Origin of the sequence: Kitasatospora sp. NPDC091276, assembly GCF_040684355.1 — a bacterium.
Lineage (GTDB): Bacteria > Actinomycetota > Actinomycetes > Streptomycetales > Streptomycetaceae > Kitasatospora.
The window spans coordinates 1-57,019 of the sequence record NZ_JBFBFU010000001.1 but is presented as its reverse complement, the minus strand read 5'-3'; the positions used below and the strand labels follow the sequence as shown (position 1 = coordinate 57,019).

The following is a 57,019-nucleotide window of genomic DNA, read 5'->3' as shown; positions in this document are numbered from 1 at the left end:
GATGGCGAGGCCGCGGCGGCCGGCCTTGAGCTTCTCGCCGTCGCTGCCCATGACGAAGGTGACGACGGCGCGCGGGGTGAGCCGCCAGCCGGGCGGGCGCGGGCCGGTGTCGTACGCGGCCAGGAACTCCAGTTCGGCGGCGTGTTTCTCCTCGGGCGGGATGATCTGCCGGCTCGCGGGGGCGGCGTCGACACTCACCGGTGTGCTGTTCGTCGGTGTGCTGTTCGTCGGCGTGGCGCTCATCGGCGGGCCTTCCTGCGCTTGCTGGTCTGGAGCTCTTCGTAGCCGGGGGCGTCGCCGTCGAGGGTCCGCTGCCAGGCCCGGGCGAACAGCTCCGGGACGGGCAGGTAGGGCAGCGAGACGCGGTGGGTGGGCAGTTCGTAGAGCGCGGCCTTCCAGGTCTCGGCGGGCAGGGCGGGGGCCTTGGCCTCCTGCCAGCCGCCGGGCAGGAAGAGGGTGCGGCCGGCCCGGGCCCGCTTGGCCTCCAGCACCAGGTCGGTGGCGGCGAGTTCGGCGCGGGCGCGCTTGAGCCTGGCCGGCTTCCAGCCCGTCCAGCGGGCGATGTTGCGGTCGGCGGGGTCGGGCAGGGCCAGCAGTTGGAGGTAGAGCACCGCGGCGTCCTCGCCGAGGCCGTGGGCCCGGGCCGCCTCGGCGACCAGGTCGGGGACGGTGAGCTGCGGGTGCTGTAGCCAGGCCGCGGCGTCACCGGCCGCGGCGGCGGGGCCGGCGGCGGCGGCCGCCAGACGCTCCACTTCGCCGCGCAGGACGGCCTCGATGGCGCCCCGCTCGGTTTCCAGCCAGTAGCTGGCGCCCAGCCCGCCGAGCAGTTCGAGCACCGGGTCCTCGGGGCCGGTGAGCCCGGCCGGGCGCAGCCAGACCCGCTCGTACTCGCCGTGGTAGGGCGTCAGGACGAGGGCCGGGCCGCAGTCGACCAGTCCGTTCGGGTCGACTCCGCCCGCGGCCGGCAGGCCGAAGTGGGGGCGCAGGACGGCCGACATCGAGGCGCCCTTGGTGGTGTGGACGAGGTGGAGGTCGAGCAGCAGGTCGGGGTCGGCGAGGCGGCTTCGCAGCGCGGCGGCGGCCGTGGGCAGCAGCGGGCGCAGCGGGCTGTCGGCGGGCAGGTGGTAGGCGAGCCAGCGCAGGGCGTCGACGGCGTGGCCGAGGTCGCCGGAGGCGGGTGCGGCGCTCTGGTCCTCGGCGAGCAGCTGGGGGGTGGACCCGCCGTCGTCGCTGAGCCGGAAGGCCGTGGTGCCGGTCAGCCAGGGGGTCTGTGCGAGGTTGAGCACAGCCTCGATGTGTTCGATCCGCGCGCCCGTGACGGTGGCCTGGGCGGCCTCGGGGAGGGTGACCAGCCGGCCGAAGTGCCGGATCCAGGCGGCGGCGCCGGCGTCGACGTCGGGGCCCTCCGTCCAGAGGGTCTTCGGGTCGGCGGGCAGCAGGGCGCCCCAGACGTCGGCGAGGGTGGTCCGGTCGCGACCGCGCAGCCAGTCCCGGGCGGCCTTGGCCTCGGTGGACTTGAGGCCGTACTCGGCGAGGCGGTCGGCGGGCAGGACGGCGCTGTGCCACTGGAAGAGCCCGGGCGGCGGGCTGAGCAGCAGGGCGGCGCGGGCGGCACCGATCCCGGTGAGCCCGCCGAAGGCGATGGCACGGGCGGGCTGCCAGGGGGCGCCGCCGTGCAGCACGGCCGCCTGCCGGAGGGCGGCGATCCAGGCGGCGTCGACCCGCTCCTCGGTGCCGCGTTCCTTGACGGTGGTGAAGTGGGCGACGGGGCCGAACGCGCCGCTCGGGTCGTGGTCGACGGCGTACCACTGCTCCGTGCCCTCGTGGTGCCGACGGTGGCCGAGGATGACGACGGTGCGGTCGCCGTGGCGCAGCACCTGCCCCTCGCGGGGGACGGCGGGCCGGCGGCGGTCGGCGCGGTCGGCGGGTTCGCCGAGGACGATCTCGCGCAGGGTGGCGCCGCGGTCGGCGAGCACTCCCTCGGTCAGTTCGCCGAGGAGCAGCACGAGGCTGGCGCGGTGGGCCGGTTCGGTGAGCGGGGCGGCCACCGCGTAGGCGAGGGTGTCGAGACGGCCGAGCAGGTGGAGCCAGCCGTGGTGGGTGTCGCCGTGTTGCAGGGTGACGGTGGCCTGGGTGCTCCAGCCCTCGCCGGTGGCGGTCGGCGGGTCGGCCAGGACGGCGGTGACGGCGCGCAGGTTGGTGAGCACCCGCCACCGGTCTCCGTCGCCCCAGTTGGGGCCGAAGCAGGCGACGTCGGGCAGGAGGGTGGTGACGGCCTCGCGCAGTTCGTGGTCACGGCCGTGCTCGGGCCGGTACCCGGCCGCCTCGGCCTTGGACGGCTTCTCGGCCTCCGGCTGCGGGACGAACCGGGCGGTCCGGTCGAGCAGGTCGGCGGCGGTGCGGGCGAGCCCGGCGACCCCGGCGAGCAGCAGCGGGTGGCTGATGCCGGGCAGGACGGTGCCGACCGCCTGAACGGGCAGGGCGCGGCGGGCGCCACCGGAGCGGGCGAGCGGGCGCCGGACGCCCTGGACGGTGATCCAGCGCTGCTCCTCCTCGGGCGCGGGCCGGCTGTCGGTCGGCCAGGCGGCGTCGATCAGGCGGGCGGCCTGCTCGGTGTCGACGCCACGCAGGACGCGGGAGCCTGCCTCGTCGCGGGGCCGCAGGGCGTGCCAGTGGTCGAGCGGGGGGACGAGCCCGGTGCCGGCGGCGGCGAAGTCCCCCGGGCGGCAGGGGCGCAGGTCGGCGGTGCGGTCGGTGTCCGTGGCCAGGTCGGGCAGGCTGAGGGCGAGGCCGCCGCGCTGCGCCTCGGTGACGACCGGTCGGGCCTGACCGGGGAGGGTGAGGCGGCCGACCGGGACGTGGTCCGGGTGGCCGTCGGTGATCGGCAGGACGATGGCCTGTCCGTCGGCGGTCGTGGTGGTGACGGCGCGGCCGGGGTCGATCCGGACCCAGCTGCCGAGCACGGTGCCGTCGGTGCCGAGCGGCGTCTGCTCCAGGCCGGGCTGGAGCGGCAGCAGTCGGGCGCGAGCAGCGGGCAGCCAGCCTGCGGCCGCGGTGGCGGCGATCACCGGTGGTTCGGCGGCGCGACCGAGGGCGCCGGTGTGCGGGTCGAGTTCGCGCAGGACGGCGCCGTCCTGGCCGTAGCGCAGCGTCCAGTGGCCGGTGCCGTCGCCGAGGACCCGGTGTTCGCCGGGCATCCGGGTGTCGCCGGGGTGCAGCGGGCGTTCGCCGGTGGTGCGGCCGCCGCCGGGCAGCGGGAGGGAGGGGGGCTCGGGATCCCGGTCGCCGTAGTAGTAGCCGGCGATGGTCTCGCCGGTGAGTTCGATGACCTCGCCGGGCCGGCTGGACCAGTAGGCGTGCTGCTTTCCGTCCTGGTACCAGGCGACGAGGAGTTCGCCGTCGACGAAGCGCAGCCGGGGCTGGTTCCAGCGTTCCTTCGCCGGGGGCAGGCGCAGGGTGTGTTCCAGCAGGACGCCCTGCGGGCCGACCACGACGGCCTGGTCGTGGCGGGCGAGGATCAGGTGCGGCCAGGCGTCCTCGACGATCAGGCCGGTGAGGCGCCCGCCGTTGAGGCCGGGGGTGTCGGGCGACTCCGAGTCCGGCCCGGCGGAGTCGGGGTCCGCAGGGTCCACGGGCTTGGCGGGGTCGGTCGGGTCGGTCGGGTCGGTCGGGTCGGTCGGGTCGGCGAGCTTGGCCAGCGCCTCTTCCAGGGCGGGCCAGCCGAGTTCGTCGAGGATGCCGGCGCCGAGCGCCCCGGCGAGCAGGGCGGTGACGTCGAGGGCGGCGATCCGCTCGGCGGCGGCCGGGGCGACGGCCCGCACGGCGGTGCGGTACGGGCTCAGCGACTGCACCAGGTCGGCGGCGCCGGCCAGGCCGCGGGCGGCGGTCAGCTCGTCGGCCCGGAGTTCGGCCCACTCCTCGAACAGGCGGCGCAGCAGCGGCAGGGCGGGCACCTGCCGCTTGACGGCGGTGTCCCAGGCGGGCGGGGTCGCGGCGCGCAGGGCGGGCCGGAAGCGCGGGTCGGCGGCGACGGCCGCGAGGCCGGTGCTGTCGGCGCCGCACTGGTCGACCCAGTCCTTGAGGTCGAACCGGTGGGTGGCCGACGGGTCGGCGACGGGCACGCCGTCGGCGAGCAGCTGGTCCAGCAGGTCGAGTTGGGTCTGGCTGCGGCGGACGTCGGTGTACAGGTCCACCGGGACTCCGTCGGCCCGCAGCCGCTCGGCCATCCGGCCGGCCAGGGCGACGGTGGCGGCGCAGCTGGGCCGGGAGCGCCAGCCGCGCCCGAGGTGGTGGCACCAGCGCCGGAGCCACGCGGCGGCAGGCTCGGAGCCCTCGGCGCCCTCGGGGCGCGGGCCGGTGAGCAGCTGCTCGGCCCCGGTCTCGGCGAGCAGGCCGAGCCAGGTGGTGTCGTTCAGGGCGGCGTCGGTGCCGGCCGGGTCGGGCATCAGCTCCAGCAGCCGGGCCCGGACCGCCGGGTCGCGCCGGCCGAGTTCGGTCAGGGAACCGTGCCAGGACTTCCAGAACGCGCCGGGCGCCCGGTTGACGCCCGGGGCGGCCAGCAGTTCGGCGAGCAGCGCCTGTTCGTGCTCGGCGCGGTCCAGCCCGGCGGCCTTGATCAGCGCGCGGGCGTCCTCGGCGACCCCGGCGTAGGGGGCCATGCCGGCGGCGGAGCGCTCGGTGCACAGCTGGCGGAAGCGCTGCCAGGCGGTCAGCGCGTCGAGCCGTCCGGCGAGCTCCTTGACGTACTGGCGCAGGGACTTGACGGTGAGCGCGCCGGCCAGGGCGAACTCCAGGAAGACGGCGCGCAGCCGCTCCTCGTCGACCGTCAGGCGGTAGGTGCGCTCGGCCTCGCGGGCCTTGCCGAAGTAGCTGGCGGCGTAGGTCTGGTTGCCGTGGGCGAGGAAGATCCGGCCGACCTCCTCGCAGAAGGTGGGCAGGAAGTGCGGCACGGCGCGGCCGAGACGGGCGGCCAGCGCCTCGAACCCGTCCTTGGCGGTGCCGGGCTTGGACCGGGCCTGGCGGGAGAGCCGTTCCATCTCCTTGACCAGGGCGAGCGCGTGGTGCCCGTTGGCCGGGTCGTGGACCAGCGCCCAGGCGGGGAAGCCGAGCGCCTCCTGGCGGACCTGGCCGACCTCGGCGGGCGCGCCGTCGGGGACGAGCCCGAGGAAGTCGACGGCGAGGTCCTCGGCCGGTCCGAGCGCACCGGGGACCAGCCGGACGATCCGGCGCCCGTCGAGCGCGGGGTGGGTGTAGGCGCGGGCGGTGAGCACGTCGGCGGCGCTGTCGGGGCGGCCAGCGCCGGGCAGGGTGCCGGGCGGGAGCACGGCCCCCGCGTCGAGCAGCCGCTCGTGCGGCCCGGTGTCCTGGGCGGCCGCCCGGTCGGCGTCCTGAACGGCCCTCTGGTCGAGTCCGGTGGCGGTCATGCGGCGTCCTCCCCTTCGATGGTGCGGCCTGCGTACAGTGCGGCGGCCATCCGCATGCCCTCGGACCAGGCGATCGGGCCGACCTCGGCGAGCGGCAGCACCCGGCCGTCCGGGCCCGCCCAGCTGAGCGCACCCGTCTCGCAGGCGTCGTACTCGTAGTAGTCGCCCACCCAGACGCGGGCCTCGACGGTGCGCCCCGCCTCCACCACGGGCTGGACGGCGGAGCCGCCGCGCACCCGGTGGCCGAGCCGGGCGCAGCGTCCGAGCAGCTCGCGCAGCTCCCGGTAGCGGCCGCCGGCGTAGGTGGTGACCTCGGTGCCGGCCGGCAGTTCGTCCGGCCGGTGCCAGACCTCCCGGTAGAGCTGCGGCACTCGCTGGGAGACACCGAGCTCGACGGCGAACTCGCGCAGGTCGTCGAGGTCCGGGAGCAGCACGGGGTGGGGTATCAGGATCTCTCCGCCGGTGAGCCGGACGGTGTCGCCGTCCAGGTCCACCAGGCCGATCCCGCGCTCGGCGTCCGCACCGCGCAGGAAGCCGGCGACGGCGCCGTCCGAGCCGGTGACCACCAGGTCGCGCAGGACGGCCTGCCAGGCCTCGTCCGCCCAGACCGCGGTCAGCACGGCGGCGGGCACCGGCAGCGAGCGCACCATCCACCGCTCGACGTCCTCCTGGCAGCGCCGCTCGTGCGCGGCCAGCCACTCGGTGAGCTGCCTCAGCTGGACGACCACCGGATCGTCACCGAGCTTCGACGGCAGGGACTTCAGCTCGCGGCCCGCCGCGTTGCGGCAGACCACCTTGCCCTCCCCGTCGAGCGCGACGCGGTACCCTCCCGCGCCTGTTTCCACCCATGCCACGGACGTCTCCTCCCACCTGCCGGTCAGCGATGCGAGGAACGTAGCGAGGCCCACTGACAAAGCGGCAGCCGGAGAGGCCGCTCCGCGGCTTCCTGGGCGCAAACCCGTCGAACGAGTGAACGGGGCAGACGGCACGCCGCCTGCCCCGCCACCCGCCTCCCGTCGCGCGCCAGGTCATGCCTGACGCATCGTCAACGCACCGGCGCCGCACGGGGAACGATCACCGGCGCGCCGTCCCCGGGGGCGGCGAGCACGTCGCTGTCGATGTCGTACAGCGCGCGCACGAGCGGTGCGTCGACCACCTCGCGGGGCGGGCCGCAGGCCACCACCGAACCGTCGCGCAGGGCGACGACCAGGTCGGCGTAGCGGGCCGCCGCCGCGAGGTCGTGCAGCACCATGACGACCGTCCGCCCGCCGGCGGCGACCTCGCGGACCAGTTCCAGCACCTCGACGGCGTGCCCGAGGTCGAGCGCGCTGGTGGGTTCGTCGAGCAGCACGACGGGCGCGTCCTGGGCGAGCACCATGGCGAGCCAGCAGCGCTGCCGCTGGCCGCCGGAGAGGCGGTCCAGCCGGCGGTCGGCGAGTTCCTCGACGCCGGTGGCGCGCAGCGCCCCGGCGGTGAGCCGCTCGTCGTCGGCCGACCACTGGCGGAAGAGCCCCTGGTGCGGGTGGCGGCCGTAGCGGACGAGTCCGGCGACGGTGACCGCCTCGGGGGCCTGCGGGCTCTGCGGGAGCAGCGCGACCCGGTGCGCGGCCTGGCGCGGCCGCAGCCGCCAGACGTCCTCGCCGCCGACCAGCACCCGCCCGCCGTCCGGCCGGTGCAGCCGGGCGACGGCCCGCAGCAGGGTGGACTTGCCGCAGCCGTTCGGGCCGACGACGGCCACCACCCGGCCGGCCGGGACGGTGAGGTCGACGCCGGCGAGCACCGGGCGGCCGGGGCCGTAGCCGGCGGTGAGGCCCTGGATCGTCAACTCCATCGGGGGTTCCTTCGGTTGGAGGGGGCTGCGGGCCGGCCGGGCAAGGTGCCGGCCGACCGGGTACGAGCCCGAGCGCGGGCGCGATCCCGGACAGGGCCCGAACGCGGAAACGGCCCCGGACAGGGCCCGAACGCGGACCGGTCAGGAGGCGGCGAGCGCCTTGCCGATGTCGCCGATGACCACGTCGGCCGCGAGCGGCCCGCCGCGGGTGGACCAGACCGAACCGTCCACGGTGACGGCGTGCTTGTTCTTCACCGCGCCCAGCTCCTGGTAGGCGGGCTTGGACTGGACGTCCTTGAGCGCGGTCTTGCCGTCGTCGGTGAGGGTGGACAGGAACAGCCAGTCGCCGTCGATCTCGGCGAGCTTCTCCAGGCTGAGCGCCGGGCTGTGCGCGTTGCCGTCCTTGTCCTGCGCGGCCGGGCGGGTGAGGCCCATGTCGAGGGCGACGCCGCTGGCGAACTGCTTCTTCTCCATCCAGCTCGGCCCGGTCGGGTTCCAGCGGACGATGGAGACGGCCGCGCCCTTGTTCTTGCCGAGGTCGCCACCGGCCTTGGCCGCCTTGGCCTCGTAGTCGGCGATCACCTTGTTGGTCTGGTCGAGCTTGTTGACGGCGTTTCCGATGCCGCGGAAGGCGAGCTTCCAGTCGTCGGTGGGCGCCATGGTGACGAGGGTGGCGGGGGTGATCTCGCGCAGCTGCTTGAGCATCTGCTCGTCCTGCATGTCGCCGGCCAGGATGAGGTCGGGCTTGGCGGCGATGACCTTGTCCATCACGGGCTGCAGCAGGTTGCCGACCACCGGGACGCCCTGGACCTTGTCCTTGAGGTAGGCGGGCGGCTCGTTGAGCCCCTGGCCGTTGGTGATGCCGACGGGCTTGACGCCGAGGGCGAGCACCGCGTCGAGGTCCTCCTGGGTGAGGGTGACGATCCGCTGGGGCGCGGCGGGGATCTCGACGGCCTTGCCGGTCGCGTCCTTGACGGTGCGCTTGCCGCCGGCCGCGTCCGCCGCCGGGCTGCCGGCGGCGGCGGAGGAGCCGCCCGCGGAGCCCGAGGATCCGGAGGAGGACCCGGAGGAGCCGCACCCGGCGAGCAGGAGGGCGGCCGCCCCGGTGACGGCCAGCGCCCGGGCCGCGCGGCGGCGGACGGGGTGGAGCGGGCTCTGGGCGAACGGCATGGGTGCCTCCGGGCAGCGGTGGTACGGGGGTTGGGCGGCGTCCGGGCGACCCGGCACGGTGACGGTGCCCACAGGACGATGCGCTCATTAGGTTAGCCTTACCTTATGACATTGTCGCAAGTGGGCGCCCCCGGGGAGTCCCGCACCGAGCCGGACGCCCCGCCGCCGCCGACGCCACCGCGCGGGGACGGCCGCCGGGCCGCCTGGCCGATCGCCCTCGGCGCGGTCGCGGTCCTGCTCGCCCTCGCCGCGCTCTCGCTGTCCGTCGGCGCCGGGGAGGTCGGCCCCGGGCGGGTGCTGGACTACCTGCTGGACCGCCACGGCGCCCGCGCGGACGGCCGGCTCGCCCTCGTCGTCGGCGACCTGCGCCTGCCCCGCACGGCCACCGCCCTGCTGGTCGGCGCCGCGCTCGGGGTCGCCGGGGCGCAGTTGCAGTCCGTCACCCGCAACCCGCTCGCCGAGACCGGACTGCTCGGCGTCAACGCCGGCGCCTCGTTGGGGGTCGTGCTCGGCATCGCCGTGCTCGGCATCCAGACCTCGTACGGGTACCTGGCCTTCGCCTTCGGCGGCGCCGTGCTCGCCAGCACGCTGGTGCTGCTCATCGCGGGTGCCCGGGGCGGGTCTCCGATGCGGCTGGTGCTCGGCGGCTCGGCGGTCGGCGCCACCTTCGGCGGGCTCACCGGCGTGCTGATCGTCAACTCTCCCGAGGCGTACGACCGGTACCGGGTGTGGGTACTCGGCTCGCTGGCCGGGGTGGAGGGCTGGACGACGCTGCGCCAGCTCGCCCCGGTGCTCGGCGTGGGCTTCCTGCTCGCCCTGCTCGCCACCCGGCCGCTCACCGCGCTCGCGCTCGGCGACGACCTCGCCCGCGGTCTCGGCCACCGGCCCGGCGCCACCCGGGCCGCGGTCGCCTTCGCCGTCACCCTGCTGACCGCCTCAGCCGTCGCGCTGGCCGGCCCGATCTCCTTCCTCGGCCTGCTCGCCGGGTTCCTGGCGCGGGCCGTCGCCGGCCCCAGGGTCGGGCAACTCACCGTGCTCGCAGGTCTGTTCGGTGCCGCCGTGCTCACCGGGGCCGATGTGCTGGCCCGGGTGGTGGCCCGCCCGTTCGAGGCGCCGGTGTCGGTGATCGTCTCCCTGGTCGGCGCCCCCGCGCTGATCGCGATCGTCCGCTCCCGCCGGACCGCCGCGCTCGGCATGGCCGACCCGGCCGAGCCCGCCCCCGTCCGGCGGTCCGAGCCGCCCGCGCCGAAACCCGACCTGGTGCTGCGGCGCGGCGCCTGGTCGCTGCTGCTCCCCCGCCGGGCGCTGCTCGCCTCGCTCGCCCTGGCCGCGGCGCTGCTCGCCGTCGTCGTCGTGTCCGCCCACGCCGGGCAGAGCGAACTCGGCCTCGGCCGCACGCTCCAGGCCGTGTTCGGCTACGGCGACCGGCTGGACGTGCTGCTGGTGCAGAAGTTCCGGCTCGGCCGGATCGTCGCCGGGCTCGCCGCCGGCGCCGCCCTCGGCCTGGCCGGCTGCCTCACCCAGACCCTCGCCCGCAACCGCCTCGCCACCCCCGAACTGCTCGGCGTCAACGACGGTGCCACCGCCGCCGTCCTGATCTCCGCCACCGTCTCCGGCACCTTCGGCGCCTGGTGGGCCGGCCCGCTCGGCGCGCTGGCCGCCGTCCTGGTCGTCACCCTGGTCTCCGGCGGGCTCGGCGCGCAGGGCTACCGGGTGCTGGTCGTCGGCCTCGCGATGTCCGCGCTCGCCTCGGCCGTCATCCAGGTCGCGCTCGCCCGCCGCTCGCTCAACTCGGCCGGTTCGCTGTACGTCTGGACCTCCGGAAGTCTCAACGGGCGGGACTACGCCGTCGCCACCCCGGTCCTGATCGGGCTGGCCGTGCTCGTACCGCTCGCGCTGGCGGTGGCCCGGCGGCTGGCGGTGCTGCGCTTCGACGACAGCGTGGCCGCCTCGCTGGGCGTCGACCCGGGCCGGGTCCGGCTCGGCTGCCTGCTGCTGGCCGTCGCGCTGGCCGGGCTGGCCGTCGGCGTGTGCGGGCCGGTCGGCTTCGTCGCGCTGGCCGCGCCCGTGATCGCCGGACGGCTGGCCGGGCCGGCGCGCGTGCCGGTCCTCGGCTCGGCACTGACCGGCGCCGTCCTCGTCGTGCTCGCCGACACCGTGGGGCGGGTGCTGATCGGCGGGGTGGAGATCCCGGTCGGCATCGTCACCACCGTCCTCGGCGGCCCCTTCCTGCTCTGGGTGCTGCTCGGCCGCAAGGGCACCCCCGCTTAACCTCCCCGAGGAGTACCGCAGATGGAAACCCTTCCCCTCGTCGAGCCCGATCCGGCCGACCCCGCCTACCGCCTGGTCACCTTCGTGCACGAGGACGCGTCGTGCGACGGCGTGCTCGCTCTCCTGCACACCGTCACCGACAAGGACCGGCACGACGGCGACCTCTCCCCGCACCTGATGACCCGCCGCGACGACGGCCGCTGGTCGATCACCTACCGGCTGCGCGCCGACCACCGGGCGTCCTACCAGCTGTACCCGTTCCGGGGGGACGCCCCCGGCACCGCCCGGGCGGACTGGCTGCGCGTCCTCGACCACGCCCGCCCCGACCCGCACGACGCAGCCCCCCGGCTGCCCGCCCGCGACGGGCGCCACCCGTCGTCCGTGCTCAGCCTGCCCGACGCCCCCGCCCAGCCGTACGTCCGGCGGCGCGACGGCGTGCCGCGCGGGCGGACGGTGGCCCACGAGGTGGCCGGGCGGCGGGTGGACGTCCACCTCCCCGCCGGGGGCGGGCCTTCCGCCGGTGGCGGGCCGTTCGCGGTGGCCGTGCTGCTGGACGGCGAGATGTGGGGCGAGGTGCTGTCGGTCGGCGACACCCTCGACAACCTGGCGGCGGACGGCGCCATCCCGCCCACCGTCGCCCTGCTCGTCCACACCATGGGCCCCTGCCGACCCGACGACCTCAGCTGCAACCCGGCCTTCGTCGACCTCCTCGCCGACCGCCTCCTCCCCTGGGCGGCGGCGGAGTTCGGCACCACCACCGACCCGGCCGCCACCGTGATCGCCGGCCAGAGCGCGGGCGGCCTCACCGCCGCCTTCGCCGCGTTCCGGCGCCCCGACCGCTTCGGCGGCGCGCTCTGCCAGTCCGGTTCCTTCTGGTGGCCGGACGAGACCGAGTTCGACGAGGGCAGTGAGTGGCTGACCCGCCAATTCGCCCGCGAGCAAAGGCGGGAGGCCCGGTTCTACGTCGAGGTCGGCCTCCAGGAGTGGATGCTGCTCCCGCAGAACCGCCACCTGCGCGACGTCCTCACCGCCCGCGGCTACGACCTCGCGTACCGCGAGTTCAACGGCGGCCACGACTACGCCTGTTGGCGCGGCGGGCTGGCGGACGGGCTGGCGCACCTGCTCGGGGGTGCCTGACGGTCCCCACCGGGTCGGCGGACCGGCGCGCCGCGACGGGGGCGTGCTAGCGTCCCGGTGGCGGCGCGCCGGTGACCGCCCCGGACGAGATGTGCGCCGTACCCGGCCCGCCAAGACGACGCACCGAGGGAGACGTCATGGCCGCCGGTGCCCCGCTCGCCCGTCCGCTCGACGTGCGGTGGATCCACGGGTCCCCGTCCGCGAAGCACAACACGGACCCGGACATCCAGGTCCACGCGTACGACGAGCACACCGTCATCCTGCGGCAGAACAAGGCGGTCGACTACGAGGCGCCGTTCCTGTTCCTGCTGTTCGGGGGCGAGCGGGCGGTCCTGATCGACACCGGGGCCACCGCCTCCGCCGCGTACTTCCCGCTGCGCACCGTGGTCGACGGCCTCATCGACCAATGGCTCGCCGACCACCCCCGCGACGGCTACGGACTGCTCGTCCTGCACACCCACCCGCACGGCGACCACGTCGCGGGCGACGGGCAGTTCGCCGACCGGCCCGCGACGACCCTGGTCAGCGCCGACCCGGCCACGGCCTGGCCGTACTTCGGCTTCGACCAGGACCCGGACGCCGTCGCGCGGGTGGACCTGGGCGGCGGCCGGGTGCTCGAATGCCTGGCCACCCCGGGCCACCACCCGGCGGCCGTCACCTACTACGACCCGTGGACGGGCCTGCTGCTCACCGGCGACACCGTCTACCCGGGCCGCCTCTACATCGACGACTGGCCGGCCTTCACCCGCACCGTCGACCGGCTGATCGACTTCGCCGAACGCCGCCCGGTGACGCACCTGCTCGGCTGCCACATCGAGATGACCCGCACCCCCGGCGTCGACTACCCCATCCGCACGACCCACCAGCCCGACGAGCCGCCCCTGCAGCTGACCGTCGGACACCTCCGGGCCATCCGCACCGCACTCGCCGACCTCGGCGACCGGCCGCGTCGGCACGCCCTGCCCGACCTGATCCTCTGGCCGAGCGCCTGAGCCCGGAAGGCCGCGTCCACCGAACTGACGCCGCACCCCGCGATCGCGGGGTGCGGCGTGGCTGTTCAGTCGGCGGGGGGTGGTCCCGGCGCCTCCCGGGGGAGGCGGGTGGTGAGGAGGGTGCCGGCGGCGACCAGCGCGGCGGTGAGCAGGAGGGCCAAGCGGTAGGGGCCGGGTGAGCCGCCGCCGGTGTCCAGGGCACCGATGAGGGCGGCGGTGGCGGCGATGCCGAGGGCGCCGCCGAGGGTGCGGACGATGGTGAACAGGCCCATGGCGCGGCCCATCGCGGGCCCGGGGACGTCGGCGAAGCCGGCGATCTGGACGGTGAGCACGGCGGTGCCCAGGACGAGCCCGACCGCGAACATCAACGCCCTTACGGCCCAGGGGTTCTCGGCGAAGCCGAGGGCGGCCAGGACGAGTGCGGCGAGCAGCAGCGCGGGCAGCGCGAGGCGGCGGGGGCCGAACCGGGGCAGCAGGCGGTCCACCACCTGGGAGGCGGCCATCAGGCCGATCGCCTCGGGGAAGACGCTCAGCCCGGCGTCGAGGGCCGAGGCCCCGAGGGCGGCCTGGTAGAGCAGCGGGAGGACGAACAGGGCGCCCATCAGGCCGGCCGAGGTGAGCAGGGCCAGCCAGGTGGCGGTGCCGAAGGTGCGGTCGGCGAGCTGCCGCAGGTCCACCAGCGGTTCGGCGGCGCGGAGTTGGTGGCGCACGGCGATGCCGAGCAGGAGGAGACCGGCCACGCCGCTGAGCGCCACTCCCGGCGAGGACCAGCCGTGCGCCGGGCCGAAGCCGAGCGCGTAGGTGAGCAGTCCGAGGCCGGGCGTGGCGAGCAGGAAGCCGGTGGTGTCGAAGCGCCCGGGCGGGGGCTCGTCCGCCGCGCGCAGGCCGATGAGCCCGGTCACGACGGCCGCGACCCCGATCGGCACGTTGACCAGGAACAGCCAGTGCCAGGAGAGGTGTTCGGTCAGGAGGCCGCCGAGCGGCGGGCCGAGGGCGGGCATCAGGGCGGTCGGGACGATCAGGATCCGGCCCAGGCCGGCCCGCTCGTGCGGGGCGAAGGCCCGGAACAGCAGGGTCATCCCGACCGGGGTGAGCAGCCCGCCGGCCACGCCCTGGACGGCCCGCGCGGCGGCGAGCGAGCCGAGGCCGGGGGCGGCGGCGCACAGGGCGGAGGCGAGGGTGAACCCGGCCAGGGAGCCGAGGAAGACCCGTTTCACGCCGAACCGGTCGCCGAGCCAGCCCGCCACCGGCAGGCCGACGGCGAGGCCGACCAGGAAGGCCGTCTCGACGGCGTTGGCGGCCGAGACGGGCCGCCCGAAGTCCTCGGCGATGGTGAACAGCGCGGGGTTGACGATGGTCGAGTCCAGGCCGTTCATGCACATCGCGGCGGTGTAGACCACGACCACCGCGGCGCGCCCCGCGAGCAGGGGGCGCGCCGGGGCGGCCTCGACGGCCGGAGGGGTCACAGGTCGGTCCAGTGGGCGGTGATCCACTGCACGGCGTCGGCGCGCTCGCACGGGCCGTGGGAGACGTTCCAGCCGGCCGGGACGGCGGCGAAGGCCGGCCAGAGCGAGTGCTGGCCCTGGTCGTTGACGAGGGCGAGGAACTCGCCGTCGCCGTCGAAGGGGTTGGCGGGGGCGTCACTCATCGGAGGACTTCTCCAGGTGGTCGGTGATCACGCGGGCGATGTGCGCGATCGGGGCGGGCAGGGTCATGTCCTTGTGCGAGCAGGCGACGTCGGTGTTGTCGATGCGGCCGGACACGTACGGGGTCCAGAGTTCGGGCACCAGGGTCTCGTCGATGGTGTCGACGGTGGCGCGGAAGAACAGCACGTCGCCGTCGAAGGGGCGGTGGTCGTGGCCGCGGACGAGGTGGTTGGTGTTGAGGTAGATCCGGTTGAGGGCGGCCACGGTGGCGTCGTCGAGTCCGGCGAGCGGGCTGCCCTCGCGGCGCAGCAGCTCGGTGACGGCGGCGAGTTCGAGTGGCCGCCCGGCGAGGTCCTCGGGGCCGTAGCCGCCCATGGTGAGCAGCGCCTCCAGCGCCTCGGCCTGGTCGGGGACGGGCAGGTCGCGGAAGCCCTCGGCGGGGTAGGCGTCCAGGATCGCGAGCAACTCGACCGCGTGGCCGAGGTCCTGGAGCCGGACGGCGACGGCGTGCGCGATGATCCCGCCGGTGGACCAGCCGAGCAGCCGGTACGGGCCCTCGGGCTGGACCTCGCGCAGCCGGTCGACGTAGTGCGCGGCCAGCTCGTCCAGGGTCTGCGGCAGGGGCCGGGCCGCCGTGGCCGCGCCGACGCCCTGGGCCTGGAGGCCGTAGATCGGCAGGTCGGCGGGCAGGTGGCGGATCAGGCCGGTGTAGCACCAGCTGAGGCCGCCGGCGGGGTGGACGGCGAACAGCGGGGTACGGCGTCCGGGCGCGGCGGGCCGCAGCGGGAGCAGGACGTCCAGCGCGTCGGCGCTCTGCGAGCCGGCCGCCAGGGCCGTGTCGAGGGCGGCGACGGTGGGCGACTGGAACAGGGTGCCGATGCCGACGTCCAGGCCGAGCAGTTCGCGGATCCGCCCGGCGAGGCGGACGACCAGCAGCGAGTGGCCGCCGAGGGCGAAGAAGTCGTCGTCGACGCCGACCGCCGCGACGCCCAGCACCTCGGCGAAGAGTTCGCACAGCTGCTGTTCGCGCGGGGTGCGCGGCGGGCGTCCGGCCCCGGTGGCGGGCGCGTCGGGGGCGGGCAGGGCGCGGCGGTCGAGCTTGCCGTTGGCGGTGAGCGGCAGCCGGTCGAGCAGGACGACGGCGGAGGGCACCATGTGGGCGGGCAGTTCGGCGGCGGCGTGGGCGCGCAGGTCCTCGGGGGTGGGGGCGGCGACGGCGCTCGGGTCCTCGGGGCTCGCCGTGGTGACCGCGTAGCCGACCAGTCGCTTGTCGCCCGGGGCGTCCTCGCGGACGACCACGGCGGCGTCGGCGACGCCCGGGTGGGCGGCCAGCACGGCCTCGATCTCACCGAGTTCGATCCGGAAGCCGCGCAGCTTCACCTGCTGGTCGGCGCGCCCGAAGTACTCCAGGACGCCGTCGGCGCGGCGGCGGGCGAGGTCGCCGGAGCGGTACATCCGGGTGCCCCGTTCGCCGAACAGTTCGGCGTACGGGTCGGCGACGAAGCGTCCGGCGGTGAGGTCGGGGCGGCCGAGGTAGCCGCGGGCCAGGCCGGCCCCGGCGACGTACATCTCGCCGGTGACGCCGGGCGGGACGGGCTGGAGGTGCTGGTCCAGGACGTAGACCCGCAGGTCGGGGATGTTGACGCCGATGGTGCTGCTGCTTCCGGCGGCGGCGGTGGCCCGGTCGAGGGCGATGTAGGAGACGTGCACGGTGGTCTCGGTGATGCCGTACATGTTGACCAGGGTGGGCGCGTCCTCCGGGTGGCGGGCGTACCAGTCGTCGAGCCGGGCCAGTTCGAGCGCCTCGCCGCCGAACACCACGTAGCGCAGGGCGAGTTCGGATCCGGGGCGGTCCCGGTCGGCGGCGCTGAGCTGGTAGAAGGCGGACGGGGTCTGGTTGAGCACGGTGACGCGTTCGCGGGCGAGCAGGTCGAGGAAGGCCGCCGGGTCGCGGCTGACCAGGTGCGGGACGACGACCAGGCGTCCGCCGTGCAGCAGGGCCCCCCACAGCTCCCAGACGGAGAAGTCGAAGGCGTAGGAGTGGAAGAGGGTCCAGACGTCGTCGGCGCCGAAGCCGAACCAGTGGTCGGTGGAGCTGAACAGCCGGACCACGTTGTGGTGGGTGACGGGGACGCCCTTGGGCCGGCCGGTGGAGCCGGAGGTGTAGATGACGTAGGCGGTGTCCTCGGCGCGCAGCGGGCGGGTGCGCTCGTGCTGGGCCAGCGGGGTGGCCGGGTGGGTGGCCGACTCCGGTCCGTCGACGAGCAGTTGGGGCACCTGGTGGGCGGGCAGCCGGGGCGCGGTGGCGCGGTCGGTGAGCAGGGCGGCGGGGGCGGCGTCGGCCAGCATGTAGGCGAGGCGGTCGGCCGGGTAGTCGGGGTCGAGCGGCAGGTAGGCGGCGCCGGACTTGGCCACCGCGAGGAGGGCGACGACGAGTTCGAGCGAGCGCGGCAGGGCGAGGGCGACGATGGTGCCGGGGCCGATGCCGTTGGCGGCCAGCAGTCGGGCCAAGCGGTCGGCGCGGGCGGCGAGTTCGGTGTAGTCGAGCTGATCGTCACCGCAACTGACGGCGACGGCCCGCGGGTTGGCGGCGGCGGCGGCCTCGAACAGCCCGGCCAGGGTGGCGTCCGGGGCCGAGGCGTGCGGGGCCGACGTGTGCGGAGCCGACGTGTACGGGGTGCCGTTCCACTCGACGAGGGCGCGCAGCCGCTCCTCCTCGCCGATCAGCGGGAGCCGGCCGATCGCGGTGTCGGGGGCGGTGGCGGCGGCGGCGAGCAGCCGGGCGAGGCGGGTGGCGAGCCCTTCGACGGTGGCGGCGTCGAAGAGGTCGGTGCGGTACTCCAGGAAGCCGCCGATGCCGCCGTCGGGGAGCTCGCCCGCGTTGAGGGTGAGGTCGAACTTGGCGGTGCCGCTGGGGACGGCGGCGATCCGGGCGGTGAGGCCGCCGCCCAGCGGGTGGGGCTCGTCGGGGCGGCTCTGCCAGGCGAGCATCACCTGGAACAGCGGGTGGCGGGCGAGGGAGCGCGGCGGGTTGAGCTCCTCGACCAGACGGTCGAAGGGCAGGTCGGCGTGCTCGTGGGCGGCGAGGACGGTGCCTCTGACCTTGCCGAGCAGCTCGCGAAAGGTCGGGTCGCCCGAGGTGTCGGTGCGCAGGACCACGGAGTTGACGAAGTAGCCGACCAGGTCGGCGGTCTCGGGGTCGTCGCGGCCGGCGACCGGGGTGCCGACGGGGATGTCGGTGCCGCAGCCGTGCCGGGTGAGCAGGGCGGCGAGTCCGGCCTGGACGGCCATGAAGACGGTGCCGCCGGCCGCCCGGGCGAGCGCGGCGAGGGCGGCGTGGGCCTCGGCGTCGAGGGTGAAGGGCACGGTGGCGCCGTGGTGGCCGGCGACGACGGGGCGCGGGCGGTCGGTGGGCAGTTCCAGCTGGTCGGGCAGGCCGGCCAGGGCGGTGCGCCAGTACTCCGACTGCCGCGCGGCGAGCGGGCTGGGCGCCTCGGCGGTGCCGAGCAGCTGCCGCTGCCAGGCCGTGTGGTCGGCGAACTGCACGGCGGGCGCCGGGAGTTCCGGTGCGCGGCCGGCCAGCCGGGCGGTGTAGGCGGCGGACAGGTCGCGGACCAGCGGGGTGGTGGAGGCGCCGTCGCTCGCGATGTGGTGGAGCAGCAGGAGCAGGGTGTGTTCGGCCGGGCCGTGGGTGAACAGGGTGGCGCGCAGCGGCGGCCGGCCGGTGAGGTCGAAGGCGTGCCGCACGGCTTCGGCGAGCTCGGTGCCGTCGTGCAGTTCGACGGGCTCGGCGGGCAGCAACCGCTGGTACGGCGTGCCGTCCGGCTCCTCGCCGTAGACCGTGCGCAGCACCTCGTGCCGGGCGGCGAGGTCGCCGAGGGCGAGGGTGAGGGCGGTCCGGTCGAGCGGGCCGGTGAGGGTGAGGGCGAGCGGGATGTTGTAGGTGGGGCTGGGGCCCTGGAGCCGGTGCAGGAACCACAGGCCGCGCTGGGCGGGTGACAGCGGCATCCGGTCGGTGCGCGGCACGGGCACCAGCGCGGGGCGGGTCTCGGGCTCGCCGCCGGGGTGCGCGTCGAGCAGGGCGGCGAGAGCGGCCGGGGTCGGGTGGCGGAAGACGTCGGCGAACCCGACGGCGGCGGCGAAGGTCTCGCGCAGCCGGGCCGCGAGGCGGCCGGCCAGCAGCGAGTGGCCGCCGAGGTCGAAGAAGGAGGTGTCCCGCCCGGGCGCCTGCGGCAGGTCGAGGACGTCGGCGAACAGCCCGCAGACCAGTTCCTCCTGCGGCGTGGCCGGGGCCGTGCCGGGCTCGGCGGCGGCCGGCTCGGGCAGGGCGCGGTGGTCGAGCTTGTCGTGGGCGGTGCGCGGCAGTTCGTCGAGGACCAGGACGGCGGCCGGGACCATGTGTCCGGGCAGCCGGGCGGCGAGGGCGGCCCGCAGCGCGGCCGGGTCGAGGGCGACGCGGGGGGCGGGGGCGGGTTCGGCGGTGTCCTCCGGCTTGGCCTCGGACTCGGAGACCGCCTCGGAAACCGCCTCGGAGGCTGCCTCGGGAGCCGCCTCGGAGAGCACCTCGGGCACGACGTAGCCGAGCAGCCGCTTGCCCTGCGGACCGGAGCGGGCGATCACCACGGCCTGGGCGACGCCCGGCAGTTGGGCGAGGACGGCGGCGATCTCGCCGGGCTCGATCCGGAAGCCGCGGATCTTCACCTGGTCGTCGGCGCGGCCGAGGAATTCCAGGGTGCCGTCCGGTCGGCGGCGGGCGAGGTCGCCGGTGCGGTACATCCGGTCGCCGGGCGGGCCGAACGGGTCGGCGAGGAAGCGTTCGGCGGTGAGGTCGGGGCGGCCGAGGTAGCCGCGGGCCAGGCACGCCCCGGCGACGTACAGTTCGCCGGCGACGCCGTCGGGCGCGGGGCGCAGCGAGCCGTCGAGGACGTAGGCGCGGGAGCCGCGCACCACCCGGCCGACCGGGGCGCCGTCCGGGCCGGGCGTCCAGGCGTAGGCGTCGACGGTGGTCTCGGTCGGGCCGTAGAGGTCGATCGGGTGCAGGCCGGGTGCGGCGGTGAGGCGCTGCCAGAGGGCGGGCGGGGTGGCCTCGCCGCCGACCGCGATGACCGCCGGGCGGTGCCACTCCTCGTCCAGGATGCCTTCGGAGAGCAGGACTTCGAGGTAGGAGGGGGTGACGTCGAGGTAGTCGACGCGTTCCCGGTGCAGGTGGCCGGCCAGGGCGGCCGGGTCGCGGTAGGTGGCGTCGTCGAGCAGGTGCAGCTCGTGGCCGTGGACCATCCACAGCACCGGGTCCCAGGAGGCGTCGAAGGCGAACGAGGCGCTGTGGGCGACGCGCAGGCGCTCGCGGCCGGTGCGGCGCACGGCCGGGGCGATGTGGTCCTCACCGTGGCCCGCGTACAGGTTGGCCAGCGAGGCGTGGGTGACGACGACGCCCTTGGGGCGGCCGGTGGAGCCGGAGGTGTGCAGCACGTAGGCGGCGTGGTGGGGCCGGGGGGCCGGGGGTGCGGTGGCGGGCTCGGCGTCCGCGTCCCCGGGCAGCACGGCGGGCAGGCCGGCCGGCAGGTCCAGTTGGGCGAGGGCCTCGGCGGTGCCGACCGCGCAGACCGGGCGGGCGTCGTCCAGGACGGCGGCCAGGCGCTGCCGGGGGTGCGCGAGGTCGAGGGAGACGCAGGCGCCGCCGGCCTTGAGCACGCCGAGCATCGCGATCAGGGTGTCCACGCCGCGCGGCAGGGCGAGCGCGACCGGCGCACCGGCGCGCACGCCGAGGGCGTTCAGGCGGTGGCCGAGGCGGTTGGCGGCGGCGTCCAACTCGGCGAAGGTGAGGGCGACTTTGCCGCTGCGGACGGCGACGGCGGCCGGGGTGCGGGCGGCCTGCGCGGCGAACAGCTCGGGCAGCGTCCGGTCGAGCGGCGGCTCCGTGCGGCCGGCGGTGGCGCGGCGCAGGCCGTCCGGGTCGAGCAGGTCGATCCGGGCGATGGGCGTCTGCGGGGCGGTGAGCAGCAGGTCGGCGAGGGCGTCGAGGTAGCGCAGCAGCCCGTCGCGGTGGGCCGCGAGTGAGGCGGCGTCGTGGCGGGCGGGGTCGGCGTCCAGGACGAGGCGCAGCGCGCCGCCGGGGGCGGGCGAGACGCCGACGGCGAGGTCGTCGACGGGCCCGGCGGCGAGGTTGCGGACGACGCCAGGCAGGCCGGCCAGGTCGAGATCGCCCTCGAAGGCCTTGATGTTGACCATCGGGCCGAACAGGGCGCGCCGCTCGCCGGTCAGCCCGAGGTCGCGGCGCAGGTCCTCCAGCGGGTAGCGCTGGTGGCGGCGGACGGCGCGCAGTTCGCGGACCACCCGGCGCAGCAGCGCCTCGGCGCTGTCGGCGGGGCGGACGGCCAGGCGCAGCGGGAGGACGTTGGCGGCGGCGACGGGGGTGCGCAGGGCGGCCGGTCCGCGGCGGTTGGCGAGCGGCAGGCCGAGCACGACGTCCTCGGTGCCGGCCAGGCGGTGCAGGTAGCCGGCGGTGGCGGCGAGGAGCAGTTCGGCCCAGGTGGCGCGGGCGGTGGCGGCGGCGCGCTCCAGCCGGTCGCGGGTGCCGGCGGGCAGCTCGGCGGTGAGGCGCAGGGGGGCCTTGACCGGGGTTGCGGACGGCGCGGGCGCCGGGCTGCCCGGCAGGGTCGCCGGGGCGTCGGCTCCGGCCAGGCGGTCGGCCCAGTAGGCGCGGTCGGCCGGGTACTCCTCGCCGTCCCGGTAGGCGGCCTCCTCGGCGGCGACCTCGGCGAGGGTGGCGAACGGGCGTGCGGCGGGCTCGGCGCCGGTGGCGTGCGCGGTGTACAGCTCGGCGAGGCGCTCGCCGAGGAGGTTCAACGCGTAGGCGTCGACGGCGAGATGGTGGATCCGCCGGTACCACTGGTACCGGTCGTCGGCGAGGCGGATCAGCACGTGGGTGAACAGCGGGCCCTCGGCGAGGTCGGCCGGGCGGGCGAGGTCGGCGCGCATCCAGGCCTCGGCCTCGGCGGCCGGGTCGTGCGCGGCGCGCAGGTCGAGGTGGTGCAGCGGCCAGCGGCGGCCGGGGCGCGGCTGCTGGCGGGGCGTGCCGTCCGGGCCGGTGACGACGACGGCGCTCAGTGCCTCGGCCTCGTCGACCGCCTGCCGCAGCGCGTCCTCGAACCGGGCCTCGTCGAGCGGGCCGGTGATCTCGACGGCGTCGCCGGTGTTGTAGACCGGACTGTCGGGGTCGAGTGACTGCGCGTACCAGATGGCGGCCTGGGCGGCGAGCAGCGGGACATCGACGGCCTGGGTTTCGACGGCAGGCATGGTTCGGGGTGCTCCTCGGGGTCCGGCGAACGAAACGCCTAGTTAGGTTAGCCTAATCTAACTTCATATGATCTGGTCAACGGCCCCCCAGCGCGGGGGCCCTGACATCACGGAGGCGCCACCCATGCCCCTGACCGCGACCAAACAGGCCGTCCGCGAACGCGTCCACGCGCACCGCGCGGAACTGCTCGCGCTCAGCCACCGCATCCACGCCCACCCCGAGACCGCGTTCGAGGAGCACCGCGCGGCCGCCTGGTGCGCCGAACTCCTGCGCGCCCACGGCTACGCCGTCACCGCGCCCGCGCACGGACTGGACACCGCGTTCACCGCGAGCCTCGGCAGCGGGCCGGTCACCGTCGCACTCGTCTGCGAGTACGACGCGCTGCCCGGCCTCGGGCACGCCTGCGGGCACAACCTGATCGCCGCCGCCGGCCTCGGCGCGGCACTCGGCCTCGCCCCGTACGCCGACCAACTCGGGCTCACCGTAAGGGTGATCGGCGCGCCGGCCGAAGAACGCGGAGCCGGAAAGGCACTCCTGCTGGAGGCGGGCGCCTTCGACGGCGTGGACGCGGCGATGATGGTGCACCCCTGCCCGATCGAGGTCGCCGACTTCCGCTCCTTCGCGCTCGGCACTCTCTCCGTCCGCTACACCGGCCGCGCCGCCCACCCGAGCCTCAACCCGCACCAGGGCCGCAACGCCGCCGACGCCCTCACCGTCGCCCAGGTCGCCCTCGGGCTGCTGCGCCAGCACCTGCCGCCGCAGTGGCGGGTGCACGGCATCACCACCGCCGCCGGCACCGCACCCAACCTGATCCCCGACAGCGCGAGCGCGGAGTACGAGATCCGCGCCTCGGCGGCCGAGGACCTCGCGCAGTTGCGGGCCCGGGTCGAGGACTGCTTCCGGGCCGGGGCGCTCGCCACCGGTTGCGAGGTGACGCTCGACCGGCCCGAACCGGACTACCTGGACATGCGCTCCGACCCCGCCCTGCTCGCCCTCTGGCGGGCCAACGCGGCGGCGCTCGGCCGGCCGGAACCGGTCGAGAGCGGGCCGTTCGCGTGCACCGACATGGGGAACGTCTCCCACGCCGTGCCCGCCATCCACCCAGTGCTGGACATCACCGGTGGCGCCTGCGCCCCGCACGAGGCCGCGTTCGCCGAGGCCGCGGTGGGGGCGGAGGCCGACCGGGCGGTGCTGGACGGCGCGGTCGCCATGGCCTGGACGGCGGCCGACCTGGCGGCGAACGCCTGACAGCCGACGCGTGCCGACCGACGGCCGACGACTGACGACTGACGACTGACGACCGACAGATGACAACTTTCAGATAACAGATTTCATCATCTGTTATCTGAAAGTTGTTCACTGAACGTTGTCATCTGTTCGCCGCCCTCGCCCCGCCCCCGTCAGCCGCCCAACAGCGCCGCCGACGACGCCCGCACCGCCGTGACGCCCAGCTCCCTCACCAGCTCCCCGACCTCGCCCGGCCGCTGCGGGTCGGCCAGCACCACGGCGGCGCCGGTCCGCAGCGGCCAGAGGAACTCCCAGAGCGGCAGGCCCAGTTGCAGCACCCGGTCACCCGGGCCGAGCGGGTGGGCCGCCTGGAGCTCGCGCACCCGGCGGTCGGCCTCGGCGTGGGTGAGCCGGACGGCGTCCGGTCGCCCGCCCGGGCCGTACCCGACGCAGAGCAGGTGCTGCGGCGTGAGCGCCCGGGGCGGGTCGGTGGCCAGCTCGCCGTCCACGTCCAGCCCGGCCAGCGCCTCCGGCACCCCCTCCCCCAGCACGCAGACCGGCGCGGTCTCCGCGAGCAGCCGCTCCCGGCGCCCGGGCGCGTCCGCCGGGTCCAGCGGCAGGTACGCCGCGCCGGACTTGGCCACCGCGAGCAGCGCGGTCAGCAGCTGCGCCGGGTGGCGGGCCGGCGCCAGGCCGACCACCGCCCCCGGCCGGGCGCCGCGCGCGGCCAGGGCGCGCGCCAGCCGGTTGGCCGCGGCGTTCAGGTCCCGGTACGTGACGACCGCGCCGCCCGCGAGCAGCACGGCGGGGGCGTCCGGGGTCCGGGCGGCCTGCGCCTCGACCGGCCCCACGACGGTGGTCGGCGGGTACTTCGCCGCCCGGTCCGTGCGCGGGGGCACCTGCGGCCCGGCGGCCTCCAGCAGCACCGTCTCCATCAGGCCGCGCCGAGCAGTGCGGCCCAGGCCTCGACGGCCGGGCGCTCGGCCAGTTGCACGAACGCCACCTCGGCGCCCTCGGCCCGCCAGCGCTCGGCGAGCGCCATCAGCCGGACCGAGTCCAGGCCCCAGTCGGCCAGGTTCTCGTCCAGCGGGACGTCCGCCGGGTCCTCGCCGAGCAGGTCGGCGACCTCGGCCCGGATCCGCTCCACGGTGAAGGCCATGCCCGTCACTTCCCTTCCAGCATCGCGAGGACGGCGTCGGTGGTGGTGACCTGCCCGCAGCGGCCGGCCACCCAGGACAGCGCCGCGCGGTGCTCGTCCGGGCCGAAGTCGGCGACCGCGTCGGCCACCACGAAGGCCGGCAGGTCGCGCATCCAGGCGTCGCAGGCGGTGGCCTGCACCCCGATGTGCGCGTACACACCGGTGATCACCAGCTGGTCCCGGCCCTGTTCGCGCAGCAGCCGGTCCAGATCGGTGCGCACGAAGGCGCTGTACTTCCACTTGGTGAGCAGCGTGTCGCCCGGTGCGGGGGCGACGGCGTCGGCGATCGCCGTCGCGCGAGGGTCGTCCGGGATGCCCGGGCCCCAGAAGTCCTGCTGGAGGCCGCGTTCGGCCGGGCTCTGCCCGCCGGGCTGGGCCGAGTAGAGCACCGGTATGCCGTGGGCGCGCGCCGCCTCGGCCAACCGGCCGACGTTCCCGAGGAGTTCGGGCACCGGCGCGGCGGCGGCGTCGAAGGCGTCCAGGAAGTGGTTCTGCAGGTCGTGCACCAGCAGCACGGCGCGGTCCGGGTCGACCGTCCACTCGACCCGGTTGGCGGGCAGTTCGGTGGCGGCGGGCAGGGGATAGGAGGGAATGCGGGGCAGGCCCACGGTGGTCTTTCCTTCAGTGAGTAGGGAGTGCGGCCGCGATGGCGGCGCGCAGGTCCTTCTTGCTGACCTTGCCGATCCCGGTGGCGGGGAAGGCGTCGACGAACTCGACCCGGTCCGGCACCTTGTACTCGGCCAGTCCGCGCTGCCGTACGAAGCGCTTCAACTCGATGCTCTTCGGCGGCTGTTCGCGATGCTCGGTACGCAGGACGACGTAGGCGCAGGTGCGTTCGCCGAGGTAGGGGTCGGGCATCGACACCACCGCCGCGTCGTGCACGGCGGGGTGGGCGAGCAGGTGGTTCTCGATCTCCTCGGCGGCGACCTTCTCGCCGCCCCGGTTGATCTGGTCCTTGGCCCGGCCCTCGACCACCAGGTGGCCGGTCGGGGTGCGGCGGACGAGGTCGCCGGTGCGGTAGAAGCCTTCGGCCGTGAAGGAGTTGGCGTTGTGCTCGGGCGCGTTCCAGTAGCCGCGGATGGTGTACGGGCCGCGGGTGAGCAGGTGGCCGGTGGCGCCGTCGGGCAGGTCCTGGTCCTGGTCGTCGACCACCCGGACCTCGTCGTCCGGGGAGATCGGCCGGCCCTGGGTGGTGGTGATCAGCTCCTCCGGGTCGTCCAGGCGGGTGTAGTTGACCAGTCCCTCCGCCATCCCGAACACCTGCTGGAGCGTGCAGCCGAGCACGGGGCCCACCCTCCGGGCAGCCTCGGCGCTGAACTTGGCACCGCCGACCAGCAGCACCTCCAGGCTGTCCAGGTCCCCCGCGCCGGGGCCGCCCGCGTCGCGCTCGGCGGCGTCCAGCCAGAGCAGGGCCAGCGGCGGCACCAGCCCGGTGATGGTCACGCCCTCGCGCTCGATCAGCGGGAAGGCCGTCTCCGGGTTGGGGCGCGGGCACAGCACCACCCGGCCGCCCGCGTACAGCGTGCCGAGCGAACCGGGCGAGCTGAGAGGGAAGTTGTGGGCGGCGGGCAGCGCGCACAGGTAGACGCTGTCCTCGTCGAGCGCGCACAGCTCGACCGAGCCGCGCAGCGAGTAGATGTAGTCGTCGTGGGTGCGCGGGATCAGCTTGGGCACGCCGGTGCTGCCGCCGGAGAGCTGGAGGAAGGCGACGCTCCCGGGCTCCGGTTCCTCGGACGGCCCGGGCCCGTCGCAGGGCACGTCCGCCAGCCGGAGGTGCTCGCCCGGGTCGTCCCCGGCCACCAGGACCAGCCGCAGCGCCGGGCTCTCCGCCTTGACCCGGGAGGCCAGTTCGCGGTAGTCGAAGCCGTTGTCGACGGCCGCGACGACGTAGCCGGCCGCCCCGGTGAAGGAGCAGAAGTAGCCGATCTCGGTGGCGCGGTGGGCGGGCAGCGCGAAGACCGGCAGCGCGCCGATCCGGAACAGCGCGAAGACCACCTCGAAGAACTCGGCCACGTTGGGAAGTTGGACCACCACGCGGTCGCCGCGCCCGATCCCCCGGGCGAGCATCCCGGCGGCCATCCGGTCGGCGCGGCGGTCGAGTTCGGCGTACGTCCAGCGCCGCCCCTCCCCCGCCGGGTCCACGATCGCGATCCGCTCGCCGTGCGCGGCGGCGCGCTCGCGCAGCATTCGCCCGAAGGTCTCGCCGCGCCAGTACCCGGCGGCCCGGTAGCGCTCGGCGAACTCGGCGGGGTACGGGGTGAAGGCGGACTCCTGAGCGGAGGCCCGGTCCACAACGGCGGACTGATTTTGCGTCAGAAAGCTCTCCGTCGCCGTCACTGCGACACCCCCGCGGCGTCCAGGAAGGTGCGGAACTTGGCACTGGTCTCGGCGAGTTCGTCCTCGGGCCGGGACCGGTCGACGACGCCCGCACCGGCGTACACCCGCAGGGTCCGCTCGTCCGCCTCCGCGCAGCGGATGGTGACCACCCACTCGCCGTCGCCGTCCGCGTCACCCCAGCCGACCATGCCGGTGTACAGGCCCCGGTCGAAGGGCTCGACCTCGCCGATCACCCGCCGGGCGACGGCCGTCGGCGTGCCGCAGACCGCCGGGGTCGGGTGCAGGGCGGTGGCCAACTCCAGGGCGGAGACCGCCGGATCGGCCAGTTCGCCGGTGATGGTGGTGGCCAGGTGCCACATCGCGGCGGTGCGCACCAGGGTCGGCCGCGCCGGCACGTCCAGGGTGCGGCAGTACGGCGCCAGCGCGGCGCGGATCGCGTCCACCACGACGGCGTGCTCGTGCAGGTCCTTGGGCGATTCCAACAGCGCGGCGGCGCGCCGGACGTCCTCGCCGAGGTCGGCGCTGCGCGGCACCGAACCGGCCAGCGGGTTGGCCAGGACGGCCGTTCCGCGCCGGGAGAGCAGGAGTTCGGGGCTGGCCCCGATCAGCGTCCGCCCGCCGCCGGCGGGGACGGCGAAGGTGTAGCCGCCCGGGTCACGGCGGCCGAGCCGCTGGAGGATCGCGGGCAGGTCCAGCGGGCGGTCGGCGCTCAGCTCCAGCGTGCGGGCCAGCACGACCTTGCTCAACTCGCCACCGCGCAACCGCTCGACGGCCGCCGCGACGCCCGCGCCGTACGCGGCCGGCTCGGGGATCGGACGCACCTGCCAGTCGACCTGCTCGGCCGGCGGCGCGGGCAGCGCGATCAGCGGGTCGTCGCGCAGCGCCCCGGCTCTGCGGACTCTCTCGGGGACGGCGAGTTCGACCCGGCTGTCGTGGTCGAACGCCACCGCGCCGACCACCAGCGGCCGTTCGACCCCGGCACGACGGGCCTCGGCCAGCGTCGCGGCGACCCGGACGGGCAGCGGGCGCCCGTCCTGCGGGACCCGGGCGTGCACCCCGGCGGTGAGCAGGGTGCGGGTCGGCGAGGCGAAGAACGCCTCGTCGGCCGCGGCCCGGTACTGGCCGAGCAGGCCGCTGGCCGCGCCGATGACGGCGTGGTCGGGGGCCGGGGCGGAAGCGTCGGCGGGCCCGGCGGGGGCCGGGGCAGCGGGGGCGGGGGCGGCGTGCTCGACGACACCCCCGGCGGGGGCGTGGTGCACCGTGGTCACCGTGAAGTCTCCAGTCTGGGACGGTCTGGACGGTCTGGACGTCGGGGAGGAAGGTCGGGGAGGAAGGTCAGGGAAGGAGGTCAGGGCATGGCCGACGCCCGGGGGTTGCCCGGGGCGCGGAGGGGAGCGGAGGGAAGCGGCGAGGAAGGCGTGGGGACGGCGAGGGCGTTCAGGCGCGCAGGGTCGCGCCGCCGTCGACGTAGAGGTCGTGCATGGTGATGTGCCGGGCCCGGTCGGAGGCCAGGAAGACCACCGCCTCGGCGATGTCGGCGGGTGCGGCGATCCGCCCGAGCGGGATGCCGACCCGCCAGGCGCCCAAGTCGCCGTCGATGACCCGCCGTTCGGCGGCCTCGGCGTCCTCGCCCCAGAGCGCGCGCTGCATCCCGGTGTCGGTCGAGCCGGGCGAGACGATGTTGCACCGCACGCCGGAGCGGGCGAGTTCCAGCCCGAGGCAGCGGGTGAACATGGTGGCCGCCGCCTTGGACGCCGCGTACGCGGCCATGCCGGCGCGCGGCACCCCGGCGGCGTTGGAGCCGACGGTGACCACCGCGCCGCGGCCGCGGCCGGCCATCCGGCGGCCGACCGCGCGGCCGGTGTGGAAGACGCCGGTGGTGTTGACCGCGAAGGTCTCCGCCCAGTCCTGGTCGGTGAGTTCGACGACGGGTGCGGTGCGCAGGATCCCGGCGACGTTCACCAGCGCGGCGATCGGCCCGAGTTGGCGCTCGATCAGGTCGACCGTGTCGTCCACCGCCCGGCCGTCGGCGACGTCCAGGACGTACGGGTGCACGGCGGGCGACTCCGCCGCGAGGGCGGCGAGCGGGCCGGGGTTGCGGTCCACCGCGGCGACGACGGCACCCTCGGCGACGAGCGCCCGGGCCACGGCCGCACCGATGCCCTGCCCGGCCCCGGTGACCATCGCGACGGCACCGGCGAATTCGGACTTTTGCACGGACATCCCCTCCGACCAGCAATATTAGGTAAGCCTAACCTAACACATATGTTCGGCTGCGCCGATGCCCTGTGCAGTCGTCAACTCGCCGCCACCCCCTCGACTCCGGTCCGATCGCCGCCGTTTCCGGGCGCACCGGCACGAGACGTTTCGTCTCGCCGAGACCATGGACCGAACCCCCCACGGCCGCGGTGCCGCGGCGGCTGGAGGGCGGCGAACTGCCGGACGGCGACCGGGAGCTGAGGACGGCTCCCGGTCACTCACGAGAGGGCCACGCGCCCCCGGAGGCGGATCAGCCCGTCGCGCCCGCAGAGCCCGTCGCGCCCGTCGCGCCCGTCGCCGGAGCCGACGGAGCCGGAGCCGACGGAGCCGCCGGGGCCGGGGCGAGGCCGGTGCAGCCCCGGAGGGCGTCGCGGCGCTTGCGGGCCGCCTCGGCGGTGGCGCCGGTGGCCGGGACGGGGACGCCCTTGTCGTCGATGGTCGCCGGGGCGAAGGCCTCGCCGGTGACCTTGCCGTCGCGGGTGAGGGTGAGGGTGGTGACGCCGGTCTCGTTGGAGAAGGCGTAGTTGGAGGTGCCGTACCAGAGGAAGTTGCCGAAGCCGTAGCCGATGTACGTGTTGCCGAGCATGCCCGAGCCGACCATGGTGTGGGCGTGGGTGCCGACCACGGCGGTGGCGCCGGCGGTGGCGAGCTTCTTGGCGATGGCGGTCTGCGGGCCGGTGGGGCAGGCCTTGCCCTCGTCGCCCCAGTGCAGGTAGACGAGGACGACGGGCGCCTGCTGCTTGGCCGCCTCGACCGCCTTGACCAGCGCGGGGACGTCCAGCGCGGAGGCGATTCCCGGCTTGTTGGCACCGGCCCGCCACTTCTGGTTGGTCAGGTCCTCGACCTGGCTGGCGGCGACGACGGCGACCTTCACACCGCGCACGGTGGTGACGTACGGGGCGTACGCCTCCTTGGCGTTGCGGCCGACGCCGACGACCGGGATCGGCGAGGAGTCCTTGGCGGCAAGGGTGTCGGTGAGGCCGTCGGCGCCGAAGTCGACGGCGTGGTTGTTGGCCATGGAGACGACGTCGACGCCGGAATCCTTGAGCGCCGAGAGCGCCTTGGGCGAGGTGCGAAAGGTGTAGGTCTTCGGCTCGGGGGCGCCGCGCCCGGTGATCGCCGTCTCCAGGTTGAGGACGGACAGGTCGGCGTCGGCGAGCGTCCGGGAGAGCGGGCCGAGGGCCTGCTCCGGCGGCTGGACGGCGAGCCGGGCCTCGGTGCGGCCCTCGAAGTGGACGTCTCCGGCGAACGCGACGGTGATGCTGCCGTCGGGCCGGGGCGCGGCGTTCTTCCCGGCGGCGGTTCCGGACGGCGTCGCACCCGGGCTGGTGGACGCGCCCGCCGCCCCACCCGAGGAGGCCGCGGTCGAGCCGGGCGCGGCGGCCGGCGCCGGGGCGGGGTCGTCGGGCCCGCAGGCGGCGACGGCGGTCAGGCCGACGAACAGCGCGACGACGGCCGCGGCACGGCGCATGAGTGGTTCCCCCCGGGTCGATCCAGAAGCGGTCAGCCTACGGCACGGGTTCCGCACCCATCCGCCTCGGTTCCGCAACATTCCGAGCACAACACCGGCGGGCCGGACACCCACCTCCGAACACCCACGGCCGGCCACCAGCCCCCGAACACCCGCGTCCGGCCACCAGCCGCCGAACACCCACGGCCGGACCCCCACAGCCGGACACCAAAGGCTGGAGCACCGGGCGCCGAGGACTGAGCGCCGCCCCGGCGCGGTAGGAGATGCTGAACCGCCCCCGTCCACCAGAGCCCGGAGCCGCACCCACCCCATGGACGACACCGATACCACCGCCTCCGCCGGCCCCGCCCCCACCGGCCGCCCACCAGCCGACTTCACCCCCGCCGAGCGCGCCCGTGGCCGCGCGCTGCGCCGCGCCCAGCTTCCCTGGGCACTGGGCGGCCGGCTGGCGGGCCTGGCGCTCACCCTGCTGCTCGGCCTGACCCCGGCCGGGGCCGGCCTGGTCTCGGCCGTCGGCGGCTGGTTCGGCGGCTCCCGGACGGCCGGGGTGCTGGCGGGAGCGGCGGCCCTGGTGGTGCTCGGCCAGGCGTTGCAGCTGCCGTTCGGCGCCCGGCTGCGGGTGGTCCGGGCCCGGTACGGGCTGGTGACGCAGGGCTGGGCCGGCTGGGCGGTGGACGCGCTGCGCGGCCTGGGGCTGGCCCTCGTGCTCGTCCTTCCGCTCGCGCTCGGGCTGTTCGCGCTGACCGCCTGGTCGCCGCGGCACTGGTGGCTGCCGGCGGCGGGCGCGGCGGCGGTGCTGACGGCGGCGCTGTCCTTCCTGCACCCGCTGCTGATCGAGCCGGTCTTCAACCGCTTCACTCCGATGCCGCCGGGCCCGCTGCGCAGCGCCCTGCTGGCGCTGGCCGAGCGGGACGGCGTACGGGTGCGGGACGTCCTGGTGGCGGACGCCTCGCGGCGGACCACCGCGCTCAACGCGTACGTGTCGGGGCTGGGCGCGACCCGCCGGATCGTCGCGTACGACACGCTGCTGTCGACGGCCACGCCGCGCGAGGTGGAACTGGTGGTGGCGCACGAGCTGGGCCACGTGAAGCACCGGGACGTGCCGTTCGGCACCTTGCTGGGCGCGGTGGGCGCGGCCGCGGCGGTGGCCGTGCTGGGGGTGCTGGGCTCCTGGCGGCCGCTGCTGTCGGCGGCGGGGGCGGCGGATGCGGCCGATCCGCGGGCGCTGCCGCTGCTGGCGGCGTGCGCGGCGCTGCTGGGGGCGCTGTCGGGGCCGGCCCAGTGCGCGGTGAGCCGCCGGATCGAGGCCAGGGCGGACCGGCACGCGCTCGAACTGACGTCGGACGCCGAGCAGTTCGTCGCGATGCAACGCAGACTGGCTTTGGCGAACGTCTCCGATGTCGACCCGCCGAGGGCGCTTGAGCTACTGTTCGCCACTCACCCGAGTGCGACCCGCCGGATTGCCGCCGCCCGCGCCTGGCAGGCCACTCAGGGACAGGGAGGCCCGGAGCGGCGCGCGAACCCGGGGGAATCCGTTGTATAGTGCAACAAATATCGAGGAGGTAGGAACGCCCGTGCCCGGCCGCCAGTCGTCCATCGACGCCATCCAGCGCGAGCTGACCGCCTTCGCCCGGCGCGCCCGGCACAAGGCCTCCCAGCTGCACCCCGACCTCTCCCTGGTCACCTACAGCATCCTCGACCTGATCACCGAGCGCGGCGGCTGCCGGGCCGCCGACGTGGCCGCCCACTTCATGCTCGACAAGTCGACCGTCAGCCGCCAGGTCACCGCCCTGGAGAAGCTCGGCCTGCTGCGGCGCGAGGCCGACCCGGACGACCAGCGCGGCCAGATCCTGCGCGCCACCGAGGCCGGGCTCGCCCTGCTGCAGGACGCCAACGAGCAGCGCCGGCTGGCCTTCACCGCCCGCTTCACCGACTGGTCCGACGAGGACGTCGCCCGCTTCGCCGCCTACCTGGCCCGCTACGGCGAAGAGGGCTGAGACCCCTGTACGGGGTGCGCCCGGGGGTCTCCGGGGTGCACCCGAGGAGCGCCCGGGGTGCGCCCCACCGCCCCGACGGTGTACAGAGGAAAGGTGCCACTCCGGCAGCGTCCCCGTGACCCGCAGCCCCGCGACCGCCGCCGCCCCCGGCGGCCCGACCGCCGCGCGCTGACGGCGCTGTCGCTCGCGCTGATCGTCGTGATCACCGTCGTCGACATCCTCTCCCCCGCGCAGATCCACCTCGGCCCGCTGCTGATCGTCGCCCCCGCGCTCACCGCCTCCTACGCCGGCGCCCGGGCCACCGCCGGCGTCGCCCTGCTGGCCCTCGCCGCGCTCACCGTCATCGGCATCACCCGGGACGGCCTCACCAGCGCCAACATCGAGACCCAGCTGGGCGCGCAGGTCGTCGTCTCCGCCCTGATCATCGGACTGCGGGCGCTGCGCGAACGGTACGAACGCGAGCTGGCCCAGGTCCGCTCGGTGTCCGAGGCCGCCCAGCGGGTCCTGCTGCGCCCGCTGCCGGACCGGATCGGGCCGCTGCACCTGGCCTCCGTCTACCTCGCCGCCGAGGCCGAGGCACAGGTCGGCGGCGACCTGTACGCGGCCGCCCGCACCGCCACCGGCACCCGGCTGCTGGTCGGCGACGTCCGCGGCAAGGGCCTGTCCTCGCTCGGCGACGCGGCCCTGCTGCTCGGCGCCTTCCGCGCCGCCGCCCACCTGCACACCGACCTGCCCGGGCTCGCCGCCTACCTGGACGGCAGCGTCTGCTGGGACCTCGCCCAGCTCGGCGAGCAGGCCCGCCGGCGCCGCCTGAGCGGCGAGGACCCGGACGAGGCGGCCCCGCCGGAGGACAGCGGCGAGTCCTTCATCACCGCCGTCCTGCTCGACATCCCCGACGACGGCACGGCCGTCCGGCTGATCGACTGCGGTCACCCGCCCCCGCTGCTGCTGCGCCCCGACGGCATCACCACGCTGGCCGCCCGCCACCCGGCGCCGCCGCTGGGCCTGGGCGAGCTCGCCCCGGCCCGGTACGAGGTGGAGACCTTCCCGTTCCACCCCGGAGACCGGCTGCTGATCTACACCGACGGCGTGATCGAGGCCCGCGACGCCGGCCGGCGCTTCTACCCGCTCACCGACCGCGTCACCGCCTGGCAGGACGAACGCCCGACCGCCCTGCTCCACCACCTGCGCCGCGACCTGCTCGCCCACGTCGGCGGCCGGCTGGACGACGACGCGGCGATGGTCATCGTCGAGCGGCTCCCCCGGCTTCCCTAGCTCCCCTGGCTCCCCCGGCTCCCCCGGCTCGCCCGGCTCCCCTGGCTCCCCTGTCGCGAACACCGGGGGCTGACGGCTACTGCGCGAGGTAGCCGCCGTCGACGGGCAGCACCGCGCCGGTGATGAAGGAGGCGTCGTCGGAGGCGAGGAACAGGACGGCCGCCGCGACCTCCGCCGGGGCCCCGAGGCGGCCCATCGGGTGGCGCTTCTCGATCGCGGCGAGGTACTCCGTCCCGCCGGGTTCGTCGTACAGGCGGGCGACGCGGTCGGTGGCGATGGTGCCGGGGGCGACGGCGTTGATCCGGATGCCGCGGTCGGCCCATTCGACGGCGAGGTGCCGGGTGAGGCCGGAGGCGACGAACTTGGCGGGCCCGTAGACCGCCTGGCCGCGCTGGCCGGCCTCGCCGGAGATGGAGGAGACGCAGACGATCGCCCCACCCGGCCGTTCCTGGGCGGCCATCGCCTGGATGCCGTACTTGCAGGTGAGGAACATGCCGCGGCCGTCGACGGCCATGACCTGGTCCCACTCCTCGGCGGTGGCCTCGGTGACCTCCATGAGCGGGATCACCCCGGCGTTGGCCACCAGGACGTCGAGGCGGCCGTGCCGTTCGACGGCGGCGTCGACCATCCGGCGGGCGTCCTCGTCGCTGGCCACGTCGCCGACCACCGTGCTGACGGCGTGCGGGAAGCGGTCGGCCAGCCGGCGCAGGCCCTCGACGTCGATATCGGTGCCGACCACCGACGCGCCCTCGCGCACGAAGCGTTCGGCGACGGCCCGGCCGATGCCGTTGGCCGCGCCCGTCACCACGCAGGACCGCCCGGCCAGGCGGCCCGCCGACACCCCTGATGCGTTCTCAGTCACCATGCCACCGGACTCTACCGATTCCGCGTCAGGAAGCCCGGTGCATCGACCAGTTGACCAGTGCACCGGGCCAGCTGTCGGTCGTCGACGACCCCGGCACCCGTGGCTCAGACCGTGAGCACGATCTTGCCGCGCAGGTGCCCGTGCTCGCTGAGCCGGTGCGCCTCGGCCGCCTCCGCCAGCGGCAGCACCTGGTGCAGCGGCAACCGCAGGGTGCCCGCCTCGTGCAGCGCCAGCACGGCGGCGTAGGCGCGCTGGTGGTAGGACTCGACGCCCTCCGCCCCGCCGCTGAAGCGGACGCCGTACTCGGCGGAGCCGGCGAAGTCGACGATCGTCACCACCCGGTCCGCGGAGCCGGTCAGCTCGATGGAGAGCGGCAGCACCCCGCCCTTGCCCGCCGCGTCCAGCGCCCGGTCCACCCCGCCCGGGGCGGCGGCCCGCACCCGGTCCGCCAGGCCGTCGCCGTAGGCCACCGGGATCGCGCCCAGCTCGCGCAGGTAGCCGTGGTTGGCCTCGCCGGCGGTGCCGACCACGGTGATCCCGCGCGCCCGGGCCAGTTGCAGCAGCAGGGTGCCGACCCCGCCGGCCGCGCCGTGCACCAGCAGCGTCTCGCCGGCCCGCACGCCCAGGACGCCGAGCACCCGCTCGGCGGTCTCGGCCGCCACCGGGATCGCCGCGGCCTCCTCCCAGCTCAGCGAGGCGGGCTTGCGGGCCAGCAGGTCGGCGTCCACGAGCGCCTGTTCGGCGTACGCGCCGCCCATGACGGCGCCGAACACCTCGTCGCCGGGCGCCCACGCGGTCACGTCCGGGCCGACGGCCTCCACCGCACCGGCCAGCTCGTAGCCACCGACATGCGGGAAGGAGACCGGGAAGGCCGCCACCATCGAGCCGCTGCGCACCTTGTGGTCCAGCGGGTTGACGCCCACCGTGCGGACCGCGACCCGCACCTGGCCGGCGCCCGGGGCGGGCAGCTCGACGTCGGTCGGGCGCAGCACGTCCACGCCGCCGTACTCGGAGAAGGCGATCGCCTTGGTCATGGAATGTCCTTGCGGGTTCGGTGAGTTGTTTCTTCCGACGGCTCCATCCTGGATCGTCCGGGGTGGTCGCCAGGCCCGCCTTTCGGATGGTTCCACCTGTCCGAACGGCCAGGCTGCCACCGCGGCGCCCGGGCTAGGCTGGCCGGTATGGGCGACGGCATCGGCGTTGGCAAGGGTGTGCGCAACGAGACGGGCGAGGACGTGGACGGCAGGGACCTGGACCACGGGAACGGGAACGGCGCGGACGAGCGGTGGCGGCAGCACTGGGGCCGCCCCGAGGAGGCGCTGGCGCGGGCCGTCGAGGTGCTGCGCACCCCCCGGCCGCACCTGATGGACCGGCTCTCCGAGGTGGTCGCCACCCTCGTCCCGCACGTGGCGATCGCCCAGCTCAGCGGCATCTGCACCTATTCCCCCACGCTCGCCTTCGGCCCACCCGAGCTGACCGCCGCCGTCAGCGGCCTGGAGCTCGCCAAACTGGCCGAGACGACCACCTCGGCGACGGCCGACGGCCGGGCCTGGCAGGGCGAGGCGCAGCTGGCCGGGCGGGCGAGGTCCGTCGTGGTGGTCACGGCGTCGGCGTCGGACGCCACCACCGCGGTGCTGGTGCTGGTCCGGGACGGCGGCGCCGACCCGGTGGCGGCCGGGGCGCTCGCCGTCCTCCAGCAGCTGTGGGACTTGGTCACCACCCACTCGCACCACCGCGCCACCGACGCCGGCCCCACCCACGCGGTGGCCTCCCGGGCCTCCGCCAACGCCCGCGCCCGGGCGATCGCCGAGTTCACCGGCTCCCACGGCGCGGCGCTCACCGCGATCCTCGCGCCGCTGCGCTCCGCCGCGCTGGACGACGCCACCGCGCGCCGCGCCGCCACCGAACTGGCCGTGACGGCGCTGCTCGACCTTCGCCGGGGCGCCGACCTGGACCGGGCGCTCAGCGAGGAGCCCGCCGACGCCGCGTTCGCCCGGCTCGACCAGCAGTTGCGCCCGCTGCTGCGGCACACCCGGGTGCGGCTGGACGTCGCGCCGCCGGCGGAGGCAGGCCGGTCCGTGCCGGCGGACACCGCGCACGCCGCCCGGGACGCCGTCCGGGCGGCCGTCCTCGTGATGCTGGAGCAGGACGCCGTGACCAGGCTGCACGTGAGCTGGCGGTTCACCGGTGACACGCTGCGGGCGGTGGTCCGGGACGACGGCCCCGGCCTGCTGGCCGCCGACGCGCTGGCCGTCCACCGCACCGCCGACCGGATCGCCGCCCTCGGCGGGCGCTGCGCCATCGAGGCCGTCCCCGGCTGGGGCACCACGGTGAGCGTCGACCTGCCGCTCGGCCTGCCCGAACAACCGCGCGCCACCGACCCGTTGGACGGTCTCCAGCCGCGCGAGCTGGAAGTGCTCGACCAACTGGCCCAGGGCCGGCGCAACCGGGACATCGCCGCGGCGCTGCACATCAGCGAGTCGACGGTGAAGTTCCACGTCGCCAACATCCTGGCCAAGCTCGGCGTCTCCTCGCGCGGCGAGGCGGCGGCCCTGGCCCACCGGGCCGGGATGCCGGGCACCCCGGCCCTGCACGTGGCGTCCTGAGGAGAACCGCGAGATGACCGAGACCACCGAGACCACCGGACCGACCGGGCCGACCGCGCCCTGGGACCCGGCCGCCCCCGGCGTGCTGCGCCTGCCCTCCGGGCGGCTGCTGCGCGGGCGCGGCCTCAGCCGCCCGCCGGCGCCCGGCCCGCACCCCTCCTTCGGGCTCTACCTGCTGGGCCGCCCGCCCAAGCCGCTCCCGTGGCAGGGCCGTTGGGTGCACTGGCCCGACTTCCGGCTCCCCGCCGACCGGGCGGACGCGGCCGACGCCTTCCGCGAGGTCTGGCGGCGGTCGGCGACCGAACGCGTCGAACTCGCCTGCGCCGGCGGCCACGGCCGCACCGGCACCGCCCTCGCCTGCGTCGCGATCCTGGACGGCGTCCCGGCCGCCGAGGCCGTCGCGTACGTCCGGGAGCACTACGACCGGCACGCGGTGGAGACGCCCTGGCAGCGCCGCTACGTGGAGCGGTGGGCCTGAACGGCCGTCCCGGCGGCCAGGAGCAGGAATCCCGACCCCGGCGACCCGACCGCGCCCGTGTGCGACGGGTTCGAACTGGCGTGTCCGGCGCGTCGGGGGGTGATCGCGCCACGGCAGTGACCCGTTCGGGCTCCGCGCGCCCTACCGGGGGTCACGGGCCGAAGGAATGATGAGCGGACCGCACGTGATCCAGACGACTCCGCGCACCTGCCCCCGGCCGGTGGACCTGCGGTGGAAGGAGCCCACGTTGTTGCTGCTCATCTCCCCGGACGGCGTCGAGGAGGCCCTCGACTGCGCGAAGGCGGCGGAGCACCTCGACATCGTCGACGTCAAGAAGCCGGACGAGGGCTCGCTCGGCGCGAACTTCCCGTGGGTGATCAGGGAGATCCGTGACGCCGTCCCGGCGGACAAGCCGTTGTCCGCCACCGTGGGGGACGTCCCGTACAAGCCCGGCACGGTGGCCCAGGCCGCGCTCGGCGCGGCCGTCTCCGGCGCCACGTACATCAAGGTCGGCCTCTACGGGTGCACGACGCCCGAACAGGCCGTCGACGTCATGCGAGGGGTCGTCCGGGCCGTGAAGGACTACCGGCCGGACGCGTTCGTCGTCGCCTCGGGCTACGCCGACGCCCACCGGATCGGCTGCGTCAACCCGCTCGCGTTGCCCGACATCGCCCGTCGCTCCGGCTCCGACGCGGCCATGCTCGACACCGCGATCAAGGACGGGACCAGGCTGTTCGACCACGTTCCGCCCGAGGTCTGCGCGGAGTTCGTCCGGCTGGCCCACGAAGCCGATCTGCTCGCCGCGCTCGCGGGCAGCGTCAAGGCGGCGGACCTCGGCACGCTGACCCATATCGGCACGGACATCGTGGGAGTGCGCGGGGCCGTCTGCGAGGGCGGCGACCGCACCGCCGGAAGGATCCGGCCGCAGCTGGTGGCCGACTTCCGGGCGGAGATGGACCGGCACGCCCGGGACCACGCGGCCGTCGTCACCGCCGCGAGTTGACCGCCGGCATGCCGGCGAGCCGGCCCGGCCACCCGCCCGGGCCCGACGGCGGGCGCTTCGCCGTCGTCGACCCGGCGACGGGCGAGGCCTTCGCCGAGGCCCCCGACCAGCAGCCGGACGCGCTGGACGCCGTCGTCGGCCGGGCCCACGAGGCCTGGCGCAGCTGGCGGGCCGACCCCGCCGCCCGCGCCGCCGCGTTGCGCGCGGCAGCCGACGCCGTGGAGACGGCCGGAGCCGACCTCGCCCCGCTGCTCACCCGGGAACAGGGCAAACCCCTGGCCGAGTCGGCCGCCGAGGTCGCCCGGACGGCGGCCCGCCTGCGCTACTTCGCCGACCTGGCCCCCGGGCCCCAGCCGATCGCGGACGGCCGTCCGGTGCGCAGCGAGATCCGCTGGCGGCCGCTGGGGCCGGTCGCCGCGATCGTCCCGTGGAACTTCCCGCTCCAGCTCGCGGCGGCGAAGTTCGCGCCCGCGCTCGCCGCAGGCAACACGATGGTGCTCAAGCCCTCCCCGTTCACCCCCCTCGCCACCCGGCTGCTGGGGTCCGTCCTCGCCACCGCCCTCCCCGAGGGCGTCCTGACGATCGTCACCGGCCGCGAACCCCTCGGCGCCCGGCTCGCCTCCCACCCGGGGATCCGCCACGTGACCTTCACCGGCTCGGTCCCCACCGGACGGGCCGTCGCGGCGGGCGCGGCCGTCTCGCTCGCCCGGGTCACCCTGGAGCTGGGCGGCAACGACGCCGCCGTCCTGCTGGACGACGTGGACGTGGACCGGATCGCGGACCGGCTGTTCTGGGCGGCGTTCCGCAACTGCGGGCAGGTCTGCATGGCGGTCAAGCGCGTCTACGCCCCGGCCCGGCTCCACGCCCACGTGGTCGAGGCCCTCGCGGAGCGGGCGAAGAGCGTCGTCGTCGGCGCCGGACTCGACCCGGGCACCCAGCTGGGGCCGGTCAACAACGCCCCCCAGCTGGCCAGGGTCGAGCGCTACACGGCCCGGGCCCTGGCGGACGGCGCCCGGGCCGCGGCCGGTGGCCACCGGCTGGACCGGCCGGGCTACTTCTTCGCCCCGACGGTGCTGACCGACGTCCCCTCCGACAGTCCGGTGGTGACGGAGGAGCAGTTCGGCCCGGTCCTGCCGGTGCTGCCGTACCGGAGCGTCGACGAGGCCGTCGAGGCGGCCAACGACACCGGCTTCGGGCTGGGCGGCTCGGTGTGGGGGACGGACCTCGACCGGGCCGAGGCGGTGGCCGACCGGCTGGAGTGCGGGACGGCGTGGATCAACCACCACGCCGAGCTGTCCCTCGCCCAGCCCTTCGCGGGCGTCAAGGACAGCGGTGTCGGCGTCGCGGGCGGGCCGTGGGGGCTCTACGGGAACCTCAGGCCGTTCGTCGTGCACCGGCCTGAGGAGGCTTGACGATCCGGAGGAGGCGTGACGATGAGGTTCGACGCGGCGGTACTGCGCTCGTACGAGGGCGGGTTCGCCGTCGAGGAGGTGGTCCTGAACGGGGGGCCGGCCGACGGCGAGGTGCTGGTGCGGATCGCGGGCTGCGGGATGTGCCGCACCGACCTCGCGGTCCGGCGTTCGGCGGGCCGCTCGCCGTTGCCTGCGGTGCTCGGGCACGAGGGGGCCGGGGTCGTGGTGGAGACCGGCGGCCCGGGCACCGGGCTGAGCGTCGGCGACCACGTCGTGCTGAGCTTCGACTCGTGCGGACACTGCCGGAACTGCCTGGGTGCGGCCCCCGCCTACTGCGACTCCTTCGCCGCGCTCAACCTCTTCGGCGGGCGCGAGGAGGACGCGGCGCGGTTCACCGACGCGACCGGGGGCGAGCTGGCCCCCCGGTGGTTCGGCCAGTCCTCGTTCGCCGAGTACGCGATGGTTCCGGCGCGCAACGCCGTCCGGGTCGACCGCTCGCTGCCCGTCGACCTGCTCGGGCCCCTCGGCTGCGGCTTCCTGACCGGTGCCGGGGCGGTGTTCAACTCCTTCGGCGCCGGCCCCGGCGACACCGTCGTGGTCCTCGGCGCGGGGGCGGTGGGCCTGGCCGCGGTGATGGCGGCCACGGCCGCCGGGGCGGTGACCGTGGCCGTCGACCGGTACACCGAACGGCTGAACCTCGCCGAGCGGTTCGGCGCGATCCCGCTGCGCGCCGGACCGGCCGACCACGCCTCCGGGCCCGACCTGGCCTCCCCGCCCGACCTTGTCCCCCGGCCCGGCCTGGCCGAGCGGATCCAGCGGCTGACCGACGGCGGCGCCCAGTACGCGCTGGACACCACGGCCTCCGCCCCGCTGATCAACGAGGCGCTCCGGGCCCTGCGCCCGACCGGCCACCTCGGGCTGGTGGCCCGGCTCCGCACCGCGCTGTCGCTCGATCCGGGGACACTGGACCGGGGCCGGCGGATCTCGCACATCTGCGAGGGCGACGCGGTGCCGGCGCTGCTGATCCCCCGGCTGACCCGGCTGTGGCAGGCCGGGCGGTTCCCCTTCGACCAGCTGATCCGCCGGTACCCGCTCGCCGCCATCAACGAGGCCGAACGCGACTGCGACGCGGGCCGGGTGGTCAAACCCGTCCTGGTCCCGGAGCGGAGCGCCCGCTGAGCGAGGCGCTCCGCTTCCCTGCACCTACACCCGGGGCTTGTGCGCGAACACCCAGCGGTTGCCCTCCAGCGCGTCGTTCGGCTCGGGCAGGGGGCCGCGGCCGTGCTGGTGGGTGAAGTCGAAGGGGGTGTGGACCGAGGTGATCCAGCCCTTGCCGGCCAGGGCGCCCGCGGAGTCGGGCCGCGGCTCTCCGTCGAACAGATCGAGCAGGTCGATGCCGATCTGGTGTTTCGTCGAGGTGTAGAGCGGGCTCTCGCGGTACTCCAGCAGGCTCTTCTCCAGCTTGACCTCGTACGCCATGGCACTGCCGCCCGCGCTCAACCGGTCGACCGTGTCGATGAGTTGCGTCTCGACACCGTTGGGCAGGTAGAAGAGCAACCCCTCCGCCAGCCAGACGCTCGGTACGGCCGCGTCGAAGCCGGCCTCGGTCAGCGCTCCGGCCCAGTCGGCGCACAGGTCGGCGACGACCGGTACGCGCGCCGCCTTCGGGGAGGCCGACAGCCCTCCGAGCACCCCGTGCTTGAAGGCCAGTACGCCCTCCCGGTCGACCTCGAAGACCGTGCAGCCGGGAGGCCAGTCGAGCCGGAACGCCCGCGTGTCCAACCCGGCGCCGAGCAGGACCACTTGGCGGGCGCCCGCGTGCACCGACCGGAGCAGGAAGTCGTCGAGGACCCTCGTCCGCAGACCGAAGTAGCGCGCGAACCGCCCCCACAGCGGGTTCGCGTCCCCGTCCGGCACCTGGTGCATCCGGACCGGCCAGCCCGCGGACGCCGGCGCGGCGAGCACGAAGTGCTCCGCGTAGACGTCCTGCGCCAGGGTGTCGTGCCGGTGGGTCTCGATCGCGCGCGCCGCGGCGACCAGGAGGGCCGTCAGACCGACACCGCCCTCCACCCCCTCCACACCGGTGCTCCGGTGCGCCGTACCGACCATGTGTCCTCCCCTTGAAGCGAGTTGAGAACGCGAACAGCGAGGAATGCGACTGCCTCCTCACTATCCAGCCGGCCCTCGCCCGTCCGGGAGCGGTCCCACCGGATCCACCCGACCGGGTGAATCCCGCCGCCGCGGCGCCCGGACGCCCCCCGGGTGTGCTGTTCACCGACCGCGCCGGGCCTGTTCGCGCACGTGCTCGGGGTACCAGCGGGTGATCCGGAACGCCAGCACCAGCAGGATCACCGGGATGACCCAGGTCAGCCAGTCCTTCGCCGAGCCGACGTGCGGGGCCGCCAGCCGCAGGAGCGCGGTGATCAGGAAGACCGCGCCCCAGAGCGCGGTCAGCAACCGGTTGGTGCGCTGGAACCGCGGCGTACCCCAGACCTCCGGCGGCGTGGACTCCCGGGCGTACTGCTCGGTGAACGGTGTGAACGCCAGCGACCCCAGGGCCACCACCGCGAGCACACCGTTGGACAGCACCTGCGCGTAGGTCTCCAGCCAGATCAGGCCGTGCCGGTCGAGCGCCAGGCCCAGCACGCACAGCACGGCGAAGAAGGCCACGCCGACGATGCCGAGCACCTTGAGCGCATGATGGCGCGCGTCCGGTACGGCGAGGACGAGCGCGGCGACCAGCGCCGTCAGGGCCGCCAGTTTCCAGGTGCTCGGCCCGGCGATGACGTCGAACACGATCCACGGCACGAACGAGAGGAAGACCGAGCCGGACCGCAGACCGCCCCGGCCCTGGCGTCCCGGCGCCGGACCGGGGGCGGCGGCGGGGGCGGGGGCGGGATCGGCTGCCGCGCCGGATGCCGGGCCGCCGGATGCGGGGTCGGGCGGGGAAGGTCCGGACGTGGGTCGGTGCATGAGAACCTCCGGCTCCATGCTGCGACCAGGCCGGTCCGGCTGCATCCGGGGCCGCCCTCGCCCCCTCGCGCCCCCTCCCCGAGGCGCCGGGGCGCTTCGGGGAGGTACGGGGAGGTTCGGAGCGGGGTCAGGTCTTGCGCAGGGCCGGAGCCGGGGCGCCGATGAGGAGCCGGCGGACGGCGTCCCAGGCGGTGCGCTGGGCGGCGGCGCAGGCGCGGGTGTCGGAGCCGAGCAGGCGGAGCCAGGCGCCGCTGTCGTGCGGGAGGACGCTGACGCCGTGGAGCAGGCCGCTGCCGGCCAGGGCCTCGTGCAGGGTGTCGGCGACCTGCGCGGCGGGGGCGAGCGGCGTGACGACGTAGAGGCTGGCCATGACGTCGTGGCCGGCCAGGACCGCCGGGCCGGTCACGCCGGCCTCCGGGGGCTCCAGCCGGACGGTGTCGAGGGCGATCAACTGGCCGTCGGGGCGCCGCACTTCGAGGTCGGAGGCGAACACCTGGTAGGCGTTGCGCTCGCCCCGGGCGAGGCGGCCGGCGAGGACGGTCTCGCCGGCCAGCACGGTGGCGGTGGGGTCGACGGTGAGGACGGTGCGCTGGTAGAGCCGGGAATCGACGAAGGGGATGACGGGCTCGGGCAGGTACTCGACGTAGGCGCGGGGGCCGGCGTCCAGGTTGACCAGCTGCGTCGCGTAGTCGAACTCCATCCGGTAGACCTTGGTGGCCGCCTGGGTGGTGAGGTGGGTCGCGGTGTCGGCGCCGCAGCGCAGGTCGGTGCGGAGCCGGTCGGCCTGGAGGATGCCGCCGCCGGTGGACATCAGGAAGGTGACGGCGAGGTCCGGGCGGGCCGGGTCGAAGTAGAGCGGGCGCATGATCTGCAGCGGCGACTTCTGGTAGTGGCCGGTGAGTTCGGTGCGTTCGCCGATCCGTTCGAAGGCCAGCTCCAGCAGGCCGACCTTGCCGGGGCGCCCGACACCCAGGGTGTCGGGCGTCCCGGCGTACCGGCGGACGGCGTACGGGACGCGGGCCGGCTCGTAGTGCCGCGGATCGAGCCGGGGCACGGCGGCCTCCCCCGCAGCCGCTTCCCCCGCGGCCACCGTGACGGTCATGCCGGGACCTTGCGGAAGGTCTCCAGGAAGGTGGCGATCTCGTCCAGCCCGTGCCCGGTGAGGCAGTTGGTGAGCACGACCGGCCCGCCCTCGCGGACGCGGTGGGCGTCGGACTCCATGATGCCGAGGTCCGCGCGGACGTACTGGGCGATGTCGATCTTGTTGATGACCAGCAGGTCGGACTCGGTGATGCCCGGGCCGCGCTTGCGGGGCATCTTCTCGCCCTCGGCGGTGTCCAGGACGAAGAGGAAGAGGTCGACCAGGACGGGGCTGAAGGTCAGCGTGAGGTTGTCGCCACCGGACTCGAACAGCAGCGTGTCGACGTCGGGGAAACGCTCCAGCATCTCGGCGCCGGCCGCGAGGTTCATCGTCGGGTCGTCCCGGACGGCGGTGTGCGGGCAGGCGCCGGTCTCGACGCCGACGACCCGCTCGGGGTCGAGGACGCCGGCCAGGGTGCGACGCACGTGCTGCGCGTCCTCCTGGGTGTAGATGTCGTTGGTGATGACCGCCGGGCGGTGGCCGTTGGCGATCAGCACCGGGACGAGGGCCTCGATGAGCGCCGTCTTGCCGGAGCCGACCGGCCCGCCGATGCCCACGCGGAGCACGTTCTCGGTCATTGCTGTCTCCTTCTGATGCGGTGTGACGTTGGTTCTGCGTCCGGGAGGAACGGGAGCTGCGACACTCCGGCGCCCGCCCGCACCTCCCGGACGCGGTTCAGCTGGCGAACAGCCGGGCCTCGGCCCGTTCGTGCCGCCCGGACATCGCGTCCGCGACCGGCACGCACCCGCCCAGGTCCTCCAACTCCCGGGTGAGGGCGGCCCGTACGGTCTCCTCGATCACCGGCGCCGCGGCCCGCAGCACCACCTGCGCCTTGCGGTGGTCGGTCAGCCGCAGCCGCAGGGCGGCGCCGACGAAGCTGGTGCAGAAGGCGAACAGGTCGCTGGCGACGGCCTGGTCGACGGGCACGGCGGCGGAGGCGTAGGCGACTCCGGCGGCCACCGGCTGGGAGCCGGGGGCCTGCTTGGCGGCGACCAGTTCGGCGTACCGGTCCAACGGTTCACCGCCGATCGACTCCCGGGCGATGTCGAGGAGTTGGCGCCCGGTCCGGGTGGAGGCCAGGCGCAGCTCGCGGTTGAGTTTGGTGGCGTGCAGCCGCTGGTCCACATCGACCAGCAGGCCCCAGTCGCCGGCCCGGGCGGCGCCGTGGGCGAGGGCGAGCGCGGTGGCGTCGCCGGGGCCGACCGAGTGGCGCAGCAGGTCGGTGAGCAGGTCGGGCATGGTGTCCGGGGTGACGGCCTTGGCCTGTGCGTAGCCCTCCAGGCCGTGCGAGAGGGTGTAGAAGCCGCTGGGGAAGGCGGAGTCGGTCAGCTGGAGGCTGACCAGCAGGGCGTCCAGGCCTCCCCCGAGCCCGGGAGAGCCGGGCCCCGACGTACCAGGCCCCGAAGAACCGGACCCTGGGGAGCCGCTCACGCGAGGTAGAACAGGTGGTTGAGCGGGAGTTCGCGGGCGGGCTCGATGGTGGCCGGCTCGCCGTCCAGGGTGACCTTGTAGGTCTCCGGGTCGACGGCGATCTTCGGCAGCGCGTCGTTGCGGACCATGTGCTGCTTGCCGACCGAGCGGCAGCGCCGCACGGGCAGGACCCGGCTGTCCAGCCCGAGTCGGGCCGGGACGCCGAGGTCGATGGCGGCCTGCGACATGAAGGAGACCCGGGTGGCCTGCTTGGCCCGGCCCAGCGCGCCGTACATCGGGCGGTAGTAGACCGGCTGCGGGGTGGGCAGCGAGGCGTTCGGGTCGCCCATCAGCGCCCAGTTGATGACGCCGCCCTTGATGACCATCTTGGGCTTGGCGCCGAAGGAGTTGATCGGCCAGAGCACGATGTCGGCGAGCTTGCCGCTCTCCAGCGAGCCGATGTGGTCGGCGGTGCCGGAGGCGATGGCCGGGTTGATGGTGAGCTTGGCGAGGTAGCGCAGGACGCGGAAGTTGTCGTTGCGCTCGGTGTCGCCGTCGAGCTTGCCGCGCTGGTCCTTGCAGTGGTGGGCGGTCTGGAAGGCGCGGGTGAAGGACTCCCCGATCCGGCCCATCGCCTGCGAGTCCGAGGAGAAGATCGAGATGACGCCCTCGTCGTGCAGGACGGTCTCGGCGGCGATCGTCTCGGCGCGGACCCGGGAGTCGGCGAAGGAGACGTCCTCGGGGATGTCGTGGCTGAGGTGGTGGCAGACCATCACCATGTCCAGCAGCTCGTCGACCGAGTTGACGGTGTAGGGCAGCGTGGGGTTGGTGGAGGACGGCAGGACGTTGGGCTCGCCGGCGATCCGCATGATGTCGGGGGCGTGGCCGCCGCCCGCGCCCTCGGTGTGGAAGGTGTGGATGGTGCGGCCGTCGATGGCGGAGAGGGTGTCCTCGAAGAAGCCGCCCTCGTTGAGGGTGTCCGTGTGGATGGCCACCTGGACGTCGTACTCGTCGGCGACGCCGAGCGCGCTGTCGATGGCGGCGGGGGTGCTGCCCCAGTCCTCGTGCACCTTGAGGCCGCAGACGCCGGCCTCGACCTGCTCGCGCAGGGCGCCGGGCAGCGAGCCGTTGCCCTTGCCGAGGAGTCCGACGTTGACCGGGAGGTCCTCGACCGCCTGGTACATCCGGTGGATGTTCCACGGGCCGGGGGTGCAGGTGGTGCCGTTGGTCCCGTCGGAGGGGCCGGTGCCGCCGCCGATGAGGGTGGTGATGCCGTTGCTCAGCGCCTCCTGCACCTGCTGCGGGGCGATGAAGTGGATGTGGGTGTCGATGCCGCCGGCGGTGGCGATCAGGTGCTCGCCGGAGATCACCTCGGTGCCGGGGCCGATGACCAGCTGGGGGTGCACGCCGCTCTGGGTGTGCGGGTTGCCGGCCTTGCCGACGGCGGTGATGAAGCCGTCCTTGACGCCGATGTCGCCCTTGACCACGCCGAGGACGGCGTCCATCACGACGACGTTGGTGATCACCAGGTCCAGCGCGCCCTGGGCGGAGGTGGCGGCCGGGTCCTGGGCCATGCCGTCGCGGATGCCCTTGCCGCCGCCGTAGACGGCCTCGTCGCCGTAGTGGCCCTGGTTGAAGTCCTTCTCGATCTCGACGACGAGGTTGGTGTCGGCGAGGTGGAAGCGGTCACCGACCGTGGGCCCGAAGAGATCGGTGTACTGCTTGCGGGACAGCGTGGCCATCAGCGGTCGCCTTCCTTGTGGTCGAGGTTGGTGCCCTTGAACCCGAGGGCGATCGCCCGGTCGATCGCCCGGGCGCGGGTGTCGGCCGACCTGATGCCGCCGTCGACGAGGTTGCTGAAGCCGATCAGGCGGCCGTGGCCGCCGAACTCGGCGAGCGTGACGTCCTTGGTGTCGCCCGGCTCGAAGCGGACGGCGGTACCGGCCGGGATGTCCAGGTGCTTGCCGTAGGCGGCGTTGCGGTCGAAGTCGAGGGCGCGGTTGACCTCGAAGAAGTGGTAGTGCGAGCCGACCTGGATCGCCCGGTCGCCGGTGTTGCTGACCGTGATGGTGACCTGGGCGCGACCGGCGTTGATCTCCACCGGGTCGTCGCCGTACAGGTACGTGGCGCCACCAGACATGGCGGGCCCTTCCTCTCTGTCGGTTCAGTGATGTGTGTGGCCGTGGGTGTGTCCGTCGGTGGCACCGGGGCCGTGGCCGTGCGAGTGGTCTCCGCCGTGGCCGTGGCCGTGCGAGTGGTCCCCGCCGGGGCCGTGGCTGTGGGCGTAGCCGTGCCCGTGCTCGGCGTCGAGGCCGGCCAGGATGCCGTCCTCGCCGTGGCCGAGCAGGTGCAGGGCCGCCGCGGTGCGGGCCGCGACGACTCCGGCGATCGCGGACGGCCGCAGCAGCGGCCCGCCGTCCCGCACCCCGGGCAGTCCGGTGCGCAGCGCCGGTCCGAACGAGGCCGGTACGGCCGTCACTTCGCGGGCGCCGAGCAGCCGGCAGCGTTCGGCACCTTCGGCGAGGTCGGGGTCGCCGCCCGCGAAGGCCACCTCGACCCAGCGGTGGTGGCCGTACTGGCGGACCAGCCGGGCGATCCGGAACAGGTCCGCGTCCTCGAACGGGCCGGCCGCCGGGGCGGTCACCAGCACGGCGCCGTCGGGCCCGGGGGCGGCGGAGGCCGCGGCCCGCAGCCAGCCGACGAGGTGGTCCTTGCCGCCGAACGCCCCGGTCAGGGCGAGTCGTCCGCGCCCCTCCCCTGCTGCCAGCCAGCGCAGCGCCCGGGCGGTGTCGGCCACCAGCTTCGGGTCGCGGCCCAGCGTCATCGGGACGACGCACACCGGGCCGTCGGTGGCGGCCAGCGCCGAGCGGACGGCCTCGCCGAGCGCCCGGCCGGCGGCGGCCGCGGCGTGGACGGCGGGCTCGCGCTCCACCAGGGCGGCCAGGTCCCGGCCGCCGTCGCTCTCGTGCCCGCCGGCCAGCACCACCGTGGCGGCGGGCGGCGGGGCCGAGGTCGGCGCCGGCGTCGGACCGGTCGCCGCTTCCGCCTGACGTACGGTCATGGCTCAGGCACCCACCGGGTCGTGGCAGGAGACCAGCTTGGTGCCGTCCAGGAACGCGGCCTCGACCTGGAGCAGCGGCAGCATCTCGCGGACGCCGGGCATGACGTCCTCGCCGCTGACGACCTGCTTGCCGATCTCCATGCACTCGGCGACGGTGCGCCCGTCCCGGGCGCCCTCCATGATCGCCTCGCTGATCAGCGCGCAGGCCTCGCTGTAGTTCAGTTTCACACCGCGGTCGCGGCGTTTGCGGGCCAGATCGGCCACGACGTAGATGTACAGCTTGTCCATCTCACGCGGGGCGAGATTCACGGGAATCACTCTTCCTTTCCGAGGGAACTCCGCAGGAACTCCGAATGAACACGCCTGTCACGAGCGGGAATTCGGACTACCGAAACCCGGTCAGACCCTGCGCAGCCGGGGAATGGCCGGCACCGCCGCCAGGAACAGCATGGTGGTCAGGACGAACGGCCAGGTGAAGGCGTGGCCGCCGAACGGCGCGGTGGCGGCGGCCAGCGCCGGGGTCAGGACGGTGGCGACGGCCGCGCCGAGGACGGCGTAGGCCGCGCTCCATCCGCCGGGGGCGACGAACACGCCGCACAGCGCCATCGCGACGAGCACCCCGCTGTACCCGAGCAGCCCCTGGCCGACGGCGTCGGCGGGCGCGCCGAGCGCCCAGGCGGTGAGCAGGCCGGTCGCGCTGCCCGCGCAGGCCAGCAGGCCGGCCGGGCGGCTGGCCGCGAAGATTCCGGCCAGGAACAGCAGGCCGACGTACCACTGGGGCATGAAGAAGATCTGGCCGATGTTGGCGAAGAACCCGTGCCACAGCTGGTCCCAGGTCAGCCCGGTCGGGCCGGCGGCCGGCCCGGCCAGGGCGGTCGGGGCGCCGGTGCCGTGCCACAGGTGGCGGAAGCCGGGCGCCGCGGCCGTCGTCGCGGTGGCGACCAGGCAGAACGGCGCGGTGAGCGCGGGCAGTTTCCAGGTGTCGAGCACCGCGCCGAGGCCCGCGGTGACCACCACGGCGACGACGGCGCCGAGGGCGGCCGCCGCGACGGTGGCGGGGTGGTCGGGGCCGAGGAACACCGCGCACCCCAGCGCCACGAGGCAGCCGTTGTAACCGTGCAGCCCGGCCTCGACGGCGTCGCGCGCCAACCGCAGGCCGTACGCGACGGCGGTGCCGACGGCGCTGCCGAGCAGGCCGTAGACGCCGTAGCGCCAGCCGGCCGCGAAGAGTGCGGCCACGAAGAACAGGCCGCAGACGGCGGACGGCATGAAGTCCACCTGCGCGACGCCGCGCAGGACTTCGACGGCTAACTTGAGGGATATCGGGCGGGCGGCCTCCGAGGCCCCCGGCTCACCCTTTTTCTGACCCATACTTCGCACCAATTCCCGGTACGTCTTTCCACGGCATGGCGAATAGTCCCGCAAGGCTGCTCGACTTTACTCGCGAGCACGCCCGGCGATTCCTCCGGAACCGTACTCCTGCGGAATGCCGGTCGGCGCGGACACGACCGGTTACACCCGTATGGCGAAGGGTGATCATCAGGCCTCTGAGCTGCAACAATATGTTGATTGCGCAGGTCAGCGACCCCCCTGCGGAGAGCCATTCTTTGCGAAGTTTTACTTGTGGCAGACGAAAATGAGAAGGTGGTCATGTCAAGGAATTCGACACGAAGCCGCCCCGGTCAGGCAATTCGGACATCCGGCGCCACGAAAGGGCGGCGCAGCACCGCAGGAATGTGGCGGAAATGTGTATGCGCCGCGTCGGAAAGCAGGGGCCGCCGGACGTGAGCCTGTGCGTACGAGCCGGCCGTCGGGCCCCGGCCGCGCGGGAGCGGGCCGTCGGCCGCCGGCCGCCGACGGTCGGTGGCCGGCGGTCGGTGGCTAGCGGCGGCCCCGGGATGCCTGCGGGCTATCGGCAGCAGGATGGTCGGACTATCGTTAGTTAGTGAAAGCTATCGAAGTACTCTCCGACTGGCGGCCCCCGGCCTGCCACTCACCTGGGGGCAGCGGTGGCGACGAAGATCCCGAACAACGGCAGAGGCAGGCGCGCCCGCACGGTCCGCGGGGCCGTGGCGGCGGACCATCCGCGGTACAAGTGGGTCGCACTCTCCAACACCACGCTCGGCACCCTGATCGCCACCATCAACGCCTCGATCGTCCTGATCTCCCTCCCCGCGATCTTCAACGGCATCGGCCTGGACCCGCTCCAACCCGGCAACGTCAGCTACCTGTTGTGGATGCTGATGGGCTACATGCTGGTCACCGCCGTCCTGGTGGTCACCCTCGGCAGGCTGGGCGACATCCACGGCCGGGTGCGGATCTACAACGCCGGCTTCCTGATCTTCACCCTCACCTCGGTGGCCCTCTCCCTCGACCCGCTGCACGGCGGGCCGGGCGCGCTGTGGCTGATCGGCTGGCGGGTGGTGCAGGCGATCGGCGGCTCGATGCTGATGGCCAACTCGGCCGCGATCATCACCGACGCGTTCCCCGCCCACCGGCGCGGCATGGCGCTGGGGGTGAACATCGTCGCGGGCATCGCCGGCTCCTTCATCGGCCTGGTGCTGGGCGGGCTGCTGGCCGAGTGGAACTGGCGGTCGATCTTCTGGGTCAACGTGCCGATCGGCATCCTCGGCACGGTCTGGGCCTACCGGTCGCTGCGCGAGACCGGCGTACGGCGGCCCGCCCGGATCGACTGGTGGGGCAACGTCACCTTCGCCGTCGGCCTGACCGCCCTGCTCGCCGCGATCACCTACGGCATCCAGCCCTACGGCGGCCACACCATGGGCTGGACCAGCCCCTGGGTGCTGGGCGGGCTGTTCGGCGGTGTGGCACTGCTGATCGCCTTCTGCCTGGTCGAGTCCAGGGTCGCCGAGCCGATGTTCCCGCTGGCCCTGTTCCGCGACCCGGTCTTCGCCGGCGGCAACGCGGCCACCCTGCTGGGCTCGATCGCCCGCGGCGGCCTCCAGTTCATGCTGATCATCTGGCTCCAGGGCATCTGGCTGCCGCTGCACGGCTACGACTACGCCGACACCCCGCTGTGGGCGGGCATCTACCTCGTCCCGCTGACCGTCGGCTTCCTGGCCGCCGGGCCGGTCTCGGGCTACCTCTCCGACCGGGCCGGGGCCCGGCTGTTCGCCTCCGGCGGGCTGGTGGTGATGGCCCTGTCCTTCGCCGGACTGCTGCTCCTGCCCACCGACTTCGGCTACCCGTGGTTCGCCGTCCTGGTGTTCCTCAACGGCCTGGGCGGCGGCCTGTTCGCGGCCCCCAACACCTCGCTGATCATGTCGAGCGTGCCGGCCGAGGCCCGCGGCGCCGCCTCCGGCATGAGGGCCACCTTCCAGAACGCCGGCATGGTGCTCTCGATCGGCGTCTTCTTCTCCCTGATGGTGGCCGGCCTGGCCGGCTCGCTGCCGCACACCCTCACCGCCGGGCTGACCGCGCAGGGCGTGCCCGCCGCCGACGCGCACACCATCGCCTCGCTGCCACCGGTCGGCACGCTCTTCGCCGCGTTCCTCGGCTACAACCCGATCCAGCAGCTGCTGGGCCCGCACGTGCTCGGCATGCTCCCGGCGGCCAACGCCCGGACGCTGACCGGCCGGGAGTTCTTCCCGCAACTGATCTCGGGCCCCTTCCACGACGGCCTGGTCGTGGTGTTCTGGCTGGCGATCGCCATGTCGCTGGTCGCCGCGGCGGCCTCGCTGGTGCGCGAGCGGACCGGGCCGCGGCGCCCCCGCCGCCCCCGGCCGGGCGCGGGCGAGGCCGCCGGACGGCCCGGCGAGAGCCGGCCCGCACCGCACGGAAAGGCCCGCAGGCCGTGACCGCGCGCGATGCCGCGACCGACGCCGACACCGACGCCGTGACTGACGCCGACACCGTGACCGACCCCGATGCCGATGCCGGGGCCGACACCGGGGCCGGGAGCCACAGCGGAGCCGGGGCCGGTCTCTCCGCCGAGGCCCTCGTCCGGCTGCGGCTGGCGATCGGCCGGCTCAACCGGCAGATGGCCCGCGCCTCCGGCGGCCAGGACCTCACCGTCGCCCAACTCTCCGCCCTGGCCCGGGTGGAGGTGCACGGCCCGCTGCGGCTCGGCGAACTCGCCGCGCGGGAGGGGGTGGCCGTGCCGTCCGTGCTCCGTACGATCGCCCCGCTGACCGCCGACGGCCTGATCGCCAAGACCCCCGACCCGCTGGACGGCCGCTCCCAGCTGCTCGAACTCACCCCGGCCGGCCTGGCGGCGATCACCCGGATCCGCCGGGAGCGCTCCGCTCTGCTGGCCCGCCGCAGCACGCGGCTCACCCCGCAGCAGTGCCGCCGACTGGAGGCGGCCGTACCGCTGTTGGAGCTGCTGCTGGACGATCCCGACGCGGCCTGCCCCGGCCAAGCCTGTCCCGATCCGTCCTCCCCCGACCCGGCCTGCCCAGACCCGCCCCGGCCCGGCCGGCGCGGCTCCGCCGGCTGAGGCAGCGCTGCTCGGGGCGCCTACGCCGTCTCGCGGAGGAATCCGGTGAGCAACTCGAAGGTCTCCTCGGGCCGCTCCAGGCCGGGGAAGTGGCCGGCCCAGGGCAGTTCGAGCCGGCGGGCGCCGGGGATCCGGGTCGCCAAGGAGTCGGCGATCTGCCGGAAGTCGTCCAGGTCGTGGCCGCCGGTCACGACCAGGCAGGGCGCCGCGATCCGGGAGGGGTCCGCTTCGTCGTCGGTGGGGCCGACCTCGGCGTCCGCCTGCACCTCGAAGGCGCGCCGCTGCATCCGGCGGACGAGTTCGCGGGCCTCGTCGCCCGCCTCCGGGCCCAGCCAGCTCTCGACGTTGAGCTCGACGGCGCCCTCCACGTCCCCGGTCGCGAGGAGTTCCCGCTCCCGCGCGGCGAAGGCCATCAAGGCGTCACCGGCGACGTGCCCGGACGCCCCGGAGCAGAGCAGGGCCAGCGCGGTGACGGCCCCGGGCCGCAGCGCCGCCACGTCCATGGCGACCTTCCCCCCGTACGAGGCGCCGATCAGCGCGGCGCTCTCGACGCCCAGGTGGTCGAGGAGCGCCAGCACGTCCTGCGCGTCGCTGTACGGGGCGTCGGCCGGCGGCGTGTCGCCGAAGGCCCGGAAGTCGCCCCGGATCACCCGGTAGCCCGCGTCAACCAGCCCCTGCCACTGCGGGTCCCACATCCTCCGGTCGCACACGGACGAGTGCAGCAGCACCACGGTGGGGCGGTTGCCCGGCAGGTCATGAGATACGTCATGGGAGAGGATCATCCGCGGATCGTATCGACGCCCCCGGGGGACGCCAACCGGTTTGGTGATCGGCGGGAGTAAGCGCTTTGGGCCGCTTCCGGGCTCTAGGTGGGTGAGGAGGTGCTCATGGGAGGCACGAAGACCGACCGGGACGAGGAGTTCCAGGCGTTCATCGTCGGGGCCTGGCCACGGCTGCTGCGGACGGCGTACCTGTTGGCCGGGGAGCAGTACGCAGCCGAGGACCTGGTGCAGTCCGCGGCGGAGAAGGCCTGCGCGGCCTGGGCGAAGGTGCGACGGGCCGGCGATCCGCACAGCTACGTGCGGCGGATCCTGGTGAACGAACACGCCCGCCGCTGGCGCCGCCGCGCGCCGGAGCTGCTGGTGTACGCGGTGCCGGACGAGGCCGGAGCGGAGGACTGCTACGCCCGCTCCGACCAGCGCGGCGCGCTGATGACGGCGCTGGCCGCCCTGCCGGCCCGCCAGCGCGAGGCCGTGGTGCTGCGGTACTGGGAGGACCTGAGCGACAGTCAGGCCGCCGAGGCGATGGGCTGCTCGGCCGGAGCCGTGCGCAGCCACGCGGCCAAGGGGATCGCGAGACTGCGGGGGGCCGCAGCGCTGAAGGAAATCAAGGGCATGACGAGCATCGGAGGTGCGGTATGAGCGCGGGCGGCAACGGCGGGACGGTCGGCATGGGCGCGGCGGGCGACGACGGCGACGTGTGGGTCGGGCTCGGCCTGGCTGAGGTGGCGGCCGGGGCCAAGGTCGGCCCGGCGCCGATGGCGGACATCATGGCGGGCGGCCGCCGGATCCGGCGCCGTCGCCGGTCGGTGATCGGCGCGCTCGCGCTGGCCTCCGTGGTGGTGCTGGGCGGCGGGACGATGGCGGGTCTGCACAGTTCCCCCGCGAGCAGCGGCACCCAGTCGCTCGTCCCGGCCAACGGCGGTCCCGGCGGCGGCACCGGGGGCGGTCCGGCCGCCCAGCCGTCCGGCACGGCGACGGCCGAGCGGGACCCGTTCACCCCGGTCCGGGTGACGCTGGCCCAGGGCAACACCCCCGACGGCAAGACGTGGAAGCTCTGGACGGCGCTCTGGCCGGTCGCCCCGAAGGAGCGGGCGTACGAGCAGGCGGTGGCCGTCTGGGAGGAGCGCCACGCCGTCGACTCCTCGCTCGACAAGCCGACGGAGGAATACGTCCAGCAGTACTGGCAGCCCAACGAGGACGTCGTGAACGACTACGTCACCCTGGACGGGGTGCGCCAGCCGTACGACAACGCGGGCAGCTACCCGGCGCCGGGCCACGTCCCCACGGGGATGGCCGACACGTTCAGCGGCGGCCTGCTGGGCGCCCGGGACAAGGCCGGCACGCCCGGTCCGCTCCCGATCAAGCTCGCCGTGATGGCCCTCGGCCCGGACGTCGGCAAGGTCCTGGTGACCTGGTCGGACGGCTCGGTCATGGAGCCGTGGCTGAAGGCCGTCGGGGACTCCCCGTACCAGCGGCTGGTGGTCCCCGAGCAGCCGGGCAAGAAGGTGACGTCGTGGCAGTTCTTCGACAAGAACGGCGCCAAGCTGCCGGACGCCGGCGTGAAGATGCTGACCGAGTAGCGGTCGGCGCGACCGGCTGAACACGACCGGCTGAACACGACCGGCCGATCACGACCGGGCCGATCACGACCGCCCGACCAGGCCCGCGGGGCCGGCCCGCACCCCCGTCGGGCCGGCCCCGCGTCGGCGTGCGGGCGGTCGGCGTGCGGGGCGCTCGGCGTGCGGGGCGGTCGGCGTGCGGGCGGTCGGTGCGCATCGCGGAAACGTGGGAGAAAGTGCTCCCCCGGTCGGGGGAGGTCATCGACGAGCCGCCCGAGCAGACTGGCGATCACACCCGGGGAGGACTTCCCGGCCTCCCCTTGATTGCACCGGAGTTGACTCGTGCGTGAGCAGATGTGGCAGCCGCTTTCCTCCCGGCCTTCTTCCCGGCGTTCGTCCCGGCTCTCCTCCCGGCGCCCGCAGGCCGGTCGGCGCGGGGTCGTCGTGGCGGCGGCGGCCGCGGTGGCCGTCGGCGTCATGACCGCGGGCACCGCCCTGGCACCGTCCACGGCAGCCGCCACCCCCCGCCCGGACGCCGTCCAGCAGGGGCTGAACGCGCTGGTCCGTGACGACGGCCTGCCCGCCGCGCTGGCCGGCGTCCAGGGCCGTGACGGCCGCACCCGCACCTACACCGCGGGGGTCGGCGACGTCACCACCCGCGCGAAGGTGCCGGTCGACGGCCAGGTGCGGATCGGCAGCAACACCAAGACGTTCACCGCGGTGGTCGTGCTGCAGCTGGTCGGCGAGGGGAAGATCGGGCTCGACGAGCCCGTCGAGTCCTACCTCCCCGGCCTGGTCCGCGGCGACGGCATCGACGGTCGCCACATCACCGTCCGCCAGCTCCTCCAGCACACCAGCGGGCTCCCGGACTACGAGGGCTACATCGACGAACCCTCCATCCAGCACCGGTACTTCGAGCCGCGCGACCTGCTGGACATCGCCTTCCAGCACAAGGCCGACTTCGCCCCGGGGGCGAGCTTCAAGTACAGCAGCACCAACTACGTGCTCGCCGGCCTGGTCGTCCAGAAGGTCACCGGCCGCCCCATCGCCGAACAGATCGACCAGCGCATCATCAAGCCCCTCGGCCTGCGGCACACCTACTACCCCGCCCAGGGCGACCGGACCATCCGCGAGGCCCACCCCCAGGGCTACCTCAAGGACGCGACCGACGGGCACCTGATCGACTTCACCGAGCTGGACCCCTCCGCGGGCGGGGCGGCGGGCCAGATGATCTCCACCAACTCCGACATCAACCAGTTCTTCACCGCCCTCCTCGGCGGCCGCCTCCTGCAACCGGCCCAGCTCGCCCAGATGCGCACCACCGTCCCCATCGGCGACAGCGGCGCCGCCTACGGCCTGGGGCTCATCAGCCGGCCGCTGTCCTGCGGCGGCGTGTACTGGGGCCACGGCGGCGACATCCCCGGCTACGAGACCCGGGGCGGGGCGACGGACGACGGCCGCGCCGTCAACATCGCGGTGACCACCGTCCCGCCGGACGCCGCCGGCTCGGAGCACGTCGAGAACGTCGTGGACACGGCCCTGTGCCGCTGACCGAAGTCCGGTGAGGGAGTGGGAAGTCGGCTGGGCCGACTTCCCACTCCGCCTTTCCACCCCGCTCAGGTTCCGTGCCGAGACGGAACAGCCCTAGCCTCCGTGTTTCGGTTCGCGTCGGCTGATCTGGGGTGATCCCTGTGTCGAAGGTCGCGGAGCTGCCGTCGGATGTTGGGCATGCCGAGGGC

General features: G+C 75.0%; 45 protein-coding genes and 1 riboswitch (1 of these 46 cut by a window edge). Of the genes, 17 read left to right on the top strand and 28 right to left on the bottom strand.

All coding sequences use genetic code 11. The features are described 5' to 3' along the window. From AB0O19_RS00225 to AB0O19_RS00205, 5 genes are all read right to left on the bottom strand, one after another. Window positions 1-243, bottom strand: the start of a protein-coding gene (locus tag AB0O19_RS00225; protein WP_363616479.1) for an AAA family ATPase. It extends 942 nt beyond the left edge of the window; only the first 243 of its 1,185 coding nucleotides appear in the window; it begins with the start codon at window positions 241-243; its stop codon lies beyond the left edge, outside the window. Continuing rightward, entirely contained in the window at window positions 240-5,423 is a 5,184-nt protein-coding gene (locus AB0O19_RS00220) for a hypothetical protein (RefSeq protein ID WP_363616477.1), read from the bottom strand. Before AB0O19_RS00220 ends, AB0O19_RS00225 begins: the two co-directional genes overlap by 4 nt. Further along, window positions 5,420-6,268: a DUF4132 domain-containing protein gene (locus tag AB0O19_RS00215; protein ID WP_363616998.1), complete on the bottom strand. Its 849-nt coding sequence runs from the start codon at window positions 6,266-6,268 to the stop codon at window positions 5,420-5,422. The genes AB0O19_RS00220 and AB0O19_RS00215 overlap by 4 nt, the downstream gene beginning before the upstream one ends. 200 nt (window positions 6,269-6,468) lie before the next feature. After that, window positions 6,469-7,254: an ABC transporter ATP-binding protein gene (locus AB0O19_RS00210; protein WP_363579569.1), complete on the bottom strand. Its 786-nt coding sequence runs from the start codon at window positions 7,252-7,254 to the stop codon at window positions 6,469-6,471. A gap of 141 nt (window positions 7,255-7,395) precedes the next feature. After that, window positions 7,396-8,424 (bottom strand): iron-siderophore ABC transporter substrate-binding protein, encoded by a 1,029-nt coding sequence (locus AB0O19_RS00205; protein ID WP_363616475.1) that lies wholly within the window; start codon window positions 8,422-8,424, stop codon window positions 7,396-7,398. A gap of 105 nt (window positions 8,425-8,529) precedes the next feature. On the opposite strand from AB0O19_RS00205, the gene fhuB reads away from it, so the two are divergent. The 3 genes from fhuB to AB0O19_RS00190 all read left to right on the top strand — a co-directional run bounded on the left by fhuB (window position 8,530) and on the right by AB0O19_RS00190 (window position 12,824). Then, window positions 8,530-10,695, top strand: a complete 2,166-nt coding sequence (gene fhuB, locus AB0O19_RS00200) for a Fe(3+)-hydroxamate ABC transporter permease FhuB (RefSeq protein ID WP_363616473.1) — start codon at window positions 8,530-8,532, stop codon at window positions 10,693-10,695. Window positions 10,696-10,716: 21 nt separating this feature from the next. Next, the gene (fes, locus tag AB0O19_RS00195; RefSeq protein WP_363616471.1) at window positions 10,717-11,832 is read left to right on the top strand and encodes an enterochelin esterase; all 1,116 of its coding nucleotides are present in this window, start codon (window positions 10,717-10,719) and stop codon (window positions 11,830-11,832) included. Window positions 11,833-11,896: 64 nt separating this feature from the next. Further along, a riboswitch (guanidine-III (ykkC-III) riboswitch) is annotated at window positions 11,897-11,957 on the top strand. Window positions 11,958-11,969: 12 nt separating this feature from the next. Then, window positions 11,970-12,824 (top strand): MBL fold metallo-hydrolase, encoded by an 855-nt coding sequence (locus AB0O19_RS00190; protein WP_363616469.1) that lies wholly within the window; start codon window positions 11,970-11,972, stop codon window positions 12,822-12,824. 65 nt (window positions 12,825-12,889) lie between these two features. Here the strand turns inward: AB0O19_RS00190 and AB0O19_RS00185 are convergent, their stop codons facing one another. The 3 genes from AB0O19_RS00185 to AB0O19_RS00175 are packed head-to-tail and all read right to left on the bottom strand — an operon-like array spanning window position 12,890 to window position 21,766. Beyond that, entirely contained in the window at window positions 12,890-14,290 is a 1,401-nt protein-coding gene (locus AB0O19_RS00185; protein ID WP_363616467.1) for a DHA2 family efflux MFS transporter permease subunit, read from the bottom strand. Beyond that, window positions 14,287-14,472, bottom strand: coding sequence for an MbtH family protein (locus AB0O19_RS00180; protein WP_063349847.1), 186 nt, complete (start codon window positions 14,470-14,472; stop codon window positions 14,287-14,289). Before AB0O19_RS00180 ends, AB0O19_RS00185 begins: the two co-directional genes overlap by 4 nt. Further along, window positions 14,465-21,766: an amino acid adenylation domain-containing protein gene (locus tag AB0O19_RS00175; RefSeq protein WP_363616465.1), complete on the bottom strand. Its 7,302-nt coding sequence runs from the start codon at window positions 21,764-21,766 to the stop codon at window positions 14,465-14,467. Before AB0O19_RS00175 ends, AB0O19_RS00180 begins: the two co-directional genes overlap by 8 nt. Window positions 21,767-21,890: 124 nt before the next feature. Between AB0O19_RS00175 and AB0O19_RS00170 the strand changes: the two genes are divergently transcribed. Then, complete coding sequence (locus AB0O19_RS00170; RefSeq protein WP_363616464.1) at window positions 21,891-23,015, top strand: amidohydrolase; 1,125 nt, start codon at window positions 21,891-21,893, stop codon at window positions 23,013-23,015. A 152-nt stretch (window positions 23,016-23,167) separates the two neighbouring features. Here the strand turns inward: AB0O19_RS00170 and AB0O19_RS00165 are convergent, their stop codons facing one another. From AB0O19_RS00165 to AB0O19_RS00135, 7 genes are all read right to left on the bottom strand, one after another. Further along, window positions 23,168-23,929 (bottom strand): AMP-binding protein, encoded by a 762-nt coding sequence (locus tag AB0O19_RS00165; RefSeq protein ID WP_363616462.1) that lies wholly within the window; start codon window positions 23,927-23,929, stop codon window positions 23,168-23,170. Beyond that, window positions 23,929-24,153 (bottom strand): phosphopantetheine-binding protein, encoded by a 225-nt coding sequence (locus AB0O19_RS00160; protein ID WP_063349844.1) that lies wholly within the window; start codon window positions 24,151-24,153, stop codon window positions 23,929-23,931. Before AB0O19_RS00160 ends, AB0O19_RS00165 begins: the two co-directional genes overlap by 1 nt. A gap of 5 nt (window positions 24,154-24,158) precedes the next feature. Next, entirely contained in the window at window positions 24,159-24,800 is a 642-nt protein-coding gene (locus tag AB0O19_RS00155; RefSeq protein ID WP_363616460.1) for an isochorismatase family protein, read from the bottom strand. A 13-nt stretch (window positions 24,801-24,813) separates the two neighbouring features. Continuing rightward, the gene (locus tag AB0O19_RS00150) at window positions 24,814-26,484 is read right to left on the bottom strand and encodes a (2,3-dihydroxybenzoyl)adenylate synthase (protein ID WP_363616458.1); all 1,671 of its coding nucleotides are present in this window, start codon (window positions 26,482-26,484) and stop codon (window positions 24,814-24,816) included. Window positions 26,485-26,525: 41 nt separating this feature from the next. Next, complete coding sequence (gene dhbC, locus AB0O19_RS00145) at window positions 26,526-27,677, bottom strand: isochorismate synthase DhbC (protein WP_363616996.1); 1,152 nt, start codon at window positions 27,675-27,677, stop codon at window positions 26,526-26,528. Window positions 27,678-27,966: 289 nt separating this feature from the next. Next, window positions 27,967-28,752, bottom strand: coding sequence for a 2,3-dihydro-2,3-dihydroxybenzoate dehydrogenase (locus AB0O19_RS00140; protein ID WP_363616456.1), 786 nt, complete (start codon window positions 28,750-28,752; stop codon window positions 27,967-27,969). 286 nt (window positions 28,753-29,038) lie between these two features. Then, window positions 29,039-30,259, bottom strand: a complete 1,221-nt coding sequence (locus AB0O19_RS00135; protein ID WP_363616454.1) for a CapA family protein — start codon at window positions 30,257-30,259, stop codon at window positions 29,039-29,041. A 310-nt stretch (window positions 30,260-30,569) separates the two neighbouring features. On the opposite strand from AB0O19_RS00135, the gene AB0O19_RS00130 reads away from it, so the two are divergent. From AB0O19_RS00130 to AB0O19_RS00120, 3 genes are all read left to right on the top strand, one after another. Then, window positions 30,570-31,802 (top strand): M48 family metalloprotease, encoded by a 1,233-nt coding sequence (locus AB0O19_RS00130; RefSeq protein ID WP_363616452.1) that lies wholly within the window; start codon window positions 30,570-30,572, stop codon window positions 31,800-31,802. A gap of 31 nt (window positions 31,803-31,833) precedes the next feature. Next, window positions 31,834-32,256, top strand: coding sequence for a MarR family transcriptional regulator (locus AB0O19_RS00125; RefSeq protein ID WP_063349838.1), 423 nt, complete (start codon window positions 31,834-31,836; stop codon window positions 32,254-32,256). A gap of 93 nt (window positions 32,257-32,349) precedes the next feature. After that, entirely contained in the window at window positions 32,350-33,531 is a 1,182-nt protein-coding gene (locus AB0O19_RS00120) for a PP2C family protein-serine/threonine phosphatase (protein WP_363616450.1), read from the top strand. 76 nt (window positions 33,532-33,607) lie between these two features. Here AB0O19_RS00120 and AB0O19_RS00115 read toward each other — a convergent pair whose 3' ends face one another. Together AB0O19_RS00115 and AB0O19_RS00110 are read right to left on the bottom strand one after the other, a co-directional pair. Next, window positions 33,608-34,396, bottom strand: coding sequence for an SDR family NAD(P)-dependent oxidoreductase (locus AB0O19_RS00115; RefSeq protein WP_363579585.1), 789 nt, complete (start codon window positions 34,394-34,396; stop codon window positions 33,608-33,610). 104 nt (window positions 34,397-34,500) lie between these two features. Next, window positions 34,501-35,430 carry an NADP-dependent oxidoreductase gene (locus AB0O19_RS00110; protein ID WP_363616448.1) on the bottom strand — a complete coding sequence of 310 codons (930 nt, stop codon included), beginning with the start codon at window positions 35,428-35,430 and terminating at the stop codon, window positions 34,501-34,503. 147 nt (window positions 35,431-35,577) lie between these two features. Between AB0O19_RS00110 and AB0O19_RS00105 the strand changes: the two genes are divergently transcribed. The 5 genes from AB0O19_RS00105 to AB0O19_RS00085 all read left to right on the top strand — a co-directional run bounded on the left by AB0O19_RS00105 (window position 35,578) and on the right by AB0O19_RS00085 (window position 41,074). Beyond that, entirely contained in the window at window positions 35,578-37,002 is a 1,425-nt protein-coding gene (locus tag AB0O19_RS00105; protein WP_363616446.1) for a LuxR C-terminal-related transcriptional regulator, read from the top strand. 13 nt (window positions 37,003-37,015) lie between these two features. Beyond that, window positions 37,016-37,480, top strand: coding sequence for a protein-tyrosine phosphatase family protein (locus AB0O19_RS00100; RefSeq protein WP_363616444.1), 465 nt, complete (start codon window positions 37,016-37,018; stop codon window positions 37,478-37,480). Between the two features lie 247 nt (window positions 37,481-37,727). Then, the gene (locus AB0O19_RS00095; RefSeq protein ID WP_363616994.1) at window positions 37,728-38,483 is read left to right on the top strand and encodes a (5-formylfuran-3-yl)methyl phosphate synthase; all 756 of its coding nucleotides are present in this window, start codon (window positions 37,728-37,730) and stop codon (window positions 38,481-38,483) included. Between the two features lie 8 nt (window positions 38,484-38,491). Then, complete coding sequence (locus tag AB0O19_RS00090) at window positions 38,492-39,895, top strand: aldehyde dehydrogenase family protein (RefSeq protein ID WP_363616442.1); 1,404 nt, start codon at window positions 38,492-38,494, stop codon at window positions 39,893-39,895. 21 nt (window positions 39,896-39,916) lie between these two features. Further along, on the top strand, window positions 39,917-41,074 hold the full coding sequence (locus AB0O19_RS00085; protein WP_363616440.1) for an NAD(P)-dependent alcohol dehydrogenase: 1,158 nt from the start codon (window positions 39,917-39,919) through the stop codon (window positions 41,072-41,074). 24 nt (window positions 41,075-41,098) lie between these two features. Here AB0O19_RS00085 and AB0O19_RS00080 read toward each other — a convergent pair whose 3' ends face one another. The 10 genes from AB0O19_RS00080 to AB0O19_RS00035 all read right to left on the bottom strand — a co-directional run bounded on the left by AB0O19_RS00080 (window position 41,099) and on the right by AB0O19_RS00035 (window position 49,851). Next, a complete protein-coding gene (locus AB0O19_RS00080) occupies window positions 41,099-42,004 on the bottom strand; it encodes a class I SAM-dependent methyltransferase (protein ID WP_363579591.1) in 906 nt (301 codons plus the stop codon). 162 nt (window positions 42,005-42,166) lie between these two features. Beyond that, window positions 42,167-42,868, bottom strand: a complete 702-nt coding sequence (locus AB0O19_RS00075; RefSeq protein WP_363616438.1) for a hypothetical protein — start codon at window positions 42,866-42,868, stop codon at window positions 42,167-42,169. A gap of 127 nt (window positions 42,869-42,995) precedes the next feature. Beyond that, entirely contained in the window at window positions 42,996-43,970 is a 975-nt protein-coding gene (locus AB0O19_RS00070; protein WP_363616436.1) for an urease accessory protein UreD, read from the bottom strand. Continuing rightward, on the bottom strand, window positions 43,967-44,587 hold the full coding sequence (gene ureG, locus AB0O19_RS00065; RefSeq protein ID WP_063349828.1) for an urease accessory protein UreG: 621 nt from the start codon (window positions 44,585-44,587) through the stop codon (window positions 43,967-43,969). Before ureG ends, AB0O19_RS00070 begins: the two co-directional genes overlap by 4 nt. A 97-nt stretch (window positions 44,588-44,684) precedes the next feature. After that, window positions 44,685-45,365, bottom strand: a complete 681-nt coding sequence (locus tag AB0O19_RS00060; RefSeq protein ID WP_363616992.1) for an urease accessory UreF family protein — start codon at window positions 45,363-45,365, stop codon at window positions 44,685-44,687. Between the two features lie 71 nt (window positions 45,366-45,436). Next, window positions 45,437-47,161 carry an urease subunit alpha gene (gene ureC / locus AB0O19_RS00055; protein ID WP_350886999.1) on the bottom strand — a complete coding sequence of 575 codons (1,725 nt, stop codon included), beginning with the start codon at window positions 47,159-47,161 and terminating at the stop codon, window positions 45,437-45,439. Beyond that, complete coding sequence (locus AB0O19_RS00050) at window positions 47,161-47,559, bottom strand: urease subunit beta (protein ID WP_350887002.1); 399 nt, start codon at window positions 47,557-47,559, stop codon at window positions 47,161-47,163. The genes ureC and AB0O19_RS00050 overlap by 1 nt, the downstream gene beginning before the upstream one ends. A gap of 24 nt (window positions 47,560-47,583) precedes the next feature. Beyond that, window positions 47,584-48,480: a cobalamin biosynthesis protein CbiX gene (locus AB0O19_RS00045; protein WP_363616434.1), complete on the bottom strand. Its 897-nt coding sequence runs from the start codon at window positions 48,478-48,480 to the stop codon at window positions 47,584-47,586. 3 nt (window positions 48,481-48,483) lie between these two features. Beyond that, window positions 48,484-48,789: an urease subunit gamma gene (locus AB0O19_RS00040; RefSeq protein ID WP_063349823.1), complete on the bottom strand. Its 306-nt coding sequence runs from the start codon at window positions 48,787-48,789 to the stop codon at window positions 48,484-48,486. A gap of 90 nt (window positions 48,790-48,879) precedes the next feature. Further along, window positions 48,880-49,851: an urea transporter gene (locus AB0O19_RS00035; RefSeq protein WP_363616432.1), complete on the bottom strand. Its 972-nt coding sequence runs from the start codon at window positions 49,849-49,851 to the stop codon at window positions 48,880-48,882. A gap of 698 nt (window positions 49,852-50,549) precedes the next feature. On the opposite strand from AB0O19_RS00035, the gene AB0O19_RS00030 reads away from it, so the two are divergent. Continuing rightward, complete coding sequence (locus AB0O19_RS00030; RefSeq protein ID WP_363616430.1) at window positions 50,550-52,298, top strand: MFS transporter; 1,749 nt, start codon at window positions 50,550-50,552, stop codon at window positions 52,296-52,298. After that, entirely contained in the window at window positions 52,295-52,939 is a 645-nt protein-coding gene (locus tag AB0O19_RS00025) for a MarR family transcriptional regulator (RefSeq protein ID WP_363616428.1), read from the top strand. Before AB0O19_RS00030 ends, AB0O19_RS00025 begins: the two co-directional genes overlap by 4 nt. A 20-nt stretch (window positions 52,940-52,959) precedes the next feature. Here the strand turns inward: AB0O19_RS00025 and AB0O19_RS00020 are convergent, their stop codons facing one another. Then, window positions 52,960-53,721, bottom strand: coding sequence for an alpha/beta fold hydrolase (locus AB0O19_RS00020; protein WP_363616426.1), 762 nt, complete (start codon window positions 53,719-53,721; stop codon window positions 52,960-52,962). Window positions 53,722-53,826: 105 nt separating this feature from the next. On the opposite strand from AB0O19_RS00020, the gene AB0O19_RS00015 reads away from it, so the two are divergent. From AB0O19_RS00015 to AB0O19_RS00005, 3 genes are all read left to right on the top strand, one after another. Further along, entirely contained in the window at window positions 53,827-54,360 is a 534-nt protein-coding gene (locus tag AB0O19_RS00015; protein ID WP_363579599.1) for a SigE family RNA polymerase sigma factor, read from the top strand. Continuing rightward, window positions 54,357-55,301, top strand: a complete 945-nt coding sequence (locus AB0O19_RS00010; protein WP_363616424.1) for a hypothetical protein — start codon at window positions 54,357-54,359, stop codon at window positions 55,299-55,301. The genes AB0O19_RS00015 and AB0O19_RS00010 overlap by 4 nt, the downstream gene beginning before the upstream one ends. Before the next feature lie 456 nt (window positions 55,302-55,757). Beyond that, complete coding sequence (locus tag AB0O19_RS00005; protein ID WP_363616990.1) at window positions 55,758-56,831, top strand: serine hydrolase domain-containing protein; 1,074 nt, start codon at window positions 55,758-55,760, stop codon at window positions 56,829-56,831. The last annotated feature ends 188 nt before the right edge of the window (window positions 56,832-57,019 follow it).

Bases quoted from the DNA above. Each gene is read 5' to 3' on its own strand.
- AB0O19_RS00035 (WP_363616432.1), bottom strand. From the start codon at position 49,851: ATGGGTCAGAAAAAGGGTGAGCCGGGGGCCTCGGAGGCCGCCCGCCCG.
- AB0O19_RS00080 (WP_363579591.1), bottom strand. From the start codon at position 42,004: ATGGTCGGTACGGCGCACCGGAGCACCGGTGTGGAGGGGGTGGAGGGC.
- AB0O19_RS00110 (WP_363616448.1), bottom strand. From the start codon at position 35,430: ATGACCAAGGCGATCGCCTTCTCCGAGTACGGCGGCGTGGACGTGCTG.
- AB0O19_RS00180 (WP_063349847.1), bottom strand. From the start codon at position 14,472: ATGAGTGACGCCCCCGCCAACCCCTTCGACGGCGACGGCGAGTTCCTC.
- AB0O19_RS00210 (WP_363579569.1), bottom strand. From the start codon at position 7,254: ATGGAGTTGACGATCCAGGGCCTCACCGCCGGCTACGGCCCCGGCCGC.
- AB0O19_RS00175 (WP_363616465.1), bottom strand. From the start codon at position 21,766: ATGCCTGCCGTCGAAACCCAGGCCGTCGATGTCCCGCTGCTCGCCGCC.
- AB0O19_RS00115 (WP_363579585.1), bottom strand. From the start codon at position 34,396: ATGGTGACTGAGAACGCATCAGGGGTGTCGGCGGGCCGCCTGGCCGGG.
- AB0O19_RS00045 (WP_363616434.1), bottom strand. From the start codon at position 48,480: ATGACCGTACGTCAGGCGGAAGCGGCGACCGGTCCGACGCCGGCGCCG.
- AB0O19_RS00135 (WP_363616454.1), bottom strand. From the start codon at position 30,259: ATGCGCCGTGCCGCGGCCGTCGTCGCGCTGTTCGTCGGCCTGACCGCC.
- AB0O19_RS00020 (WP_363616426.1), bottom strand. From the start codon at position 53,721: ATGATCCTCTCCCATGACGTATCTCATGACCTGCCGGGCAACCGCCCC.
- AB0O19_RS00090 (WP_363616442.1), top strand. From the start codon at position 38,492: ATGCCGGCGAGCCGGCCCGGCCACCCGCCCGGGCCCGACGGCGGGCGC.
- AB0O19_RS00085 (WP_363616440.1), top strand. From the start codon at position 39,917: ATGAGGTTCGACGCGGCGGTACTGCGCTCGTACGAGGGCGGGTTCGCC.
- AB0O19_RS00140 (WP_363616456.1), bottom strand. From the start codon at position 28,752: ATGTCCGTGCAAAAGTCCGAATTCGCCGGTGCCGTCGCGATGGTCACC.
- AB0O19_RS00100 (WP_363616444.1), top strand. From the start codon at position 37,016: ATGACCGAGACCACCGAGACCACCGGACCGACCGGGCCGACCGCGCCC.
- AB0O19_RS00105 (WP_363616446.1), top strand. From the start codon at position 35,578: ATGGGCGACGGCATCGGCGTTGGCAAGGGTGTGCGCAACGAGACGGGC.
- ureG (WP_063349828.1), bottom strand. From the start codon at position 44,587: ATGACCGAGAACGTGCTCCGCGTGGGCATCGGCGGGCCGGTCGGCTCC.
- AB0O19_RS00010 (WP_363616424.1), top strand. From the start codon at position 54,357: ATGAGCGCGGGCGGCAACGGCGGGACGGTCGGCATGGGCGCGGCGGGC.
- fhuB (WP_363616473.1), top strand. From the start codon at position 8,530: ATGACATTGTCGCAAGTGGGCGCCCCCGGGGAGTCCCGCACCGAGCCG.
- ureC (WP_350886999.1), bottom strand. From the start codon at position 47,161: ATGGCCACGCTGTCCCGCAAGCAGTACACCGATCTCTTCGGGCCCACG.
- AB0O19_RS00015 (WP_363579599.1), top strand. From the start codon at position 53,827: ATGGGAGGCACGAAGACCGACCGGGACGAGGAGTTCCAGGCGTTCATC.
- AB0O19_RS00075 (WP_363616438.1), bottom strand. From the start codon at position 42,868: ATGCACCGACCCACGTCCGGACCTTCCCCGCCCGACCCCGCATCCGGC.
- AB0O19_RS00050 (WP_350887002.1), bottom strand. From the start codon at position 47,559: ATGTCTGGTGGCGCCACGTACCTGTACGGCGACGACCCGGTGGAGATC.
- AB0O19_RS00070 (WP_363616436.1), bottom strand. From the start codon at position 43,970: ATGACCGTCACGGTGGCCGCGGGGGAAGCGGCTGCGGGGGAGGCCGCC.
- AB0O19_RS00205 (WP_363616475.1), bottom strand. From the start codon at position 8,424: ATGCCGTTCGCCCAGAGCCCGCTCCACCCCGTCCGCCGCCGCGCGGCC.
- AB0O19_RS00160 (WP_063349844.1), bottom strand. From the start codon at position 24,153: ATGGCCTTCACCGTGGAGCGGATCCGGGCCGAGGTCGCCGACCTGCTC.
- AB0O19_RS00005 (WP_363616990.1), top strand. From the start codon at position 55,758: ATGACCGCGGGCACCGCCCTGGCACCGTCCACGGCAGCCGCCACCCCC.
- AB0O19_RS00220 (WP_363616477.1), bottom strand. From the start codon at position 5,423: ATGACCGCCACCGGACTCGACCAGAGGGCCGTTCAGGACGCCGACCGG.
- AB0O19_RS00190 (WP_363616469.1), top strand. From the start codon at position 11,970: ATGGCCGCCGGTGCCCCGCTCGCCCGTCCGCTCGACGTGCGGTGGATC.
- AB0O19_RS00130 (WP_363616452.1), top strand. From the start codon at position 30,570: ATGGACGACACCGATACCACCGCCTCCGCCGGCCCCGCCCCCACCGGC.
- AB0O19_RS00165 (WP_363616462.1), bottom strand. From the start codon at position 23,929: ATGGAGACGGTGCTGCTGGAGGCCGCCGGGCCGCAGGTGCCCCCGCGC.
- fes (WP_363616471.1), top strand. From the start codon at position 10,717: ATGGAAACCCTTCCCCTCGTCGAGCCCGATCCGGCCGACCCCGCCTAC.
- AB0O19_RS00170 (WP_363616464.1), top strand. From the start codon at position 21,891: ATGCCCCTGACCGCGACCAAACAGGCCGTCCGCGAACGCGTCCACGCG.